This is a genomic window from Streptomyces sp. NRRL WC-3618 (assembly GCF_001280005.1).
In the GTDB taxonomy this organism is placed as follows: Bacteria; Actinomycetota; Actinomycetes; order Streptomycetales; family Streptomycetaceae; genus Streptomyces.
The window spans coordinates 113944-170373 of the sequence record NZ_LGDW01000118.1 but is presented as its reverse complement, the minus strand read 5'-3'; the positions used below and the strand labels follow the sequence as shown (position 1 = coordinate 170373).

General features: G+C 70.9%; 55 protein-coding genes (2 of these 55 cut by a window edge). 36 read left to right on the top strand and 19 right to left on the bottom strand.

What is annotated here, in order from left to right:
• From ADL01_RS14625 to ADL01_RS14570, 12 genes are all read left to right on the top strand, one after another.
• Positions 1 to 1159, top strand: partial view of a CTP synthase gene (locus ADL01_RS14625; RefSeq protein WP_053742412.1) — the 3' portion only. The gene continues 509 nt to the left of window position 1, outside the view; only the last 1159 of its 1668 coding nucleotides appear in the window; the start codon falls outside the window, past its left edge; the stop codon is at positions 1157 to 1159.
• A 135-nt stretch (positions 1160 to 1294) separates the two neighbouring features.
• Positions 1295 to 1924, top strand: coding sequence for an NUDIX domain-containing protein (locus ADL01_RS14620; RefSeq protein ID WP_053742411.1), 630 nt, complete (start codon positions 1295 to 1297; stop codon positions 1922 to 1924).
• 172 nt (positions 1925 to 2096) lie between these two features.
• On the top strand, positions 2097 to 4205 hold the full coding sequence (locus ADL01_RS14615) for a tetratricopeptide repeat protein (protein ID WP_053742410.1): 2109 nt from the start codon (positions 2097 to 2099) through the stop codon (positions 4203 to 4205).
• A 143-nt stretch (positions 4206 to 4348) separates the two neighbouring features.
• Positions 4349 to 5464, top strand: a complete 1116-nt coding sequence (gene ald / locus ADL01_RS14610; protein WP_053742436.1) for an alanine dehydrogenase — start codon at positions 4349 to 4351, stop codon at positions 5462 to 5464.
• A 434-nt stretch (positions 5465 to 5898) separates the two neighbouring features.
• Positions 5899 to 7035, top strand: a complete 1137-nt coding sequence (locus ADL01_RS14605; protein WP_078960508.1) for a ParA family protein — start codon at positions 5899 to 5901, stop codon at positions 7033 to 7035.
• Positions 7020 to 7610: a hypothetical protein gene (locus ADL01_RS14600; RefSeq protein WP_053742409.1), complete on the top strand. Its 591-nt coding sequence runs from the start codon at positions 7020 to 7022 to the stop codon at positions 7608 to 7610. Before ADL01_RS14605 ends, ADL01_RS14600 begins: the two co-directional genes overlap by 16 nt.
• An 18-nt stretch (positions 7611 to 7628) precedes the next feature.
• Positions 7629 to 8630 carry a segregation and condensation protein A gene (locus tag ADL01_RS14595; protein WP_053742408.1) on the top strand — a complete coding sequence of 334 codons (1002 nt, stop codon included), beginning with the start codon at positions 7629 to 7631 and terminating at the stop codon, positions 8628 to 8630.
• Positions 8627 to 9289 carry an SMC-Scp complex subunit ScpB gene (gene scpB, locus ADL01_RS14590; RefSeq protein ID WP_053742407.1) on the top strand — a complete coding sequence of 221 codons (663 nt, stop codon included), beginning with the start codon at positions 8627 to 8629 and terminating at the stop codon, positions 9287 to 9289. Before ADL01_RS14595 ends, scpB begins: the two co-directional genes overlap by 4 nt.
• Positions 9289 to 10497, top strand: a complete 1209-nt coding sequence (locus ADL01_RS14585; protein WP_053742406.1) for a pseudouridine synthase — start codon at positions 9289 to 9291, stop codon at positions 10495 to 10497. Before scpB ends, ADL01_RS14585 begins: the two co-directional genes overlap by 1 nt.
• Before the next feature lie 287 nt (positions 10498 to 10784).
• Complete coding sequence (locus ADL01_RS14580; protein ID WP_053742405.1) at positions 10785 to 11645, top strand: NUDIX hydrolase; 861 nt, start codon at positions 10785 to 10787, stop codon at positions 11643 to 11645.
• Positions 11642 to 12664 carry an ADP-ribosylglycohydrolase family protein gene (locus ADL01_RS14575; RefSeq protein WP_053742404.1) on the top strand — a complete coding sequence of 341 codons (1023 nt, stop codon included), beginning with the start codon at positions 11642 to 11644 and terminating at the stop codon, positions 12662 to 12664. Before ADL01_RS14580 ends, ADL01_RS14575 begins: the two co-directional genes overlap by 4 nt.
• A gap of 3 nt (positions 12665 to 12667) precedes the next feature.
• Positions 12668 to 13438, top strand: a complete 771-nt coding sequence (locus tag ADL01_RS14570; protein ID WP_053742403.1) for a DNA polymerase beta superfamily protein — start codon at positions 12668 to 12670, stop codon at positions 13436 to 13438.
• Here the strand turns inward: ADL01_RS14570 and ADL01_RS14565 are convergent.
• Genes ADL01_RS14565 through ADL01_RS14550 form a run of 4 tightly spaced genes read right to left on the bottom strand, consistent with a single transcriptional unit; the run spans position 13364 to position 15842 of the window.
• Entirely contained in the window at positions 13364 to 14128 is a 765-nt protein-coding gene (locus tag ADL01_RS14565; RefSeq protein ID WP_053742402.1) for a DNA polymerase beta superfamily protein, read from the bottom strand. The two genes, ADL01_RS14570 and ADL01_RS14565, sit on opposite strands and share 75 nt — an antisense overlap.
• Positions 14129 to 14150: 22 nt before the next feature.
• Positions 14151 to 14567 carry a Rieske (2Fe-2S) protein gene (locus ADL01_RS14560; RefSeq protein ID WP_053742401.1) on the bottom strand — a complete coding sequence of 139 codons (417 nt, stop codon included), beginning with the start codon at positions 14565 to 14567 and terminating at the stop codon, positions 14151 to 14153.
• The gene (locus ADL01_RS14555) at positions 14564 to 15148 is read right to left on the bottom strand and encodes a DUF6529 family protein (RefSeq protein ID WP_053742400.1); all 585 of its coding nucleotides are present in this window, start codon (positions 15146 to 15148) and stop codon (positions 14564 to 14566) included. Before ADL01_RS14555 ends, ADL01_RS14560 begins: the two co-directional genes overlap by 4 nt.
• Before the next feature lie 28 nt (positions 15149 to 15176).
• Positions 15177 to 15842 carry a hypothetical protein gene (locus ADL01_RS14550; protein ID WP_053742399.1) on the bottom strand — a complete coding sequence of 222 codons (666 nt, stop codon included), beginning with the start codon at positions 15840 to 15842 and terminating at the stop codon, positions 15177 to 15179.
• Between the two features lie 272 nt (positions 15843 to 16114).
• On the opposite strand from ADL01_RS14550, the gene aroH reads away from it, so the two are divergent.
• The 5 genes from aroH to der all read left to right on the top strand — a co-directional run bounded on the left by aroH (position 16115) and on the right by der (position 20717).
• Entirely contained in the window at positions 16115 to 16477 is a 363-nt protein-coding gene (gene aroH / locus ADL01_RS14545; RefSeq protein ID WP_053742398.1) for a chorismate mutase, read from the top strand.
• Positions 16474 to 17559 carry a prephenate dehydrogenase gene (locus tag ADL01_RS14540; protein WP_053742397.1) on the top strand — a complete coding sequence of 362 codons (1086 nt, stop codon included), beginning with the start codon at positions 16474 to 16476 and terminating at the stop codon, positions 17557 to 17559. The genes aroH and ADL01_RS14540 overlap by 4 nt, the downstream gene beginning before the upstream one ends.
• A gap of 215 nt (positions 17560 to 17774) precedes the next feature.
• Positions 17775 to 18452: a (d)CMP kinase gene (gene cmk, locus ADL01_RS14535; protein ID WP_053742396.1), complete on the top strand. Its 678-nt coding sequence runs from the start codon at positions 17775 to 17777 to the stop codon at positions 18450 to 18452.
• The gene (locus ADL01_RS14530) at positions 18410 to 19153 is read left to right on the top strand and encodes a lysophospholipid acyltransferase family protein (RefSeq protein ID WP_199834824.1); all 744 of its coding nucleotides are present in this window, start codon (positions 18410 to 18412) and stop codon (positions 19151 to 19153) included. The genes cmk and ADL01_RS14530 overlap by 43 nt, the downstream gene beginning before the upstream one ends.
• Positions 19154 to 19244: 91 nt before the next feature.
• Positions 19245 to 20717, top strand: coding sequence for a ribosome biogenesis GTPase Der (der, locus tag ADL01_RS14525; RefSeq protein WP_053742395.1), 1473 nt, complete (start codon positions 19245 to 19247; stop codon positions 20715 to 20717).
• 83 nt (positions 20718 to 20800) lie between these two features.
• On the opposite strand, the gene ADL01_RS14520 is transcribed toward der, so the two are convergent.
• Together ADL01_RS14520 and ADL01_RS14515 are read right to left on the bottom strand one after the other, a co-directional pair.
• Positions 20801 to 21271 (bottom strand): hypothetical protein, encoded by a 471-nt coding sequence (locus ADL01_RS14520; protein ID WP_053742394.1) that lies wholly within the window; start codon positions 21269 to 21271, stop codon positions 20801 to 20803.
• A gap of 203 nt (positions 21272 to 21474) precedes the next feature.
• A complete protein-coding gene (locus ADL01_RS14515) occupies positions 21475 to 22248 on the bottom strand; it encodes a hypothetical protein (protein WP_053742393.1) in 774 nt (257 codons plus the stop codon).
• Positions 22249 to 22788: 540 nt separating this feature from the next.
• On the opposite strand from ADL01_RS14515, the gene ADL01_RS14510 reads away from it, so the two are divergent.
• The 3 genes from ADL01_RS14510 to ADL01_RS14500 all read left to right on the top strand — a co-directional run bounded on the left by ADL01_RS14510 (position 22789) and on the right by ADL01_RS14500 (position 25264).
• Positions 22789 to 23493 carry a transglycosylase family protein gene (locus ADL01_RS14510; protein WP_053742392.1) on the top strand — a complete coding sequence of 235 codons (705 nt, stop codon included), beginning with the start codon at positions 22789 to 22791 and terminating at the stop codon, positions 23491 to 23493.
• Between the two features lie 166 nt (positions 23494 to 23659).
• On the top strand, positions 23660 to 24658 hold the full coding sequence (locus ADL01_RS14505; protein ID WP_053742391.1) for a helix-turn-helix transcriptional regulator: 999 nt from the start codon (positions 23660 to 23662) through the stop codon (positions 24656 to 24658).
• Positions 24659 to 25051: 393 nt separating this feature from the next.
• Complete coding sequence (locus ADL01_RS14500) at positions 25052 to 25264, top strand: I78 family peptidase inhibitor (RefSeq protein WP_053742433.1); 213 nt, start codon at positions 25052 to 25054, stop codon at positions 25262 to 25264.
• A gap of 4 nt (positions 25265 to 25268) precedes the next feature.
• Here ADL01_RS14500 and ADL01_RS14495 read toward each other — a convergent pair whose 3' ends face one another.
• Both ADL01_RS14495 and ADL01_RS14490 read right to left on the bottom strand, forming a co-directional pair.
• On the bottom strand, positions 25269 to 26312 hold the full coding sequence (locus tag ADL01_RS14495) for a phosphatase PAP2 family protein (RefSeq protein WP_053742390.1): 1044 nt from the start codon (positions 26310 to 26312) through the stop codon (positions 25269 to 25271).
• A 221-nt stretch (positions 26313 to 26533) separates the two neighbouring features.
• The gene (locus ADL01_RS14490) at positions 26534 to 27664 is read right to left on the bottom strand and encodes a mannosyltransferase family protein (protein ID WP_053742389.1); all 1131 of its coding nucleotides are present in this window, start codon (positions 27662 to 27664) and stop codon (positions 26534 to 26536) included.
• A gap of 264 nt (positions 27665 to 27928) precedes the next feature.
• On the opposite strand from ADL01_RS14490, the gene ADL01_RS14485 reads away from it, so the two are divergent.
• Both ADL01_RS14485 and ADL01_RS14480 read left to right on the top strand, forming a co-directional pair.
• The gene (locus tag ADL01_RS14485; RefSeq protein WP_053742388.1) at positions 27929 to 29536 is read left to right on the top strand and encodes an MFS transporter; all 1608 of its coding nucleotides are present in this window, start codon (positions 27929 to 27931) and stop codon (positions 29534 to 29536) included.
• Positions 29537 to 29779: 243 nt separating this feature from the next.
• Positions 29780 to 30976: an acyl-CoA dehydrogenase family protein gene (locus ADL01_RS14480; RefSeq protein WP_053742387.1), complete on the top strand. Its 1197-nt coding sequence runs from the start codon at positions 29780 to 29782 to the stop codon at positions 30974 to 30976.
• A gap of 38 nt (positions 30977 to 31014) precedes the next feature.
• On the opposite strand, the gene ADL01_RS14475 is transcribed toward ADL01_RS14480, so the two are convergent.
• Positions 31015 to 31455, bottom strand: coding sequence for a cell division protein SepF (locus ADL01_RS14475; protein ID WP_053742386.1), 441 nt, complete (start codon positions 31453 to 31455; stop codon positions 31015 to 31017).
• Positions 31456 to 32325: 870 nt separating this feature from the next.
• Between ADL01_RS14475 and ADL01_RS14470 the strand changes: the two genes are divergently transcribed.
• The 4 genes from ADL01_RS14470 to ADL01_RS14455 all read left to right on the top strand — a co-directional run bounded on the left by ADL01_RS14470 (position 32326) and on the right by ADL01_RS14455 (position 38477).
• Positions 32326 to 32511, top strand: a complete 186-nt coding sequence (locus tag ADL01_RS14470; protein WP_053742385.1) for a hypothetical protein — start codon at positions 32326 to 32328, stop codon at positions 32509 to 32511.
• A gap of 210 nt (positions 32512 to 32721) precedes the next feature.
• Complete coding sequence (locus ADL01_RS14465; protein WP_053742384.1) at positions 32722 to 33630, top strand: S1 family peptidase; 909 nt, start codon at positions 32722 to 32724, stop codon at positions 33628 to 33630.
• A gap of 381 nt (positions 33631 to 34011) precedes the next feature.
• On the top strand, positions 34012 to 37488 hold the full coding sequence (locus ADL01_RS14460; protein WP_053742383.1) for a DNA polymerase III subunit alpha: 3477 nt from the start codon (positions 34012 to 34014) through the stop codon (positions 37486 to 37488).
• Positions 37485 to 38477, top strand: a complete 993-nt coding sequence (locus ADL01_RS14455; RefSeq protein WP_053742382.1) for a DNA polymerase Y family protein — start codon at positions 37485 to 37487, stop codon at positions 38475 to 38477. Before ADL01_RS14460 ends, ADL01_RS14455 begins: the two co-directional genes overlap by 4 nt.
• 149 nt (positions 38478 to 38626) lie before the next feature.
• Here ADL01_RS14455 and ADL01_RS14450 read toward each other — a convergent pair whose 3' ends face one another.
• The 4 genes from ADL01_RS14450 to ADL01_RS14435 all read right to left on the bottom strand — a co-directional run bounded on the left by ADL01_RS14450 (position 38627) and on the right by ADL01_RS14435 (position 41991).
• Positions 38627 to 39328: a response regulator gene (locus tag ADL01_RS14450; protein WP_053742381.1), complete on the bottom strand. Its 702-nt coding sequence runs from the start codon at positions 39326 to 39328 to the stop codon at positions 38627 to 38629.
• Positions 39329 to 39427: 99 nt separating this feature from the next.
• The gene (locus ADL01_RS14445; protein ID WP_053742380.1) at positions 39428 to 39613 is read right to left on the bottom strand and encodes a hypothetical protein; all 186 of its coding nucleotides are present in this window, start codon (positions 39611 to 39613) and stop codon (positions 39428 to 39430) included.
• A 13-nt stretch (positions 39614 to 39626) separates the two neighbouring features.
• Positions 39627 to 40097, bottom strand: coding sequence for a cyclic nucleotide-binding domain-containing protein (locus tag ADL01_RS14440; RefSeq protein WP_053742379.1), 471 nt, complete (start codon positions 40095 to 40097; stop codon positions 39627 to 39629).
• Between the two features lie 181 nt (positions 40098 to 40278).
• A complete protein-coding gene (locus tag ADL01_RS14435) occupies positions 40279 to 41991 on the bottom strand; it encodes a SulP family inorganic anion transporter (RefSeq protein ID WP_053742378.1) in 1713 nt (570 codons plus the stop codon).
• A gap of 215 nt (positions 41992 to 42206) precedes the next feature.
• Between ADL01_RS14435 and ADL01_RS14430 the strand changes: the two genes are divergently transcribed.
• The 4 genes from ADL01_RS14430 to ADL01_RS14415 all read left to right on the top strand — a co-directional run bounded on the left by ADL01_RS14430 (position 42207) and on the right by ADL01_RS14415 (position 45858).
• Positions 42207 to 42836: a DoxX family membrane protein gene (locus ADL01_RS14430; protein ID WP_053742377.1), complete on the top strand. Its 630-nt coding sequence runs from the start codon at positions 42207 to 42209 to the stop codon at positions 42834 to 42836.
• Positions 42837 to 42988: 152 nt separating this feature from the next.
• On the top strand, positions 42989 to 43894 hold the full coding sequence (locus ADL01_RS14425; RefSeq protein WP_053742432.1) for a universal stress protein: 906 nt from the start codon (positions 42989 to 42991) through the stop codon (positions 43892 to 43894).
• A 27-nt stretch (positions 43895 to 43921) separates the two neighbouring features.
• Positions 43922 to 44944, top strand: a complete 1023-nt coding sequence (gene adhP / locus ADL01_RS14420; RefSeq protein WP_053742376.1) for an alcohol dehydrogenase AdhP — start codon at positions 43922 to 43924, stop codon at positions 44942 to 44944.
• A 5-nt stretch (positions 44945 to 44949) separates the two neighbouring features.
• Positions 44950 to 45858 carry a universal stress protein gene (locus tag ADL01_RS14415; RefSeq protein WP_053742375.1) on the top strand — a complete coding sequence of 303 codons (909 nt, stop codon included), beginning with the start codon at positions 44950 to 44952 and terminating at the stop codon, positions 45856 to 45858.
• A 15-nt stretch (positions 45859 to 45873) separates the two neighbouring features.
• Here the strand turns inward: ADL01_RS14415 and ppk2 are convergent, their stop codons facing one another.
• Entirely contained in the window at positions 45874 to 46677 is an 804-nt protein-coding gene (ppk2, locus tag ADL01_RS14410; protein ID WP_053742374.1) for a polyphosphate kinase 2, read from the bottom strand.
• A gap of 53 nt (positions 46678 to 46730) precedes the next feature.
• On the opposite strand from ppk2, the gene ADL01_RS14405 reads away from it, so the two are divergent.
• Positions 46731 to 49112, top strand: coding sequence for a phosphoketolase (locus tag ADL01_RS14405; protein ID WP_053742373.1), 2382 nt, complete (start codon positions 46731 to 46733; stop codon positions 49110 to 49112).
• Positions 49113 to 49170: 58 nt separating this feature from the next.
• Here ADL01_RS14405 and ADL01_RS14400 read toward each other — a convergent pair whose 3' ends face one another.
• On the bottom strand, positions 49171 to 49542 hold the full coding sequence (locus tag ADL01_RS14400) for an STAS domain-containing protein (protein ID WP_053742372.1): 372 nt from the start codon (positions 49540 to 49542) through the stop codon (positions 49171 to 49173).
• Positions 49543 to 49810: 268 nt separating this feature from the next.
• Between ADL01_RS14400 and ADL01_RS14395 the strand changes: the two genes are divergently transcribed.
• The 3 genes from ADL01_RS14395 (at position 49811) to ADL01_RS14385 (ending at position 53180) form a co-directional block, all read left to right on the top strand.
• Complete coding sequence (locus ADL01_RS14395; protein ID WP_053742371.1) at positions 49811 to 50251, top strand: pyridoxamine 5'-phosphate oxidase family protein; 441 nt, start codon at positions 49811 to 49813, stop codon at positions 50249 to 50251.
• Between the two features lie 134 nt (positions 50252 to 50385).
• Entirely contained in the window at positions 50386 to 52104 is a 1719-nt protein-coding gene (locus ADL01_RS14390) for a GAF domain-containing sensor histidine kinase (protein ID WP_053742370.1), read from the top strand.
• A gap of 182 nt (positions 52105 to 52286) precedes the next feature.
• Positions 52287 to 53180: an esterase/lipase family protein gene (locus tag ADL01_RS14385; protein WP_053742369.1), complete on the top strand. Its 894-nt coding sequence runs from the start codon at positions 52287 to 52289 to the stop codon at positions 53178 to 53180.
• A 44-nt stretch (positions 53181 to 53224) separates the two neighbouring features.
• Here ADL01_RS14385 and ADL01_RS47240 read toward each other — a convergent pair whose 3' ends face one another.
• Entirely contained in the window at positions 53225 to 53359 is a 135-nt protein-coding gene (locus ADL01_RS47240; RefSeq protein ID WP_107090894.1) for a hypothetical protein, read from the bottom strand.
• A gap of 137 nt (positions 53360 to 53496) precedes the next feature.
• Between ADL01_RS47240 and ADL01_RS14375 the strand changes: the two genes are divergently transcribed.
• Positions 53497 to 54084, top strand: coding sequence for a class I SAM-dependent methyltransferase (locus ADL01_RS14375; RefSeq protein WP_053742431.1), 588 nt, complete (start codon positions 53497 to 53499; stop codon positions 54082 to 54084).
• A 22-nt stretch (positions 54085 to 54106) separates the two neighbouring features.
• On the opposite strand, the gene ADL01_RS14370 is transcribed toward ADL01_RS14375, so the two are convergent.
• The gene (locus ADL01_RS14370; protein ID WP_053742367.1) at positions 54107 to 54619 is read right to left on the bottom strand and encodes a DUF402 domain-containing protein; all 513 of its coding nucleotides are present in this window, start codon (positions 54617 to 54619) and stop codon (positions 54107 to 54109) included.
• Positions 54600 to 55529 (bottom strand): GNAT family N-acetyltransferase, encoded by a 930-nt coding sequence (locus ADL01_RS14365; protein ID WP_053742366.1) that lies wholly within the window; start codon positions 55527 to 55529, stop codon positions 54600 to 54602. The genes ADL01_RS14370 and ADL01_RS14365 overlap by 20 nt, the downstream gene beginning before the upstream one ends.
• Positions 55530 to 55600: 71 nt before the next feature.
• Here ADL01_RS14365 and ADL01_RS14360 point away from each other — a divergent pair, with 71 nt between their 5' ends.
• Positions 55601 to 55972 carry a GntR family transcriptional regulator gene (locus ADL01_RS14360; RefSeq protein ID WP_053742365.1) on the top strand — a complete coding sequence of 124 codons (372 nt, stop codon included), beginning with the start codon at positions 55601 to 55603 and terminating at the stop codon, positions 55970 to 55972.
• Between the two features lie 38 nt (positions 55973 to 56010).
• Here ADL01_RS14360 and ADL01_RS14355 read toward each other — a convergent pair whose 3' ends face one another.
• Positions 56011 to 56430, bottom strand: the 3' portion of a protein-coding gene (locus ADL01_RS14355) for a DUF72 domain-containing protein (RefSeq protein WP_053742364.1). 348 nt of this gene lie beyond the right edge of the window; the window shows 420 of its 768 coding nt (coding positions 349-768); its start codon lies beyond the right edge, outside the window; its stop codon occupies positions 56011 to 56013.

The window sequence follows — 56430 nt, the reverse complement described above, 5'->3', positions numbered from 1 at the left end:
CCAGGTCCGCCACGAGGTCGGCCGCGACAACGTCTTCGTCGTCCACATCTCGCTGCTGCCCTACATCGGCCCCTCCGGCGAGCTGAAGACCAAGCCGACCCAGCACAGCGTGGCGGCCCTGCGGAACATCGGTATCCAGCCGGACGCCATCGTGCTGCGCTGCGACCGCGAGGTCCCCGTCGCGATCAAGCGCAAGATCTCGCTGATGTGCGACGTCGACGAGGCCGCCGTGGTCGCCTGCCCGGACGCCCGCTCGATCTACGACATCCCCAAGACCGTGCACCGCGAGGGCCTGGACGCCTATGTCGTCCGCAAGCTGGACCTGCCCTTCCGGGACGTGGACTGGACGACCTGGGACGACCTCCTGGACCGCGTCCACAACCCCGCCCACGAGATCAACCTGGCCCTGGTCGGCAAGTACATCGACCTGCCCGACGCCTACCTCTCGGTCACCGAGGCGCTGCGCGCCGGCGGCTTCGCGAACCACGCGCGCGTGAAGATCAAGTGGGTCACCTCCGACGACTGCAGGACCCCCGCGGGTGCGAAGAAGCAGCTGGCGGACGTGGACGCGATCTGCATCCCGGGCGGCTTCGGCGACCGCGGCGTGTCCGGCAAGGTCGGCGCGATCCAGTACGCCCGCGAGAACAAGATCCCGCTGCTGGGGCTGTGCCTGGGCCTGCAGTGCATCGTCATCGAGGCGGCCCGCCACCTGGCGGGCATCGAGGACGCCAACTCGACGGAGTTCGACGCCGCGACCGCCCACCCGGTCATCTCGACGATGGCCGAACAGCTCGACATCGTCGCGGGCGACGGAGACATGGGCGGAACGATGCGCCTGGGCATGTATCCGGCCAAGCTCGCCGAGGGCTCCATCGTGCGCGAGGTGTACGACGGCAAGGAGTACGTCGAGGAGCGCCACCGGCACCGCTACGAGGTCAACAACAGCTACCGCGCCGAGCTGGAGAAGAAGGCCGGTCTGCAGTTCTCCGGCACCTCCCCGGACGGCAAGCTGGTGGAGTACGTCGAGTACCCGCGGGAGGTCCACCCCTACCTGGTGGCCACCCAGGCCCACCCGGAGCTGCGGTCCCGTCCCACCCGCCCCCACCCGCTCTTCGCCGGCCTCGTCAAGGCCGCCGTCCAGCGCAAGACGGGCAAGTAACGCAAGGGCTGTACGGTGACCGGGGTACGCGCCTTTTGGGCTGCGTGCCCCGGTTTCTGGTGCCGGTTCTCGAGCTGCTCCGATGCCGGTTTCTTGTGTGTGGGCGGGATGTGGGATGCGGGAGGAAAAGTCGACATGACCATCATCAAGGACGCTCCGGAGGAGTGGGAGATCCGGGCGACGGGGACCCCCTTCGTGGGCAACAAGACCTCTGTGCGCACCGACGAGGTGGTCATGCCGGACGGCTCGGTCGTGGGCCGCGACTACCAGGTCCACCCCGGCTCCGTGGGCATCGTCGCCATCGACGACGACGGGCGGGTCCTGCTGATCCGCCAGTACCGCCATCCCGTCCGTCAGCGGCTCTGGGAGATCCCGGCCGGCCTGCTCGACGTACCCGGCGAGAACCCGCTGGCCGCCGCCCAGCGCGAGCTGTACGAGGAGGCGCACGTCAAGGCCGAGGACTGGCGGGTGCTGGCCGACGTCTACCCCACGGCGGGCGGCTGCGACGAGGCCGTACGGATCTTCCTGGCCCGGAATCTGTCCGAGGCCGACGGGCAGCGCTTCGAGGTCGAGGACGAGGAGGCCGACATGGAGTACGCGCGCGTGCCCGTCGAGGAACTCGTCCGGGGCATCCTCGCCGGCGACGTGCACAGCAACTGCCTTGTCGTGGGCGTCCTTTCGCTGGTGGCGGCCGAGAAGGGCGACGGGCTCGACGCGCTGCGCCCGGCTGAGGCGCCGTGGCCGGCCAGGCCCTTCGACGCCTGAGACGCCCTCTGGGGCCACCTGGCGCCGCCCGGTGCGACCATCGCCTGATCCGATCGGGCGACCTGCCCGCCGTGCTCCGCACGGATCGTTGCAGAGCGTGAACTAGGCTCTGTAAGCGCCCGAACCGGAGTCCCGGCGGGCTTGCGCGTGCAGGTGGACGGGAGTGTGGCCCGTGACGGATCAGGCGGTGGACACAGACGGCGTGAAGCTGTCCGGAAACGATCGCTCGCCCGCTCCTACGGACAGTCAGTTCCTCGGCCGGACAAGAGAGTTGAAGGAGCTGCGCGCCGACATCGCGCGCGCCGGACTCGACACTCTCGCGGGCCGCAAGGCGCCCCGCGCGCGTGTGCTGCTCATCGCGGGCAAGCCCGGTTCGGGTCGCACCGCGCTCGCCGAGGAGCTGGCCCGGCAGGTCGCGGACAGTTACCCGGACGGTGTACTGCGCGCCCGGCTCGCCGAACCCGACGGCACGCGCGTGCCGACCGAACGCACCGCGCGCGAGCTGCTGACCGCCCTGGAGCTGCCCACCCCGCCCGGCGCCGACGAGGACGAGCTGTCCGAGGCGCTGCGCGACGCGCTGGCCGACCGCCGGATGCTGCTCCTGCTCGACGACGCGGCCGACGCCGAGCAGGTCGACGTGCTGCTGCCGGACAACCCCGACTGTCTGGCCGTCGCCGTCTCCGGGGGCCCGCTGACCGGGATCTCCGACGTCCGCCCGTGCACCCTGGGCGGCCTCGACACCAAGTCGGCCGTGGAACTGCTCGAACGCTTCACCGGGTCGGTGCGCGTCACCGTGGACCCGCGCTCCGCCGAAGCCCTCGCCGAGGTGTGCCAGGGGCAGCCCGCCGCGCTGACGCTGGCCGGCGGCTGGCTCGCGGCCCGGCCCAAGTCGGCCGTCTCCGACCTCGCCAAGCAACTGCACGCCGAGAGCGACGAGGGCACCGCCCTGAGCCGCGTCTTCCGCCTCGTGTACGCCTCGCTGCCGGACCCGGCCGCCCGGATACTGCGGCTGCTCTCGCTCGCCCCCGGCGGCCTGGTCGACCCTCAGACGGCCTCCGCGCTGGCCGGCTGCTCGGTCGGCGGCGCCCGCGCCACCCTGGACGACTTCGTCGCCCTGCGCCTGCTGACGGCCGTCGACTCGCCGCTGCCGCAGTACGAGGTCCCCGGCTGCCTGCTGCCCCTGCTGCGCCCCCTGGCCGAGTCCCAGGACCGCCCGGCCGAGCTCCAGCTGGCCCGCGCCCGGATGCTCGAGCGGACGGTGCGGCTGCTGGTGTCCTGCCGCGCCATCACCGAGACCGACAGCCCGCTGGCCCGCGAGAAGCTCCTCGGCACGCCCGGCTCGCTGCGCTTCCCGAACCCGAGGGCGGCGGCGGACTGGCTGGAGATCCGCCGGCCCGCCCTGCTCGCGGCGGCCCGGCTGGCCGTGGCCGACGGTGAACTGGACACGCTGGCCCGCCGGCTGATGTCCGCCCTGGTCAAGGCCATGGTCGCGCACATCGGCACCCGGGCCGCCGCACCCGACCTCTACGGCGTGCACCGCCTCGTCCTCGACGTCGCCGAACGCCGGAATCTGCCCCGCGAGCGGGCCGCCGCCCTGCTGAACCTCGCCGACCTGGACGCGCAGACCGGCCGTACGAACGACGCGCTGGCCCGCTACCGGGCCGCTCTGGACGCCGGACGCGAGGCGAACGACCCGTATGCGACCGGACGCGCGACGGAATCCGTAGGGGGCGCGCACCAGGAGCTCGGGGACTACGACCGCGCCGCCGACTGGTACGGGCGTGCCCTCGCCCAGCGCCTGGCGCGCGACGAGCGCGAGGACGCCGCCCGGCTGTACGGCCGTATCGCCACCGCGCACACCTACGCGGGCCGCTACGGCGAGGCGGTGCGCAACTGGCGTGCCGCGGTGGCCGGTTACCGCAAGAACGGCGATGTGGCCGCGCACGCACGGGCGTTGAGCGAGCTGGCGAGGGTCCAGGAGTACGCCGGGCGGCCCGAGGAGTCGCTGCGCACCTGTCAGGACGCGGTGGAGTGGGCCCGCCGCGCCGACGACGTACGACTTCAGGCGGCGCTTCAGCTGCGGCTGGCCGACACGATGGAGCGCCTCGGCGATCCGACGGCGGCGAGGCTGCACCGGAGCGCGGCCGAGCGGCTGCTGCGCGACGAGCAGGACCCTCGGGAGGTCGGGCGGGCGGACCGGTCGGAGCTCCCCGAGGACGACTCCGACCTGGAACGCGACGCTAACGCCTACGAAATCCGTAGCGCATCAGCAGAAGATTGATGCATTGAAAGGCTAGACAGCGAGAACACCTTCATTAGACTGGCTCTACCGCACCTTCTCCTGCGGTCTCCTGGTGTGCCCCCGCACGTCCGGGTATGTAGTGCTATGCCCCCACATCCTCTGAGCCAAGGACCGTGATCGACGTGAAGGTCGGCATCCCCCGCGAGGTCAAGAACAACGAGTTCCGTGTGGCCATCACCCCCGCCGGGGTGCATGAACTGGTGCGCCACGGCCACCAGGTCGTCATCGAGCAGAACGCCGGCGTCGGCTCCTCGATCACCGACGACGAGTTCGTGGCCGCCGGTGCGCGCATCCTCGCGACGGCCGACGAGGTGTGGGCCACCGCCGACCTGCTGCTGAAGGTCAAGGAGCCCATCGCCGAGGAGTACCACCGCCTCCGCAAGGACCAGACGCTCTTCACCTACCTGCACCTGGCCGCCTCCAGGGCGTGCACCGACGCGCTCGTCGCGTCCGGCACCACGGCGATCGCCTACGAGACCGTCGAACTGCCCGGTCGCGCCCTGCCGCTGCTCGCCCCGATGTCGGAGGTCGCCGGCCGGCTGGCCCCACAGGTCGGCGCCTACCACCTGATGCGTTCGGTCGGCGGACGTGGCGTGCTCCCCGGCGGAGTCCCCGGCACGCAGCCCGCGCGAGCCGTCGTCATCGGCGGCGGCGTCTCCGGCTGGAACGCCACGCAGATCGCCGTCGGCATGGGCTTCCACGTCACGCTGCTCGACCGCGACATCAACAAGCTGCGCGAGGCCGACAAGGTCTTCGGCACCAAGGTCCGGGCGATCATGTCCAACTCCTTCGAGCTGGAGAAGGCCGTCCTGGACGCCGACCTCGTCATCGGCGCCGTGCTGATCCCCGGCGCCAAGGCCCCGAAGCTGGTCACCAACGAGCTTGTGTCGCGGATGAAGCCGGGGAGCGTCCTCGTCGACATCGCGATCGACCAGGGCGGCTGCTTCGAGGACTCGCGTCCGACCACCCACGCCGAACCGACCTTCCCGGTCCACGGATCGGTCTTCTACTGCGTCGCCAACATGCCCGGGGCGGTGCCCAACACCTCGACCTACGCGCTCACCAACGCCACGCTGCCGTACATCGTGGAACTCGCCGACCGTGGCTGGGTGGCGGCGCTGCGTAGCGACCCGGCGCTCGCCCGGGGGCTCAACACCCATGACGGCAAGGTCGTTTACCGAGAGGTCGCGGAGGCGCACGGACTGGAGCACGTGGCGTTGGAGACATTGCTCGGCTGACGTTCCCGGCCGCCTCGCGGGTGCTCCCGGTCGACTAAACGACCAAGTCATCAGCGGGTAAAAGGCGATACGTCAACAGGGGTCGTCAACGGCCCGCACCCGGCCGGACCTTGCCCGACAAGGTTCGGCCGGATGTGTGTATGGTCACTTTGCGATACTCGTTCAACTCGCCTCGAACGTAACGCTTCAACCGATTCGCGCACCGGTGAACCCTGCCGTGCGACGGCCGTACGCCCTTGACAGCGGGATGTTTCATTGCCGACACATCGGGCCGGGTCCGGCGGATTGTGTTGCTGCGAACGGCCGACACGCCATAGAGTCGCCAACCGTCGGCATGGTGCCACGCTGACCTATCGAGAAGTTTCCTGGTCACCAAGGAGGTAAGACGACTTGTGAATGAGTCGACATTTACTCCCGGGGGTGGTCAACCAGGAATGCCGGCGCGGGGATCGGGCCCCACGGGGCTCGCGGCTGTCGGCTCCGTCGCGGTCCGCACCTTCGCAGCCCACCAGGGTCACCAGATGCCGGTGGTGACTCGGCCAGGACACATGAGCATGGATGGTCATCACGTGAACGCCATGGCCGGCGACGGTAGTGGCGGGGTCCACAACCACTTCGCCGACTACGACGAACTGCCCGACGGGCACTTCTACGACCCCGACGCCGAGTACGAGCCCGATCCGGAGTACGCGGCCACGCTCGCGCCCGACGCGGCCCGTCAGCGCCGCGAGCGCATCGGTCCCACCGGACGCCCGCTGCCCTACTTCCCGATCCCGGGTCCGCTGACCAGTCACGGCCCCGCGACGATCATCGCGATGTGCAACCAGAAGGGCGGCGTCGGCAAGACCACGTCGACCATCAACCTGGGCGCTGCGCTCGCGGAGTACGGACGCCGGGTCCTGCTGGTCGACTTCGACCCGCAGGGCGCCCTCTCCGTGGGCCTCGGTGTGAACCCGATGGAACTCGACCTGACGGTCTACAACCTGCTCATGGAGCGGGGGATGTCCGTGGACGAGATCCTGCTCAAGACCGCGGTCCCGAACATGGACCTGCTGCCGAGCAATATCGACCTGTCGGCGGCCGAGGTGCAGCTGGTGTCGGAGGTCGCGCGCGAGTCGACGCTCCAGCGCGCCCTGAAGCCGCTCATGGCCGACTACGACTACATCGTGATCGACTGCCAGCCCTCGCTCGGCCTGCTCACCGTGAACGCCCTGACGGCGGCCCACAAGGTGATAGTGCCGCTGGAGTGCGAGTTCTTCGCACTGCGTGGTGTCGCGCTGCTCACGGAGACCATCGAGAAGGTCCAGGAGCGGCTGAACCCGGACCTGGAGCTCGACGGGATCCTCGCCACGATGTACGACTCGCGCACGGTGCACAGCCGTGAGGTGCTCGCACGTGTCGTCGAGGCCTTCGACGACCACGTCTACCACACGGTCATCGGACGCACGGTCCGCTTCCCGGAGACCACGGTCGCCGGCGAGCCGATCACCACGTACGCCTCGAACTCCGTCGGTGCCGCCGCCTATCGCCAGCTCGCCAGGGAGGTGCTCGCCCGGTGTCACGCCGAGTGAGTCTGCCGGGGGCCGACGAACTGTTCCGCACCACGGGGGGCATGGCGCTCCAGTCGTCCACTCCCCGGCGCCAGGCCAACGGCGAGGTCCGGGTGCCCGGTCCCGCGCAGGAGAGCGACGGGGCCGCCGCTTCGGACGACGCGCCGCACTCGGTGCCCGTCCAGGGCGGCGACGGCGACGGTGACGAGCATGTCGCCGCCGGCGTGGACCCGGCCGGGGAGTCGCGCAGCCGGGGTGCCGGCGCGGAGCGTTCGATGCGGCGCCAGGACGAGCAGGAAGGTTCTGCCTCCGGCCAGCAGGGTCCGTCGCCGCAGTCGGTGTCGGCGTCCCGCAAGCGTGGCCGGGCCCCTTCCCGGCGGCCCAGCGGGCGTGAGCGGCACGACGAGAAGATCACGGTGTACGTCTCCGCCGAGGAGCTCATGGACCTGGAGCACGCGCGTCTCGTGCTGCGAGGCGAGCACGGGCTCGCGGTCGACCGCGGACGCATCGTGCGCGAGGCGGTCGCGGTGGTGCTCGCGGATCTCGAGTCCCGTGGGGACGCGAGCATTCTCGTACGACGGTTGCGCGGGCGCTAGCGGTAGCCTGCGTGGGCGATGACCTCGAACGACGCCCCCGCATCCGGCCCCGGCTCCGCCGGTCGTCGGCGTGTGCTGGGGCGGGGGCCGGGGGGCGCGCCGCCGGTCCCGGTCGAAGAGGACGTGGCCGAGGGCGCGGGGGTCGAGGAAGCGGCGGCGGACGTGCCGGAGTCCCCGGTTCCGCCGTCGGCACCCGAACCCGATGACGGGGTCTTCAAGGTCCGGCTCGCCAACTTCGAGGGGCCCTTCGATCTCCTCCTCCAGCTGATCTCCAGGCACAAGCTCGACGTCACCGAGGTCGCCCTCTCCAAGGTGACCGACGAGTTCATGGCGCACATCAGGGCGATGGGGCCCGACTGGGATCTCGACCAGACGACCGAGTTCCTGGTCGTCGCGGCCACCCTGCTGGACCTGAAGGCCGCGCGGCTGCTGCCCGCCGCCGAGGTCGAGGACGAGGCCGACCTGGCGCTGCTGGAGGCGCGCGACCTGCTGTTCGCGCGGCTGCTCCAGTACCGCGCGTACAAACAGATCGCCGACATCCTCAACCAGCGCCTCGACGACGAGGCCCGCCGGTATCCCCGTACGGTCGGCCTCGAACCGCACCACGCCGAACTGCTGCCCGAGGTCGTCATCAGCATCGGGGCGGAGGGGTTCGCGAAGCTCGCCGTGAAGGCGATGCAGCCCAGGCCCAGGCCGCAGGTCTACGTCGACCACATCCACGCGCCCCTGGTGAGCGTGCAGGAGCAGGCCCGGATCGTGGTCGCGCGGCTGCGGGAACTGGGCGAGGCCACCTTCCAGGACCTCGTCGAGGACACCGAGGACACGCTGACCGTCGTGGCGCGGTTCCTGGCGCTGCTGGAGCTGTACCGGGAGAAGGCCGTCGCCCTGGACCAGGAGACCGCGCTCGGGGAGCTGGTGGTGCGCTGGACGGGCGGGGAAGGCGACCGGGAGCCGACGGTCACCGACGAGTTCGACCGGCCGCCGGAGCCGGTGAAGCCAGGGAAGGACGAGAAGGCGTGAGCGAGGAGACCCCCGAAGTGCCGGCCGGGCCGCCGACCGTCGCCGATCTCGATCTCAGGCCCGCCCTGGAGGCCGTCCTCATGGTCGTGGACGAACCCGCGACCGAGGAACACCTCGCGAAGATCCTCCAGCGGCCCCGGCGGCAGATCGCGGACGCCCTGCGCGCGCTGGCCGACGAGTACACCGTCCAGGGGCGTGGGTTCGAGCTGCGGCTCATCGCCGGCGGCTGGCGTTTCTACTCGCGGCCCGAGTACGCGGCGGCCGTCGAGGGCTTCGTACTGGACGGGCAGCAGGCCCGGCTCACGCAGGCCGCGCTGGAGACGCTGGCGGTCGTCGCGTACCGGCAGCCGGTCAGCCGCAGCCGGGTCTCGGCCGTCCGCGGAGTCAACTGTGACGGGGTCATGCGGACCCTGTTGCAGCGCGGTCTGGTCCAGGAGGCGGGCACGGAACCCGAAACAGGTGCGATCCTGTACACGACGACGAACTACTTCCTGGAGCGGATGGGCCTGCGAGGCCTGGACGAACTCCCGGAGCTCGCACCCTTCCTCCCGGAGGCGGACGCGATCGAGGCCGAGACGCAGGAAGGTGTTCCGTCGTTCGATCCGGATGCTCCCGATGCTCCGGGTGCAGACGACGCAGACGACCAGACGGAATTTTGATGCGAAGCAGTAGCGGCAGCGGTAGCGGTGGCAAGAGTGGTGGCGGGCGCGGTAACTCTCGCGGCGCCGGCAGCGGCGGTGGCGACAGGCGCGGCCAGGGCCAGGGCCAGGGGCGCGGTCAGGGTCAGGGGCGAGGCCAGGGTCCGGGGCAGGGACGCGGTCAGGGTCCGAGCCAGGGACGCGGTCAGGGCCAGGCTCAGGGCCAGGGTCAGGCCCAGGGTCGCCCCAGTAAGCCGCGCCCCGAGGAGCGCCGCTACGACGTGGGACCGGGTGCCACCCCGGACGGTCCGAAGTCCGGGCGCGGTGCCTCCGCGCGCGGCGGTGCCAAGGGCGGGCCGAGGCAGGGTCAGAGCAGCGGCACCGGCCGTGGGCGCTGGGCGCCGGCGACCTCTCGTGAGTACGACGCGCGGGCCGAGGAGCGCAACCGGGAGCGGTACGCCGACAAGAAGGACGTCAAGCTGCCGAAGACGTTCCCGGGCGCCGAGCAGGAGGGCGAGCGGCTGCAGAAGATCCTCGCGCGTGCGGGCTACGGTTCCCGGCGGTCCTGCGAGGAGCTGATCGAGCAGTCACGCGTCGAGGTCAACGGCGAGATCGTGGTGGAGCAGGGGCTGCGAGTCGACCCCGAGAACGACGAGATCAAGGTCGACGGGCTGACGGTGGCCACGCAGTCGTACCAGTTCTTCTCGCTGAACAAGCCCGCGGGCGTCGTCTCGACGATGGAGGACAACGAGGGTCGGCAGTGCCTCGGCGACTATGTGACGAACCGCGAGACGCGGCTCTTCCACGTGGGTCGGCTCGACACCGAGACCGAGGGCGTCATCCTGCTCACCAACCACGGTGAGCTGGCGCACCGGCTGACCCACCCCAAGTACGGCGTGAAGAAGGTCTACCTCGCGCACATCGTGGGCCCGATCCCGCGTGACCTGGGCAAGCAGCTCAAGGACGGCATCCAGCTCGAGGACGGGTACGCGCGTGCGGACCACTTCCGGGTCGTCGAGCAGACCGGCAAGAACTACCTCGTCGAGGTCACCCTCCACGAGGGCCGCAAGCACATCGTGCGCCGCATGCTCGCGGAGGCCGGCTTCCCGGTCGACAAGCTGGTGCGCGTCTCCTTCGGTCCGATCACCCTGGGCGACCAGAAGTCGGGCTGGCTGCGTCGGCTGTCCAACACGGAGGTCGGCATGCTGATGAAGGAAGTCGATCTGTAGAGGCGTAGCAGCGCTAAGTGACGACGGCCGGTCCCGGAGCTTTCCGGGGCCGGCCGTCTTTGTTTGCCCGACCCCGCCAAGGGGCGCTGCGGCGCGCTGGAGGGGATCCGGTGCCCTTCAGGTCCCTCGGGGCCTCCTGACCCCTCCTGGGCGCTTGAGGGGGCGCTGAGGGGCTTTTGGCGTATGGGAGTCGTCAAGAAGGCTTGTGCGGGTGGGCCGCGCTCTTTATAGTCGGTGTGACTATTGGTCATGGTGACCATAAAAACGGCTGTGAGGAGGTGGTGGGCATGACCGCACCGCTGAACGGAGCGGGCCGGGGCCGGGCCCCGGAGGGGTACGACAAGTACGCCTTCGAACCCTTCGCCGTCACCGTCGATCTGGCGGTGCTCACCATCCGGGCGGGCGCGCTGCACGCGCTGCTCATCGAGCGCGGTCACGAGCCGTACGCCGGCCGCTGGGCGCTGCCCGGAGGCTTCGTGCTGCCCGACGAGTCCGCGGAGACGGCGGCCCGGCGTGAACTCGCCGAGGAGACCGGCCTGTCGGACGTGTCCGGGCTGCATCTGGAGCAGCTGCGCACCTACAGCGAACCCGACCGCGACCCGAGAATGCGGGTCGTGTCCGTGGCCTTCGCCGCGCTGCTGCCGCACGCCCCCGAACCGCACTCCGGCGGGGACGCGGCGCAGGCCCAGTGGCTGCGGTACAACGCGCTCGGGCCGCTCGCCTTCGACCACGACCGCATCCTCGCCGACGCCCACGACCGGGTCGGCGCCAAGCTGGAGAACTCCCGCATCGCGACCGCCTTCTGCCCGCCCGAGTTCACCCTCGGCGAGCTGCGGCACGTCTACGAGACCGTGTGGGGCACCCCGCTCGACCCGCCCAACTTCCGCCGCAAGGTGCTCGCCACCCCGGGCTTCGTCGAAGCCGTACCGGGCGCCGCACGCCTCACCGGCGGCCGGGGCAAACCCGCCGCGCTGTACCGCGCGGGCACCGCGGCCACCCTGAACCCCCCGCTGCTGCGCCCGGCCACGTCGGTGTCGCCCGCCGCGCCCCCTTCGCCTACGCCGGCCTCCGCATCAGCCTCCGCATCCCCTTCGTCCCCGTCATCCCCTACCTCGTCGCCGTCGTCACCGGAAGGACGCCCCGCATGACCACCACGACTGTCAGGAAGCGCGCCGCCAGCGGAGCGTTGATCGGGCTCGCGCTCGGCGACGCCCTGGGCTTCCCGACCGAGTTCAAGGACATCCCGTCGATCCTCGCCACCCATGGCCCCTGGCGGCAGATGGACCTGCCCACGCCCGCGATCGTCACCGACGACACGCAGATGACGCTGGCGCTCGCCCACGGGCTGCGTACGGCGATGGACCGGGGGCTGCTCACCCCGCTTCGGATGGAACGGCCGGTGCGCGAGGAGTTCGTGAACTGGTTCCAGTCGCCGGACAACAACCGGGCGCCGGGCCACACCTGCCTCGTCGCCTGCAACCTGCTCAAGAACGAGCGGCTGCCCTGGCAGGAGGCCAGCCAGCTCGGCTCCAAGGGCTGTGGCGCCAACATGCGCGTGGCGCCCGTGGGCCTGGCACCGGGGCTGAGCGACGAACAACGCGCGGGCGCCGCCCAGTTGCAGGCCGCGTTCACCCACGGGCATCCGACGGCCCTGGCCGCGTCCGACCTCACCGCGCACGCCGTACGGCTGCTCGCCCAGGGCGCCGACCCGGCCGAGCTGGTGACCCTGCTGCGTACGTACGCCCACGACAGCCGCAGCCGCTACTACCACCGCTGGCTGGGCGACCTGTGGACGCACAGCCATGATCCGAGCCCCGAGCACTTCATCGCCCGCGGCTGGGACGAGTGCCTGGCGATCCTGGACCGGCTCCGGCTCGCCCTCCGCACCGCCTCGCCCGAGGACGACCCCTGTCTCGCCACCGGCGCCGGCTGGATCGCCGAGGAGGCTCTCGCCACCGGCCTGCTGTGCTTCCTGCTCTTCCCCGGCGAGCCCCTCACGGCCCTGCGCCGCGCCGCCTGCACCTCCGGCGACTCCGACTCGATCGCCTGCCTCACCGGCGCCTTCGCCGGCGCCCACCACGGCACCGACGCCTGGCCGACCCCCTGGGTGGACCGCATCGAGTACGGGGGTGACCTGCAGACGCTCGGGGCGCTCTGGGACGCTTGACGGATGAACGACGCGCTGGGTCTCGCCGGCCTCCCCGATCTCGACCTGGCGCCGGTGGTCGCCGGAGAGCCCGACCCGGTGCTCTTCGCCACGGTCTCCGGCGCCCACCTCTACGGCTTCCCGTCCCGCGACTCCGACGTGGACCTCCGAGGCGTCCATCTGCTGCCCACCGCCGACCTGGTCGGCCTGCGCGAAGCGGCGGAGACCCGGTCGCGGATGTGGGTGCGGGACGGAGTCGAGCTTGACCTCGTCACCCACGATCTGCGCAAGTTCGTACGGCTGATGCTGCGCCGCAACGGCTATGTGCTGGAGCAGCTGCTGTCCCCCCTGGTCGTGCACACGACCGACAGCCACCACGAACTCGCCGTGCTCGCCGCCGGAGTTCTCACCAGCCACCACGCCCACCACTACCGGGGCTTCGCGCAGACGCAGTGGCGGCTCTTCGAGAAGAGCGGTGAACTCAAGCCGCTGCTCTACACGTTCCGGGCACTGCTCACGGGCATCCAGCTGATGCGCGGCGGCGGTGTGCAGGCGCATCTGCCCACGCTCGTCGAGGGGATCGGCGAGGCCCCCGTGTATCTGCCGGAGCTGATCGCGGCCAAGGCGGAGCGGGAGCACGGGCCGGCCGGTGTCGACCACGCGCGCGTGGCGGGCGATGTGGAGCGGCTGCACCGCGTACTGGACGACGCGCAGGGAGTCTCAGTGCTGCCGGACGCCCCGGTCGCGCACGACGCCCTGCACGACTTCGTCGTACGGGTCCGGCTGGCGGGCTGAGGCGCGACGGGCGCGGACGAGGAAGTCCTCGACGCGACGGCGGTCCGGTTCCTCGGGGAGCGGACTGCGGTGGGCGGCCTTCTCGGCCTCCTCCGCGAGGCCGGTCATGCGGGACTCGACCTCCGCCCACGGCACCTCGCCCCGCTTCACCGCCAGCAGCGGGCCGCGCTCGTCGCCGACGTCGATCGTCAGCGTGCCCGTGCGCAGCAGGTCGCGGCAGCTCATCAGGAGACGCAGCAGGTGCATCGCGTGCTTCCAGCGCGGCGCGCCGTGGACGCGGACGTCGGCCTCCAGCTTCTTGTGCTGGCCGAGCGCGTAGCGCGCGAACGTCTCGTGCGCCTGGCGGGAGAGGAACGCCTCGCGCAGGGCGAGGAGTTCACGCCCGGTGTCGTCGGCGTACTCCACGAGCGGGGAGTGGAGGCACTCCAGGATGTTGGGGTTGGCCCTCAGAGCCAGTGTGCAGAAGCGTTCCAGCTCCCAGCTGAACTGTTCCTCCGCGGGGCCCTCCACATGCGTCGGCGGCTTCTCGAAGCGCCAGAACAGGGGAGTGGGCGCGAGGAACACCCCGCGCCGGTCCGTGTCGCTGCCGTCCGTGGCCAGGCCGAAGGCGCGCGAACCCATCACACAGGCGTAGACCGTGTGATCACGTACGAGGGTTTCGGGGTTCTCGGGGCCGGAACGCGGGCGCATTCCGGGAGCGTACGCGGGAACGTCAGGCCAGGCGGATCGAATTTCCCGTCACCGTGATCTTCTTCTCGGCCAGCGGCCGTGTCGCCGGCGGGTTGGCCACCGAACCGTCCGCGATGTTGTATTTGCTGCCGTGGCAGGTGCAGTTGATGGTGCCGCCCTGGACGTTGGCCACCGGGCACTGCTGGTGCGTGCAGATCGAGGTGAAGGCCTTGAACTCGCCCTCCTTGGGCTGCGTCACCACGACCTGCTCGTCCTTGAAGACCTTGCCGCCGCCGACCGGGATGTCGGCCGTCGTGGCCAGTTCCTGACCGGGGGAGCCGGGGGAGCCTGCGGAGACCGACGTGGACCCGGACCCGGCGCCGTACTCGCCGCATCCCGCCGTGAGCGCCGCCGCGCCCGTCGCGAGGAGGACTGTGCGTCGCGTCGGGTCTTGCGTCATGTCGTCACTCCGAAGGTGCGGAAGAACCAGAGGGCGGAAGTGAGCCAGACGAGGGTCAGGACGGTGAAGAGGAGTCCGCCGACGACCGGCAACAGCCAGCCGGGCAGTCGATCCCAGCGAAGCAGCAGCATCTTTGCACTGAAAACGCCGAAGACGAAGCAACCCAGGAGAGAATGCCACATCACGCGTGAATCGTAGGTTTGAAACCCGAACGCGTACAGACAGTGCACCGCCACCGGAACCGCCACCAGGAACGCGATCCGCCCCGACCAGCGGTGCAGCGTCGCCGACCAACTCGGGCCCGGCAGTTTTCCGTACACCATGAGTGCCGACACGACCTGGACGAGTGCGAAACCGAACGCCGTCGTCGCGAGCCAGGACTTCACCGCGCCCGTGCTGCTGAACCCGGCGAGGTTGAAGGCGGTGCCCGCCGGGTCGTGGACCTTGCCGTACACCCCGAGGGCCAGAGCCACGGCGGCGGCGACGAGGGCCGGAACGAGGTAGTGGGCCGCGTTCGGGCCGCCGGCGGCCGGCGGACGCGGCGGGAAGCTCTGGGTGGCGGCGTTCGGGTCCACGGTCATGTTCGGCTCCCTGCGTGGAGGCGGTGCGTCATGGTGTGACCGGGCGGGCCGTGAGCCGCCGGCCGTCGATCGTCACCGCGCCGGTCTCCGGGTCGATCCGGGGCGCGGGGGAGGGCTTGCCGTCGCGGGTGAGGATGCCGACCTGTTCCCCGGTGGACAGCACGATCCAGCCGCCGTCGATCTTGGCGTTCCGTACGGTCGAGGTGGCTCGATAGAGCCCGGACGGTTTGACCGCCTTCTTCGCGGTGAAGGCGTAGTGCCCGCCCTCGATGTCGACCGTGCCGCGGATGCTCCTGCCCCTGAGGGTGCCGTTCAGTACGGAGCCGCCCCCGCCGGTGAGCTTCATCGAACCGTCGGTCCCGACATCGCCCTTGAGCCACGACTCCTTGTCATGGCCGTCGCAGAAGTACGCGATCGCCCTGCCGTCGCGCAGCGAGACCGACACCGCGGAGGAGTCGTCGTCCGTACGGCCCGCGTAGTCGGCGTTCGGCGCGGGAGCCCTGCTGGGCGACGGGGAAGGCGACGGGGACGCCTTCGTGGCGGTGGGCGCCGGCGCCGGTGACACCTTGGCGGCGGGTGGGTCGGCCTGGTACGTGGCTGTCGGCTTCGTCCCGGTCGTCGCGTTGAGCGACAGCATGAACAGGGCCAACAACAGTCCCGCGAGCAGTGTGAAAAGCGGTCCGGTGCGCTTCATTTGAGCCTCCCCCGAGGCGAGCTTCCTGCCATGAGAGCGGACCCGCGCCCCCGCGTCCAGGGCGCACGGGTGTGTTCGCGCTCCAAGTCGCGGATCGGGGCGAATCGGGTGACATTGACAGAGCCCGGCGCGCGTCGCGCGACGCGTCTCAGCGGGCGGGCGACGCGCGTCCGTTCCGCCCGGGCTGACTAGGCTGGATGCACCAGGAGCCGATCCGTGGATGCGAAACATGCGATCAGCTCCGAACACGTATATGAGCGAGGAGCATCACCGTGGCGGTACGAGCGGTCCGGGGCGCCGTCCAACTTGATCGGGACGAGGCCGGGCACATGGACGAGCGGGTCAGCGAGCTGCTCACCGCGGTCCTGGAACGCAACGGCCTCACCGCGGACGACCTGATCAGCGTCTGGTTCACGGCCACCCCCGACCTGCGCAGCGACTTCCCGGCCGCCGCGGCCCGCAAGCTCGGCATCGTCGACGTACCGCTGATCTGTGCCCAGGAGCTGGACATCGAGGGCGCGATGCCACGCGTGGTCCGGATCCTCGCGCACATCGAGTCGGACCTGCCCCGCGCCGACATCGCACACGTCTACCTCGGTGCCGCGGGCGCCCTGCGCAAGGACATCGCCCAGTGAGAACCGCACTCGTCGTCGGCACAGGCCTCATCGGTACGTCCGCCGCACTCGCCCTCGCCTCACGCGGCGTCGTCGTCCACCTCGCCGACCACGACCCCGAGCAGGCCCGTACGGCGGCCGCCCTGGGCGCGGGTACGGACGAGGCGCCCGAACGGCCCGTCGACCTCGCGATCATCGCCGCGCCCCCCGCGCATGTCGCCGGCGCCCTCGCCGACGCGATGCGCCGAGGCGTCGCGCGCGGCTACCTCGACGTGGCCAGCGTCAAGGGCGGTCCGCGCCGCGAGCTGGAGGCGCTGGGGCTCGATCTGGCGTCGTACATCGGCTCGCACCCCATGTCGGGCCGCGAGAAGTCCGGCCCGCTGGCCGCGACCGGCGACCTCTTCGAAGGCCGTCCCTGGGTGCTGACGCCGACCCGCGACACGGACACCGAGGTGCTGAACCTCGCCCTCGAGCTGGTCTCGCACTGCCGCGCCGTTCCCGTCGTCATGGACGCGGACGCCCACGACCGTGCCGTGGCCCTCGTCTCCCACATGCCCCACCTGGTCTCCAGCATGGTCGCGGCGCGGCTGGAGAACGCGGAGGAGGCGGCCGTACGGCTGTGCGGGCAGGGGATCCGGGACGTGACCCGGATCGCCGCGTCCGACCCCGGGATGTGGATCGACATCCTCTCCGCCAACCCCGGGCCGGTCGCCGACCTCCTCACGGACGTCGCCGCCGACCTGGAGGAGACGGTTCAGGCGCTGCGGTCCCTCCAGTCGTCCGACGAGTCGAAGCGGCGCGAGGGTGTCAGCGGGGTCGAGGACGTGTTGCGGCGCGGCAACGCCGGGCAGGTTCGGGTGCCCGGCAAACACGGGGCCGCTCCGCTGGTGTACGAGGTGGTTGCCGTTCTGATCGACGACCAGCCGGGACAGCTGGCGCGGATCTTCGCGGATGCGGGGCGGGCGGGGGTCAATATCGAGGATGTGCGCATCGAGCATGCGACGGGGCAGCAGGCGGGGCTTGTGCAGTTGATGGTGGAGCCCAAGGCGGCTCCTGTGCTTTCGGGGGCGCTGCGGGAGCGAGGGTGGGCGCTTCGGCAGTAGGGGTGCGGCGCCGTTGCTGGGGGCTCTGCCCCCAGACCCCCTGTCGGCCCTGAAGGGGCCTCGTCCTCAAACCCCCCCCAGAGGGGGGACCCCCAGACGGGCTGAGATTGCCGGGGCTGGTGTGCGGCCGGACGAGTGACTCGCACCCAGTAACCTTGTCCGGGGCGCCTTGCGTCCCCGCCCCACCACCCCGGACCAGGAAAGGTGCCTCCACAGTGGATCGCGCCGCAGTGATTGTCGCCATTGACGGGCCCTCCGGCACAGGCAAGTCGAGCACGTCCAAGGCCGTTGCCGCGCAGCTCGGGCTGAGCTACCTGGACACCGGGGCCCAGTACCGGGCGATCACCTGGTGGATGGTGAACAACGGCATCGACCTCACGGACCCCACCGCGATCGCCGCCGTGGCCGGCAAGCCCGAGATCGTCTCCGGTACGGATCCGGAGAACCCGACGATCACCGTGGACGGCACCGACGTCGGCGGCCCCATCCGCACCCAGGAGGTCACCTCCAAGGTCAGCGCGGTGAGCGCCGTACCGGAGGTGCGTGCCCTGATCACCGAGCTGCAGCGGTCCATCGCGGCGGCCGCCGAGAAGGGGATCGTCGTCGAGGGGCGGGACATCGGGACGACGGTGCTGCCCGACGCCGACCTGAAGATCTTCCTCACCGCTTCCCCGGAGGCGCGTGCCGCCCGGCGCAGCGGTGAGCTCAAGGGCGCCGACGTCGACGCCACCCGTGAGGCGCTGCTGAAGCGGGACGCGGCCGACTCCAGCCGTAAGACCTCGCCGCTCGCCAAGGCGGACGACGCGGTCGAGGTGGACACCTCCGAGCTGACCCTCCACCAGGTCATAGAGTGCGTCGTCACCCTCGTCGAGGAGAAGCGGGACGCGAAGTGAGCGTTCCGTCGAAGACGTCGAAGACGTCCGAGGCTCCTACGGCGCGCGGCGCCGAGGTGGGGCGGCGTATCGGCGTCGGCCTGATGTACGGGCTGTGGAAGCCGCGCGTCCTGGGCGCCTGGAAGGTCCCCGCGACCGGCCCGGTGATCCTCGCCGTCAATCACTCGCACAACATCGACGGCCCGATGGTCATCGGTGTGGCGCCCCGGGCGTCGCACTTCCTGGTCAAGAAGGAGGCGTTCATCGGTCCCCTCGGACCCGCCATGCACGCCCTCGGCCAGGTGAAGGTGGACCGCTCGACCGCCGACCGCACCGCCATCTCCCAGGCTCTGGGAGTGCTGGCGAACGGCGGAGTGCTCGGTATCTTTCCCGAGGGCAGCCGGGGCGAGGGCGACTTCGCCGCGCTGCGCGCGGGGCTCGCCTACTTCGCGGTGCGCAGCGGGGCCCAAGTCGTGCCGGTGGCCGTCCTGGGAAGCACGGACCGTCCCGGACGGTTGATAAAGGGGCTGCCCGCGCTGCGCAGCCGCGTCGACGTGGTCTTCGGTGACCCGTTCGAGGCGGGCGACGGCACCGGGCGGCGTACGCGTGCGGCGCTGGACGAGGCGACCGTACACATTCAGAAGCAGCTCACCGCGCACCTGGAGCACGCCAGACGGCTCACCGGCCGTCAGGAAAACGCCGGGCGCCCCGCTGAGCGCTGAGCGACACTTGAGTACTTGAGCAGTTTGAGTAGTGGATCACCCGATACCGGGGGGTTCCACCGATCACCACGATGAACGAGGTACGGACTTCATGAACGACCACATTTCCTCCGGCGGCTCGGGAGAGCATGAGCACGGAGAGCTTGGCGACGCCGAGTACGCGGAGTTCATGGAGCTCGCCGCGGTGGAGGGCTTCGACATCGAGGATGTCGAGGGCGCGATCGACGAGGCGGGCCACGGGCCGCTGCCCGTCCTCGCCGTCGTCGGGCGGCCGAACGTCGGCAAGTCGACGCTCGTCAACCGCATCATCGGGCGCCGCGAGGCCGTCGTCGAGGACAAGCCCGGCGTCACCCGCGACCGTGTCACCTACGAGGCCGAATGGGCCGGGCGGCGCTTCAAGGTCGTCGACACCGGTGGCTGGGAGCAGGACGTCCTCGGTATCGACGCCTCCGTGGCCGCGCAGGCCGAGTACGCGATCGAGGCGTCCGACGCGGTCGTCTTCGTCGTCGACGCCAAGGTCGGCGCGACCGACACCGACGAGGCGGTCGTCCGGCTGCTGCGCAAGGCCGGCAAGCCCGTCGTGCTGTGCGCCAACAAGGTCGACGGGCCGAGCGGTGAGGCCGACGCCACCTCCCTGTGGGCCCTCGGGCTCGGCGAGCCGCACCCCGTCTCCTCGCTGCACGGCCGCGGCACCGGCGACATGCTCGACGCCGTCCTGGAGGCGCTGCCCGAGGCGCCCGCGCAGACCTTCGGTGCCGGGGTCGGCGGCCCGCGCCGCATCGCCCTCATCGGCCGCCCGAACGTCGGCAAGTCCTCGCTGCTGAACAAGGTGGCCGGCCAGGAGCGCGTCGTCGTCAACGAGATCGCGGGCACCACCCGTGACCCGGTCGACGAGCTGATCGAACTCGGCGGCATCACCTGGAAGTTCATCGACACGGCGGGCATCCGCAAGCGCGTCCACCTCCAGCAGGGCGCCGACTACTACGCCTCGCTGCGTACGGCCGCCGCCGTGGAGAAGGCCGAGGTCGCCGTCATCCTGATCGACGGCTCCGAGAACATCTCCATCCAGGACCAGCGGATCGTCACCATGGCCGTCGAGGCGGGCCGTGCGATCGTCCTCGCGTACAACAAGTGGGACACGCTCGACGAGGAGCGCCGCTACTACCTGGAGCGGGAGATCGAGACCGAGCTCGCCCAGGTGGCGTGGGCGCCCCGCGTCAACGTCTCGGCGCGCACCGGCCGCCACATGGAGAAGCTGGTCCCGGCGATCGAGGCCGCCATCGCGGGCTGGGAGACCCGGGTTCCGACGGGCCGGCTGAACGCCTTCCTCGGCGAGCTGGTCGCCGCCCACCCGCACCCGATCCGGGGCGGCAAGCAGCCGCGCATCCTGTTCGGCACGCAGGCGGGCACCAAGCCCCCGCGGTTCGTGCTCTTCGCCTCCGGCTTCATCGAGGCCGGCTACCGCCGTTTCGTGGAGCGCCGGCTGCGCGAGGAGTTCGGCTTCGACGGCACGCCCATCCACATCTCGGTGCGGGTGCGTGAGAAGCGCGGCAGGAAGAAGTAGTACGAAGCAGTAGTACGTCGTATGTGCTGCGTGACTGAGGGCGGCTCCGGGGGGAGCCGCCCTCAGTCATATACAGGTGGTGCTCACAGGGGCCGGCGCGGGCCCGGTGGCAGCGCCGCCGGGATGTGGGTCATCCCGGTGTAGTGCTGCTGTCGTCCGCCCGTCGGCCACACGGCGGTCGGAGTCGGGGTCGCCGGCTGTCCCTGCTGCGTGTCGAGTTGCCCGACCCGCTGCCACACGGACTGCTGACCACCGCTCTGACCGCCGTTGCGCGCGCTGAACGCCCCCGCGCTGTAGGCGCTGTACGAGCCCGAGTTCGAGCCGAACGAGCCGCCGTACGTGGCGAGGCCGCTCGGGTTGGCCCTGAACGCCGCGAAGTCCAGCTCTTCCTCGCCGCTGCGGTCACCCGGCAGCGAACGGAAGGACTTGCCGTACTCCGCGTACAGCGCGTCGTAGATCGGCGTGGCCGATGGGCCGCTGAGGTAGTCCTGGGTCGACCGCGCGGACGGGATCGACTGGTAGGACTGGCGGCGGGGGACATCGTAGGTGTGCACATACGTCCAAACGACCCCGCCGCCCAACGGATGCGGCCGGTGCCCGGACTTTGCAGGGCCGCGAAGCGCCCTGCAGGGGCGCGGGGCTGTGACATGTGCGGCTCCGCCGCGTGGGCGCGACCAGCCGCACTCAACCGGTAGTCGCCAACTCTCTGAAGCGCCCCCGGTCTACAGCGCCCCCGTATCCGCCGGAGGCAACGTGCTCAGGTCCCCGCCAGAGGCAACGCGCCGGCGACCAGCTTCCCGATACCCGCCGCCTTGTCCAGCGCGTCCCGCAGCAGGTCCTCGCGGGGCTGGCGGCCGATCGAGCCGACCGGTGCCGCGAACACCAGCACCTGCTGGTGCTTGTTGGCGGCGGCGCGCCAGCTCTCGGTGACCTGGAGCGGCTGGTGCGCCTGCCACCAGGCGACCGGGGAGCCGCCGTTCGGGCCCGGCTGGAGTACGGCGTGCAGCTGGCCCGCCGCGAGCAGCACCGACCAGCCGTGCAGCACGGGCGGCACCTCCGTCAGTTCGGTCAGTGGCATGAAGCCCTGCTCGATGAGGAGCGGCAGGAAGTCGTCGCCGACGCCGGTCGCGCCGGGGCGGACGATCGGGGCGGTCGGTTCGACGACCAGAGCGGGGTGCAACTCGCCCTCGATCAGGACCAGTCCGCTGGTGACCCCCAGTACGGCCTGCTCGGGCGCGGCCATCGGGGCCTCCTCGTCGGCGTTGATGGAGCGGACCGCGCCCTGGAGCTGCTCCTCGGTGACCTGGACGACCTGCGACGGCAGGCAGCCCGCGTGGGCGAAGGCGAGGACGGCGGTCTCGTCCCCGATGAAGAGGACGGTGCTGGTGCGCTCCTGGGCGGAGTCGCCCGGCGTGCGGCAGGACGTGCAGTCGTAACTGCCCGGTGCGTTGTCGCCGGCGAGCAGCCGGTCGGCTTCTTCGTCGCCGATCTCGGCGCGGACCTCGTCGCTGACATCGAGCATGCGCGGCACGGGTGGCTCCCTCGGGATGCGGTGCGTGGCGGGGCCGGGTCGCCCCCGGCCGGTGAACCCGGACAGCCCAGGCTCATGAAGATGACAACGTGCGATCTGTGGCCGGGGTCACGCTGCACGGCGAACAGAATCGAACCATCCTGCGTTCGCGGTCACACTGGGTGCGGAATTGGCCACTCCATGTGAAGTAACGGGCAGGTTACGGAAGTTGGTTTGGTGAACTGACTCACAGTTTGTCCGAGTAGCTGGTTGATAAATCGTGAAATGCACGAATGAAGTGGGTGTCCGGAAATCGCTGATACCCGCGGTAACCATGAACTGGCCTGGGACAACAGGGAGTTGGTTGAAATCGCCTCGTCAGGGTCCATAGATTCCTCCGCCGTGTGCACCTAGCACCGCTTGGGTAGGTCCGTCGGCCGCGCAGAACCAGACACTGCGCAGCACCACCGCCGACGGACGGGGCGGAGTGTGCCGACCGCGTTCCTACGCGGCCGACGCGCCCCGGCCACGGGGAGCCCGAGTCTGTGGAGAGGGATCTACATGTCCGAATGTGCCGATAGTTACACCCGCAAGTCACGCAAGACGGCGGTCCTCGCCGGGGCGGCACTGCTCGCCCCGCTCGGCCTGCTGGCCGCGACCGGCAACGCCGCGGCGGCGGACGGCGGGGTGTGGGACCGCATCGCCCAGTGCGAGAGCGGCGGAAACTGGCACATCAACACCGGCAACGGCTACTACGGCGGACTCCAGTTCTCCGCCGGCACCTGGCGCGCCTACGGCGGCACGGCCTACGCGGCCACCGCCGACGGGGCCAGCAGGTCCCAGCAGATCGCCGTCGCCACCAAGGTCCAGGGCGCCCAGGGCTGGGGCGCGTGGCCGGTCTGTTCGGCGCGCGCCGGGGCCGGCGGGAGCGCTCCCGCCGTATCGGGCGCCGACTCGGACTCCGGTTCGGCCGCCACCAAGTCGACGAAGAAGTCGGCCAAGTCGTCCACCGAGCGGTCGGTCAGGAATACGACCGGTTCCGGTGAGTCCGCGTCGTCGAACGCTCCGTCGAAGGCACCGGAACGTTCGCCGGCCCACACGGGCCGCAGCGCGTCCCGGGGCGACTACACCGTCCGCGTCGGCGACACCCTGAGCGGCATCGCCGCCCGGTACGCGACCACCTGGCAGGACATCTACGCCGCCAACAGGGCCGTCATCGGCGGTAGTCCCGACCTGATCATGCCCGGACAGAAGCTCGACTTCTGAGCCGCTCCCCCGCTTCAGGCGCTGTGCCCCACCCCGTCCCCGGACCGGGTGGGGCGCCCGCGTCCGCCGGACAGGAACGCCAACCGCTTCGACGTACCGCAGTCGGCATACCGGACCTGACCCTTGCGGACAGTGGTTGTCCTCGATCGCTGGCAGACTCGGGCCCATGTTGGAGACCTCGGCACGGCTGCTGCGTCTGCTCTCGCTGCTCCAGGCCCACCGCGAATGGTCCGGCGCCGACCTGGCAGGCCGCCTGGGGGTGACCCCGCGTACCGTCCGCCGGGACGTGGACCGGCTGCGCGAGCTGGGCTATCCCGTGGACGCCAGTCCGGGCACCGGCGGCGGCTACCGGCTCGGCGCCGGCGCCGAACTGCCGCCGCTGCTGCTGGACGACGACGAGGCCGTCGCCGTGGCCGTCGGGCTGCGGACCGCGGCCGGACAGGGCATCGAGGGCATCGGCGAGACCTCGGTACGGGCGCTGGCCAAGCTCGAACAGGTGCTGCCCGACCGGCTTCGCCGAAGGGTCGGCGCCCTGAACGCGTTCACCGTGCCGATGCTGCGCGGGTCGCTGCCCTCCGCGGTCGACCCGGCCGTCCTCAGCGAACTCGCCCAACTCTGCCGGGACACGGAGCGACTGCGCTTCGAGTACCGGACACACGAAGGTGCCGTGTCCCGCCGTACCGTCGAGCCGCACCGGCTGGTGTGCACCGAGCGGCGCTGGTACCTGGTCGCCTGGGACGTCGACCGCGCCGACTGGCGTACGTTCCGGGTGGACCGCATCACGCCGAAGCCGCCGCACGGACCGCGCTTCACCCCTCGTACGCCTCCCGCCGACGATCTGGCCGCCTACGTTTCCAAAGGCGTCTCCACGCGCGCGTACGCCTCGCACGCCGTCGTTCGGCTGCTGGCGCCCATCGAGGAGGCCGCCGAGCGGATCTCGCCCTCCGCCGGGACGCTGGAACCGGACGGCGAGGAGGCTTGTCTGCTGCGCACCGGGGCCCCGAGCCTCGACGTGATGGTCATCCATGTCATGGTGATGGGCTTCGAGTTCGAGGTGCTGGAGCCCCCGGAGCTCGTCGACGCGATCAGGGTTTCCCGGGACCGGCTGTCCCGTGCGATGACGCGGTCGCTGCGCGCCGGAAGAGGTTCGGGGGAGGCTTCATGAAGGCCCGGTATGCAGGGCGGGTATGCATGGCCCTGTATGCACGCGCGGTGCGGGGGTCGTGTGGAGAAATCGTGGGCGTTTTATGTGCTCTGCCGACGAGATGACGCGAAGACGCGTGGCATCAGCATGTATGGCGTATGTAAGAGGCGGGTAAGGCGCGGCGGTGCGGCTGATCTGTGGAATTCGCCGTCCGCGTGTTACCGGTCCGGCCTTCCTGGGTGGGGTTTATCAGGGGGCCGCGAAGAGATGGCGAATTACGTTCGAATGGCTGCGGGAAGGACGGGTGACCGCCCTTCCGTCTGTGACGGAAGCGTGACCGGATGCGTACCGAGTGGCGCGTGGTGCGAGGGTCCGGGCTTTCCCGGTCGCCGGTGGGCGCCTACCGTGGCGGGCATGGCACCGAATCCCAGGTCCGAAGAACCCCAGGACAATCCGGACAACTATGTCGGTCTCGACTCCGCGCGGGCCGAGCGGCTCGCCGAAGAACGCGGCTGGTCGGCGGTGCGGTCGCTGCCGCCCGGGGCGATCATCACCATGGAGTACCGGGCGGGGCGGCTCAACTTCGAGGTCACCGGCGGCACGGTGACACGCTGCTGGAAGGGCTGAACCTTCAGCCGTTGCCGGGCAGGGGGCGGGTCGTCGGCGTGCCCGTGGCGCGCGGGGCGCGGTCCGCGTGCGGTGGGCGGCGGCTGCCGGCCGGGGTGACCGGGGTCCGCTCCGAGCGGCTCGCGTGCGGCCCCGGGGCCAGGTGGGCGGGGTGTTGGGGGTGCGCGGGCGTCCGGGACGAGCGGGCCGCCGGGGTGGTGTTGTCGCGGGCCGCCGCCTCCTCCTCGGCCGTCGCGGGCGGCTTGAGCAGCGCCGCCGTGCCGACCGAGGCCGGTACGGGCGCGGTGTCGAGGCCACGGGCACGCCTGCGGTCGCGCGCGTCCAGCAGCCAGGTCTCGGCGCGGGTGATCAGCGGCTCGCACCACGGCAGCGCCAGCAGGACCAGCAGACCCGCGACCCAGCCCAGGACGACGTCGCTCAGCCAGTGCGTGCCCAGGTACACCGTGGTGAGGCCGACGCCGAGCGACATCAGCGCCGAACTCGCGGACAGCCAGCGCCTGGTCCCCGGGGTCGAGGCCAGATAGGCCAGGATGCCCCAGGTCACCACGGCGTTCGCGGTGTGACCGCTGGGGAATATATCCCCGCCCATGCCCATCTCGTTCGAGCCGATGGTCGTCGCGTAGTGCGGTCCGAGGCGGCCCATTCCGATCTTGGCGGCACCGACCGTGATGTTGAGCAGCAGCAGTGCCGCGCCGAACACGAGCAGCGGGCGCAGCGTGTGCTGGCGCCAGGCGCGCCAGCCCAGCCAGGCCGCGATCATCACGGCGGTGGGGCCGCGCTGGCCGAGCACCACGTAGTAGTCGAGGAACGCGTGGATCTCCGGCCACTGCTGGTACGGGCGGAAGAACATGACCTGCCAGTCGAGCCGGACCAACCACGAGGTGATCACTACGGCCCACACGGTGGCGAGATAGAAGGCCAGGGTCGCGGCAAGGAGCACGATCCTGTGCCGGCTCATCTTCGGCACGTCGAGGGCCGGCCGGTCCGGTTCCCGGTCCAGTCTCGCGAACACCCGGTCCAGACGGGCAAGGTTTCGTTCGGTACGCACCCAATCGACGTTACAGCGAGTGAGCTCAGTCCTCCGCCCAATCCGCGTCTTTGTAATGACGATGTGATGTGGGATTGATCTCAGGATGATGTTTAATTCGCTGGAATCCCTATTCGACGTGCGGGTTTTCCTTCATTTCCATTGATCATGAGGCGGCGCTGTTTTACTGCCCTTTCGGAATGGTTCACCGGGCTGTTGTCCGGAATTCGCCCTGAGGTCGGTCAGGGCGGACCGGAGCCGTTCAGCCAGAACGCCCCGTAGACCGCCGAGGCAACCGCGACCACACCCGTCACCAGCACCGACCTGGAGGTACGCAGCCGGGCCAACGCCAGGGCGAGCGGCAGCAGTAGGGGGAAGGCGGGCAGCAACAGGCGTGGTTTCGAGCCGAAGTAGCTCGACGCGCACAGGGCGAGGGCGGTGACGACCCCCGCGTACACCAGCAGCGGCAACGGCTGGCGCTGCCGTACACAGGTGACGTACAGCCAGATCACCAGGCCCACGCCGACGATGAGCCCGACCCCGGCCAGGGCCGAGGGGAAGGACGTGAACTTGTCGGCGACGAAGCGGGCGAAGGCGGCGCCGCCGTCGAAACCGTTGCGCCAGCCGGCCTGGACATCCAGGTAGCCGAGGGGGCCCCTGCCGGTGCGGTGGCCGACCCACAGGACGTAACCGGCGGCGCCGAGCGGCGCGATCAGCATGCCGAGGACGCGGCGCCGGCCGGGTGTGGACGAGGCGATGGCCGCCGCCCACACGGCCGCCACCACCGCGAGTCCCACCGGGCGGGTCAGACCGGCCAGCAGAGCCAGCGTGCCCGCCGTCAGCCAGCGGCCGGTGAGGACCGCGTACAGGGACCAGGCGGCCAGGGCCGTGAACAGTGACTCGCTGTACGCCATCGACTGGACGATCCCGACCGGCAGCACCGCCCACAGCAGCACGGCGCAGACGCCCGCGCGGCGACCGTAGACGTGATCCGTGACCGCGAACACGCCCCAGGCGGCGGCGAGTGAGGCGACCGCGCTGATCGCGAAGCCCGCGTCCGCGTACGACATCGGCGTGACGGACGCCAGGAGCCGCTCCAGCCAGGGCAGCAGCGGGAAGAAGGCGAGGTTCGAGTGCACGTCACCGTTGGGCAGGCGCACCTCATAGCCGTAGCCGAGCTCGGCGACCCGGGCGTACCACAGCGAATCCCAGCGGGCGGTCAGCAGTTTGTACGCGTCCTTGTCCCGCGCCGCGCTCCACAGGGCCAGCGCGAGCAGGCCCAGCACGCGGACGGCCGCGTACCCGAGGAGGGCGGGCGCGGCTCGGCGGAGCGTGGGAAGCGCCGGGAGCGGGCGGGTATCAAGAGCTGTCACCGGTCGATTATCGACGGCGTACGGAACGTCGTCGGCGCGGAGGGTGTGGCCCGCAGAATGCGTGGTAAACGCGTGGTGGAGGACACATGGGTTCCGTGAGCGGGTGAGAGGTCCGCCACTTTTCGCCGCTGCGAACTCGCGTACGCTGTTGGATCACTCGCTTTTCGCCGTGCGGCCGGGGACAACCGCTCCTCCTCGGCCGGAGCCCCGGGGAGTCCCCACCCCGCGGACCGCCGAACGCGAGGGAACCTTGGAGGTACGTACATGTCCGGGACGACCAGGGCTGCCGCCGCGCTGCGCCGCCGGGCGGCCGGGGCGAGCGCCAACCGCTGGGTCGTCCTGTTCGTCCTCTGCACGAGCCTGCTGCTCGTCGCGGTCGACGCGACCGTGCTGCATGTGGCGGTGCCCGCCGTCAGCGAGGATCTCCGGCCCGGTGCGATGGAGCTCCTCTGGATCGTCGACATCTATCCGCTGGTCTGCGCCTCGCTGCTGATCCTGTTCGGCACGCTGGGCGACCGGGTCGGCCGCAGACGGATCCTGCTCCTCGGGTACGGGCTCTTCGGCGTCGCCTCCGGTATGGCCGCGTTCGCCGGCAGCGCGCAGACGCTCATCCTCGCGCGGGCGCTGCTGGGCGTCGGCGGCGCGATGATCATGCCCGCGACGCTGTCGATCCTTCGCCAGGTCTTTCCCGACCGGCGCGAACGGGCGCTGGCGATCGGGGTCTGGAGCGCGGTGGCCGCGGTGGGCGCCGCGGTCGGTCCGCTGCTCGGCGGCTTTCTGCTGGAGCACTTCTGGTGGGGGTCGGTCTTCCTCGTCAACATCCCCCTGATGCTGGTCAGCCTGCCGGTCGGGCGGCTGCTACTGCCCGAGTCGCGCGGCGAGCGAAGTGACGGTCCGTGGGACGTGATCGGCGCGCTGACGGCGGCGGCCGGGCTGTTCGGGGTCGTGCTGGGCGTGAAACGGCTGGGTGGCGGGGACGGGGCCGGGAGCCTTTTCACGGTTCTTCCCCTGGTGGTGGGCGTGGCGCTGCTCGTTCTCTTCGTACGCAGGCAGCGGCGGCGTACGCATCCGCTGGTGGACCTGGGGATGTTCGCGCGGCCGGCGTTCAGTACGTCCGTGGGGTGCATCGTGCTGGCGATGCTCGCGCTGGTCGGGCTCGAGCTGATCGCGGCGCAGTATCTGCAACTGGTGCTGAAGCTTTCACCGCTGGAGACCGGGCTACGGCTGCTGCCGCTGACGGTGGCGGCGATGGCGGCGGGGCTGGTGGGGGCGCGGCTGCTGCGGAGGTTCGGGCCTCGGGCGATGGTGTGCGCCGGGTTCTGTCTCACCGCGGCGGCGGTCGGGATGCTGACGGCGATGGGCGGCGAGGACAACGCGGGGTTGTTGCTGGCCGGGTTCGTGCTGCTGGGGTTCGGACTGGAGACGACGCTGTTCGCGGCGTACGAGTCGATGCTGAGCGAGGCTCCGGCGGCGCAGGCGGGCGGGGCGGCGGCGATCGGTGAGACGTCGTACCAGTTGGGCGCGGGGATCGGGATCGCGCTCCTGGGAAGCGTGATGAACGCGGCGTACGCGCCTGGGGTGGGGTCGGTGCCGGGGGTTCCGGCGTCGGCGTCGGCCGCGGCAGGGCATTCACTGGGCGAGGCGTACGAGGTTGCCGGGCGGCTCGGGGGGTCGCCCGGAGTTGCCCTGCGGGCGGCGGCTCGGGACGCGTTTGTGCACGGGCTGCATGTGACGTTGCTGGTGAGCGCGGGGTTGTTGGTGCTGGGGGCGGTGATGGCGTTGCGGTTGCCGAGGGTGATGAGGTGCGGGGGCGGGGAGGTGGCAGCGGTGCCGGGTCCCCGGGGGATGACGGAGCCGCGCGTCTCGGTGTGAACGCCATACATCTCCCACCCAGCCACCACCCGTGACGGTTACTCGAGAGGCGGACCTCTCCTGTGGGGGTGCGGGAGCAACGGCGACTGCGGGTGCGTGACGGGTGGCCGGGGCGGACCACGACGGGACGGTCGCCGACGACACGGCGGGAGACTCTTTGGTCCTGGTTGTACGGCCGGGTACACGGGCGTACCCTCACCCGCACGTAACTAGCGGTGCTAGTTTGAGTTGTCGGAGGCTCCTGTGGCTGTGTTCGCGAAGTTGCCCCCTTTCGACCCCGCCGACCCGCTCGGCCTCGACGACCTGCTCGACGCGGAGGACCTGGCGATCAGGGACACCGTGCGGAGCTGGGCGGCGGACCGCGTGCTGCCGTATGTCGCCGGGTGGTTCGAGGAGGGTGAGCTGCCGGACATCAGGGGGCTCGCCCGTGAGCTGGGCGGCATCGGCGCCCTCGGGATGTCGCTCACGGGGTATGGCTGCGCCGGTGCTTCCGCCGTGCAGTACGGACTCGCCTGCCTGGAACTGGAGGCCGCCGACTCCGGCATCCGCTCCCTCGTCTCCGTACAGGGATCGCTCGCCATGTACGCCATCCACGCCTTCGGCAGCGAGGAGCAGAAGCAGCACTGGTTGCCGCAGATGGCCGCCGGCGACGTCATCGGCTGCTTCGGGCTGACCGAGCCCGACCACGGCTCCGACCCCGCCGGCATGCGGACGTACGCCAAGCGTGACGGCGCGGGCGGCGACTGGGTGCTCAACGGGCGGAAGATGTGGATCACCAACGGGTCGGTCGCCGGTGTGGCCGTCGTCTGGGCGCAGACCGACGACGGCATCCGGGGTTTCGTCGTGCCCACCGACACCCCCGGGTTCTCCGCGCCCGAGATCAAGCACAAGTGGTCGCTGCGCGCCTCCGTCACCAGTGAGCTGGTGCTCGACGACGTGAGGCTGCCCACCGATACCGTACTGCCGGACGTCACCGGCCTTCGCGGTCCCCTGAGCTGTTTGTCGCACGCCCGTTACGGGATCGTCTGGGGTGCGATGGGGGCGGCCCGGTCCTGCTTCGAGGCCGCGGTCGACTACGCGAAGACGCGCGAGCAGTTCGGGCGGCCCATCGGCGGGTTCCAGCTCACGCAGGCCAAGCTCGCCGACATGGCGGTGGAGCTGCACAAGGGGATTCTGCTCGCCCATCATCTGGGGCGGCGCATGGACGCCGGCCGCCTGCGTCCCGAGCAGGTCAGCTTCGGCAAGCTCAACAACGTACGAGAGGCCATCGACATCTGCCGTACGGCCCGGACGATTCTCGGCGCCAACGGGATCTCGCTCGAGTACCCGGTGATGCGGCACGCGACGAACCTCGAGTCGGTGCTCACGTACGAGGGCACCGTCGAGATGCACCAGCTGGTGCTGGGCAAGGCGCTCACCGGACTTGACGCCTTCCGCTGACCTGAACAACGGACGGCGGGGCCGGTGAGCTGCCTTGCTCAGCTCTGGTTGAAGAAGCCGTCCGCCCGATGCGGCTGGGCCTCCCCGCTGATGATCTCCGTGTCGGCGGGGGTCAGCAGGAACACGCGGTTGGACACCCGCTCGATGGAGCCGCGCAGGCCGAAGATGAGGCCTGCGGCGAAGTCGACGACGCGCTTGGCGTCGGCGGCCTCCATGGCGGTGAGGTTCATGATGACCGGGACGCCGTCCCGGAAGAGCTCGCCGATGGCGCGGGCGTCCCGGAAGCTGTCCGGGGTGACCGTGCCGATGCGGCGGCCCTTCTCCTCGGCCACCTCACCCGCGATCTTGACCCGGGGGTCCGTTACCCAGGCATCGCCGGGCTGCTCGGTTCCCTCGGAGTAGTCGTCGTCGTAGTAACGCTCGTCATCGTTGTCGTCGACGAGGCCAAGCCAGGCACTCGCCTTGCGTACCGATCCCATGGACGCCTCCTCTCACAGCGGTCTCTCATGCATTCCGCATCCCTATGGTCATCCATGATGCGGATGGCGCGCCAAGTGAATAGACGCCGCGCGGGGGTTTCGTGACGGTACTGGTGCACAACCATTTCGTCGAGAGCCCCCGTCCCGCAAGGGTGTTGTTGTGTTCGGCTGCTGACTGAGAGTGAAATATGATTCTTCGTGGCGTATGGGTGACCGTTGGGACGTATGGGTGAATGGGCCTCCTGTCCGCTTTCTGACGGAGGCTCAGGAGGGCTCGGGAAAGGGCCCAGTCGCCTCCGAGGGTCAGCTGACACCAGGTCACTCCTTTGTCTTCGGCGGCGAGATCTGCGATTCCGCGACCACTGGGCCCGCCGTCCACGTACGTGTGCCCAGCGGCGGGCCGCCGACACCGACGTGTGCCGTACGGGGCGAACTGCTGGCTGCCGTACAGGACTTGGGGCGCGATCCGAACGGGCTGCGCGTCCCTGCCGAGCCGAGTAGTGCCGCGAGCTGGAGCGGCTCGGCGACGGAACGCCGGCGCCGCACCCTGAGGGAGCGGGGGAGCACCCGGGGGCTGACCCCTCTCGCGGACCGGTGCACCCGGTCGGTCAGGGACGCGGGGGAGTGTCCTGGCCACCCGGCCGCGGACGGGCGGCGATCTCTCCGCCCCGGGGGTCCACTGCCCGACTTCGCCCCGGTGAAGGTGGCCTCGGGCGGGCCGGGTGCGGTCGACCCGTATGGACGGGCTGACTGAGCGCCGCCCTCGTAAAGATGACATACAGGTGGTGTACGGCCACGCACAGGACGCGTGGTCCGGGCGTGTGCCGATGGCGGCGCACGGTTTTCCAGGGAGTGAGCTGGAGTGAGTTCATGACGGCGGACGCCGCCGAGGCGTGGCAGCAGTGGCACGAACGGCGCATCGAGACGGTGTCGGCGCCCCATGGGCCCCTCTCACTCGTCGGTACGCACCGGATCGAGTTCCTGCGGGTCGCCGCGCCGGACGCCGAGGGGCGCACGATGCCCGCAGGAGCACGCGAGCTCCGCCAGGACACCTAGTTACTTGATCAACCCCCCTGGATCGTAGGGGGGTTGAACACTGTGAGGCCGAAAGGCGCCCTTGCGTCGACCGGTCGAACGGCCGAATACTCCCACCCAGCGCTTGTCAGGGTCACAGCATGTCCGCATCCGGAAAGAGCGGTCCCTGACTGCGCCTCACGGGCCCCGACCCCACGCGGGCCCCCGACTTCCCCTGTGGAGGAACGACAAGTGAGGATCAAGCGCACCACCCCCACCAGTGGCATCACGAGACGGACCCGGCTGATCGCGGTCAGCACCGGACTCGTGGCCACGGCCGCCGTCGCGATCCCCAGCGCGACCGCCGCCGACGCCACCACCTTCAGTACCGCCCAGCTCGCCGCCACGAGCAGCTCGGTGCTCAAGGCCGACATCCCGGGCACCGCCTGGGCCATCGACGCCAAGGCGAACCGTGTTGTCGTCACCGCAGACAGCACGGTCTCCAGGGCGGAAATCGCGAAGATCAAGCGGCAGGCGGGCAGCACCGCCGAGGCCATCACCATCAAGCGGACGCCGGGCAGGTTCACCAAGCTGATCTCCGGCGGTGACGCGATTTATGCGAGTAGCTGGCGCTGTTCCCTGGGCTTCAATGTCCGCAGCGGTTCGACCTATTACTTCCTGACCGCCGGTCACTGCACCGACGGCGCGGGCAACTGGTGGTCCAACTCCGGTCGTACGGCACTGCTCGGCGCGACCGCGGGCTCCAGCTTCCCGACGAACGACTACGGGATCGTCAAGTACGCGAGCAGCTACCCCACGAGCTCGATCTCCGGCAGCGTCGGCAACGTCGACATCACCAGCGCCGCCACCCCGTCCGTGGGTACGACGGTCAACCGTCGCGGTTCCACCACCGGTATCCACAGCGGCCGGGTCACCGCGCTCAACGCGACCGTCAACTACGGCGGCGGCGATGTCGTCTACGGCATGATCCAGACCACGGTCTGCGCCGAGCCCGGCGACTCCGGCGGCCCGCTCTACTCCAACGGTGGCGTCGCCTATGGTCTGACCTCTGGCGGCAGCGGCAACTGCTCCTCCGGTGGTACGACCTTCTTCCAGCCCGTCACAGAGGCCCTGAGCGCCTACGGCGTCAACGTCTTCTAGGGCACGCGTCCGTCCCACGGCACCATCGGGTTTCCGCACGGCCTGACCCTGCCGTCGGCAGCAGCAGGCGAGCCCCCGCACGCGATTCGCGCGCGGGGGCTCTCCCTTGTCCGGCTGGCGGAGCCACCCGTTCGGCGAGGTCGTCGGCGGGGTTGTTCGGTCGTTGTTCGGCCGCTTTTCGGTGGGGCTGTATGCGGGGGCCAGGACGGCATCTGGGGCCTTTGGGTACCCGTGGCGCGCCCTTGATCAAGTCGCTGACCGGGGCCGATGGGGTTAGAGTGAACGAACCAATCGAACGGAAGTGCGAATCAACTGTCGGTCGATCATCGAACTGATGATCGATTGCGTGGCCGAAAAGGAGTGACGTGATGGAGGTGCGGCATGACGGGCTTCGCCCATCTGCACGTCGCGTCCGGTTACTCCGCCCGCTACGGCGCCGCCCACCCCGAGCAACTCGCCCGGCGGGCCGCCGAGCGTGGCATGGGGACGCTGGCCCTCACTGACCGGGACACGGTCACCGGCGCCGTACGGTTCGCCCGCGCCTGCGCGAAGGAAGGGGTGCGGCCGGTCTTCGGCGTCGACCTGGCGGTGGCCGCCCTCGCGCCGGCGCCCCCGGACCGGCGACGCCGTACCCCGGCGCGTGGCGGTGCCCATGTGGTCGAGCCGCCGCTGCGGTTCACGCTGCTCGCGCGGGACCGGGAGGGCTGGGCGCGGCTGTGCCGGATCACCTCGGCCGCGTATGTCGGTACGGCGTCCGGCGCGGCGCCGGTGATGGTGCCGTGGGAAGCCCTGCGTGCGTACGGCGGTCCCGGTCTGACCGTGCTGCTCGGCCCGCTCTCGGAGCCGGTGCGGGCGCTGACGGTGGGCCGGGAGGACGTCGCGACGAAGCTGCTGGCGCCCTGGAAGGAGATCTTCGGGGAGGGGGTCCGCCTGGAAGCCGTAGCCGTAGATGCAGTAGATGCAGGGGAGAAACGTTTCGGCGCAGGTCCGGGATCCCTGCGCCTGGCCGCCCGCACCCTCGCCCTGGCCGACCGCACCCACACCGTGGCCGTACTCTCCAACGCCGTCCGCTACGCCGACCCCGACCAGCACCGCCTCGCCGACGTCCTGGACGCCGCCCGGCTGCTGCGGCCCATCGACCGGCGCCGCCTGGACGGTGGACAGCGGTGGCTCAAGGACGGGAGAGAGATGGAGGCCGTCGCGCGGATGGTCGCCGAATGCGCCGGAGCGGACGTCCGAAGGGCCCGCCGCCTGCTGGCGGACACCATGGACACGGCGGCCCTGTGCGTCGTCGACCCGGTGGCGGACCTGGGCCTCGGCGCCCGGCACTTCCCGGAACCCTCGCTCTTCGGCGCCGAGCGTCGAGCGGGCGGCGCCGCACAGTTGCTGCGCCGGCGGTGCGAGGAGGGCCTGGTCCGCCGTGGCCTCGACCGCAGCCCGGAGGCGCGGGGCCGGCTGGACGAGGAGCTCGAGGTGATCTCCACGCTGGACTACGCCTCGTACTTCCTCGCCGTCGGCCAGGTGGTGGCCGACATCCGGGCCAAGGGCATCCGGGTCGCGGCCCGCGGTTCGGGCGCCGGCTCGCTGGTCTGCCACGCCCTGGACATCGCCACCGCGAACCCGCTCGACCACCACCTGCTGTTCGAACGCTTCCTCAGCGTGCGCAGGGCCTCGCTGCCCGACATCGACATCGACGTGGAGTCCGCCCGACGCCTGGAGTGCTACGACACGATCTTCGAGCGGTTCGGCAAGGAGCGGGTCGCGGTCACCGCGATGCCCGAGACCTACCGGGCGCGCAGGGCGCTCAGGGACACCGGCCTCGCGCTGGGTATCGCCCCGGCCGAGGTCGACCGGATCGCCAAGAGCTTCCCGCACCTGCGTGCCTCGGACATCACCGGTGCCCTCGCCGAACTGCCCGAACTGCGGCGCCTGGCGGCCGAGGCGCACCGGTACGGACCGCTGTGGGAGCTGGCGGAAGGCCTCGACTCCCTCGTCCACGGCATGGCCATGCACCCCTGCGGAGTGGTCATCAGCGACGCGACCCTCCTGGACCGGCTGCCGGTGCAGCCCACGCCGCAGGGCGACTACCCCATGGCGATGGCGGCGAAGGAGGAGATCGAGGCGCTGGGCAACATCAAACTCGACGTCCTGGGCGTGCGGATGCAGTCCGCGATGGCCCATGCCGTCGCCGAGATCGAGCGCACCACCGGCCACCACATCGACCTCGACGACCCCCGGCAGGTGCCGCTCGACGACGTCTTCGCCTTCAAGCTCATCCAGGCCAGCCAGACCCTCGGCCTGTTCCAGCTGGAGTCACCCGGCCAACAGGATCTTCTGTCGAGGCTGCAGCCGCGTGACGTGCAGGACGTCATCGCCGACATCAGCCTCTTCCGCCCGGGGCCGGTCGCCGGCGGCATGCCCGAGCGGTACATCGCCGCCCGGCACGGCGGCACACCGTCGTACGCCCACCCGGACCTGGAACCGGTGCTCGCCGACACCTACGGCGTGACCATCTGGCACGAACAGATCATCGAGACACTGCATGTGATGACCGGCTGCGACCTGGCCCTCGCGGAGATCGCCCGGCGGGCGCTCGGTGACAAGGGCCGGCTACCCGCGATCAGGGACTGGTTCCACGGCCTGGCACGCGCGCGTGGCTACAGCGCGGCCGTCCGGGACGAGGTCTGGAGGACCGTCGAGGCCTTCGGCGCGTACGGTTTCTGCCGTGCCCACGCGGTCGCCTTCGCCGTGCCGGCCCTGCAGAGCGCCTGGCTCAAGGCGCACCATCCGGCGTTCCTGCTGGCCGGGCTGCTCGAACACGACCCCGGGATGTGGCCCAAGCGGGTCCTGGTCTCCGACGCCCGCCGGCGTGGTGTGCCGATCCTGTCCGTCGACATCAACCACTCCCGGGTGAAGCACACCGTGGAGAAGACCGACGGAGACCAGTGGGGTGTACGGCTCGCCCTCTCCGCTGTACACGGCATCAGCGAGGACGAGTGCGCCCGGATCGAGGAGGGGCAGCCGTACGGATCGCTGTCGGACTTCTGGCAGCGGGCCCACCTCAGCCGTCCGGTCGCCGAACGCCTCGCGGAGATCGGCGCCCTGGGCTGTCTGCACGACGGGCGTCTCACCCGGCGTGACCTGCTGCTCCAGATCGCCGAGCTGCACCGGCAGTCCCGCAACCGGACCGCTGGTTCGGGTCAACTGCCCATCTCCACAGGGGCTGTTGGGGGAGTGGAGCCGAGCGGTCTGCCGGAGATGACCGGACGCGAGGCCCTCAGCGCCGAGCTGAACACCCTCGGCATCGACGTCTCCAGGCATCTGATGGAGCATCATCACCGGTTGCTGCGGGAGATCGGTGCGACCGATGCCGCCCACCTGGCCGGGATGCGGGCCGGGCAGCAGGTTCTCGTGGCCGGGGTGCGGGCCTCGACCCAGACTCCGCCGATCGCCAGCGGCAAGCGGGTCATCTTCGTGACCCTGGAGGACGGGTCCGGCCTGGTCGACCTGGCCTTCTTCGAGGATTCGCATCCGGCCTGCGCGTACACCGTCTTCCACAGCGGGCTGCTGCTGGTGCGCGGCACGGTCCAGGTGCGCGGCACCCGGCGTACCGTGGTCGGCTCCATGGCCTGGGACCTGGACGAGATCGCCGCCGCCCGCCGCGACAACGGCCCCGAGGCCGCCCTCGCCCTCCTCGGCGCCGACCGCCCGTCCCCGACCCCCGCCCAGCCGCGGCGGACCCTGGCCAACGGGACGACAGGGGCTCGGCTGCACCCGTACGCCGATCTGCAACCCGCCGGTACCCGCTCGGCCGACCTAAAGAAGTTCGGCCACACCAGTCCGGGGAGCGCGGGATGACCACGAAGCCGACCGCGCGTCAGCGGCACATCGCCCACCTCCATCTGCACGCCGCGCTGAGCGAGGCTCAGTACGCAGACGTAATCGAACTGATGTCCGGTGTCACGCCTCACGTCCAGGCTGTCCCGCCCGACGCCGTCCAGCTCGACCTGACGTCGGCGCTCAGATACTTCGATCTGTCGCCCTACGACGCCGTTCAGCTGGTGAAGATGAGGCTCAAGGGGTTCTACGGCATCGACAGCAGCGCCGGACTCGCGGGCAACCGCATGCTGGCGGCGATGGCGGCCGACGCGTCCGCGCCGGGAGACACCACCTGGATCCGCGACGGGCAGGCCGCCGACTGGCTGCATCCCCGCCCGGTCACCGCGCTGCCCGGGATCGGGCGCGCGACAGCGGAAACGCTCAACCGATACGGCCTGCACACCATCGGGCAGGTCGTCGACCTGCCCGGAGGGACTCTGCAGCGGCTTCTCGGCGCGGGCCCCGCCCGGCTGCTGACCGAGCGCGCGCGTGGCCAGGATCCCCGTCCGGTCACCCTCGCGGAACCGGCGGCGCACATGGTCGCCGACCTCGTACTGGAGCGGGACTGCCTAGACCCCGCACAGCATCACCGCGCGGTCCTGGGACTGGCCGATCAGATCGGTCAACGCCTGCGCGGTGAAGGCCAGGTCGCCAACAGACTCACCCTCACCGTGCGGTACGCCGACCGCAGCTCCACCGCGCGTACTCGCGGGTTGACGGAGCCCACCGCCCACTCACCCGCCCTTGCCGGAGCTGCCTTGGGTCTGCTGGCCTCGCTGGGACTGCAGCGGGCACGAGTGAGGGCCTTCACTGTGCGTGCCGAAGGCCTGCTGCCGGCCCGGAGTGCCTACCGCCAGCTCTCTCTGGATCCTGGTGATGTCCGCGCCCGCGCGGCCGAAGCCGCCGCCGACCGCGCCCGCCGACGCTTCGGGCCGGAGGCCGTACGCCCGGCCGCCCTGGCGGACTGACCCGGCTGGTAAGCGTCATGCGGCCCGGAGTGGGCGCGGGTGCGTCGGATCAGCGGTGGGTGTGGCTCGCCTGCGGTGGGCCTGTGGGTGTGGGCGGGACCGGTGTGGTCGTCCGGCCCGTCGCGTGGGCCCGGCAGGCCTGCCCTTTCTCACCTGGTCCGGTGTTCGGTCGGCTCGGGCTGCCCCAGGTGGGAGGCGAGGACGGCGGCCTGGACCCGGCGCTGTACGCCCAGCTTGGCCAGCAGGCGGGAGATGTGGTTCTTGACGGTCTTCTCGGACAGGTAGAGCTTCGTGCCGATCTCGCGGTTGGTCAGGCCGTCGCCGATCAGCGCCAGGATGTCCCTCTCGCGCGGTGACAGACTCTCCAGCTCGGACGGCACGGACGGGGCCTCGGCCGGATCGGCCCGCAGCGAGCGCATCAGGCGGGCGGTGGTCGCGGGGTCCAGCATCGACTGGCCCGAGGCCACTGTGCGTACCGCCGAGACGAGGTCGGAGCCCTTGATCTGCTTGAGGACGTAGCCGGAGGCACCGGCCATGATCGCGTCGAGCAGGGCCTCCTCGTCGTCGAAGGAGGTCAGCATCAGGCAGGCCAGCTCCGGCATCTGGCTGCGCAGTTCCCGGCAGACGGAGATGCCGTCGCCGTCCGGCAGGCGCACGTCGAGGACGGCGACGTCGGGGCGCAGCGCGGGGCCTCGGGCGAGCGCTTGGTCGACGGTGCCGGCGTCGCCGATCACCGAGATGTCGGGTTCGGAATCGAGGAGATCGGCCAGGCCGCGGCGGACGACCTCGTGGTCGTCCAGCAGGAACACCCGGATCGGGTTCTGCTCGCTGAACGTGCGTGGCTCTGGCATGGTGACCCCTCGTTCCCCGGCGGAGGACAGACGGCGGCTGCCCCGTCACGCCGATCATCACGCGCCGAGGCCGGATGCACTAGGGCCGACCGGCCCCACTCACTCGGAGGAGACGGCCCCGGCCGGTGACTGGTGGAGACGGCTCTCCGTGCCGGGTGGGCCGAGTTCCACGTCCGCGACTCCCTCGACGGCGCGGACCAGCCGCGCCGCCACCGCAGGCACGGCTGACGACACCTTCGGTGACGGCACCGGCCTCTCCAGGCCCTCGCCCTCGATGAGGGGCACGGGTGCGTTCGGGTCAGACGGCGCTTCCGGCGCCGTACGGGGCGTACAGGTCGAGGAGGCGGATCCTGGCCGCGCTGAGACGGTGGGCGAGTACCCCGCCGACCCACTGGGAGACGTCGTTGCCCAGGGCCACATCGTCCTCGCACAGGGACCGGACGGCCGTGGCGTCGAACTCGTAGGCCCGCACCGGAGTGGTCGCCTCGGCGCCCAGATGCCAGACGTGCGGGGGGAAGAGCCAGGACCAGCCGACCAGTTCGTTGGACCCGAGGCTCTCGATGACAGCCGCTCGACGGCCCGGCACATGGATGTCGAGCTCGATCCTGCCGCTGCGGATGATCCAGAAGCGGTCGGCGCGTCCACCCTCGTTGAACAGACGTGCCCCCTGGGGCACGGACACCTCCCGGGCGACGCGCATGAGCCGCTGGCGGTGTTCGGCGGACAGTGCGCGCAGCATGCCGGGGCTGGGGGTGAGGGAAGCGTTCATGGTGTGCCTCCGCGACAGCGGTGTACGGACTTCCAGGGCCAGCTTGTGCCAGGCCCTGCGGGCAGGCCATGGGCCACCTGGCCCCTCGATCGCGCCATACGGCACCGAAGAGTGAGGAGGGAGGCTGTCGGAGGGGGAGCGGCGGGCTGTCCAGCCCTCGGCGTGTCCGCCTGCTGACGGGCTACTGACGGGCGAGCCACGTGCGGTACGCGGCCACGGCGGTCGGCAGCGTCGGGAACATCAGGTCCTCACCGACCGAGTCCAGCAGGCCGTACGCCTTCAGGTCGTTCCGGAGATCCTGCTTCACCCGGGCGAGGGCGAACACGACGTCCCGGCCGGTCAGTTCGCGGCGCAGTTCGTCGACCGCGTCGAGGGCGGTGATGTCGACCTCGACATTGGCCTCGGTGTTGAGGACGAACCAGCGGACGGGGCCGGACTGTTCGTCGACGGCGGCCAGGGCGCGGCGGCGGAAGTCCTCCGCGTTGGCGAAGAACAGGGGCGAGTCGTAGCGGTAGACGAGCAGACCGGGAATCGTCCGGGCCTGCGGGTAGTCGTCGACGTCGTGCATGCCGGCCATGCCGGGGACGAGTCCCTCGACGGCGTCGTGCGGACGCGCCACCCGCGTCAGCAGCTCGGCCACCGACAGGCCGACGGCCACGATCACCCCGTACAGGATGTCCAGGGCGAGCACCCCGGCGAGACAGCCGAGCGCCAGGAGCAGCTCCCGGCGGCGGAACGAGGCCAGCCGGCGGAAGCCGGCGAGGTCGATCATGCGGACGGCGGCGTAGACGACGAGCACGCCGAGCACGGCGGACGGTGTGTGCGTCAGCAGCGGGCTCAGGAAGAGCAGCACCGCGAGCACCACCGCCCCCGCCACCAGTGAGTACGCCTGGCTGCGGGCGCCGGCGGAGGAGGCGAGGGCGGTGCGGCTGGCGCTGCTGCTCACCGGGAAGCCGTGCAGCATCCCGGCGCCCAGGTTGGCCGTGCCCAGGGCGAAGAACTCCTGGTTGGCGTCGAGCCCTGGACCCGGGTCGTCGGGGTCGGTGAACGCACGCGCGGTGAGGATGAAGTCGGTGTAGGCGACCAGGAGCACGCCGAGCGCGGGCAGCACCAGGTGCGGCAGCTCGCCCAGGTCGGGGACGGCGAGGCTCGGCAGGCCGGACGGGACCGCGCCGATCACCTTGAGTCCGTACCGGCCGTCGAGGTCGAAGACCGACACGGAGACGGTGGCGAGGACGAACGCCACCAGGGGGCCCGGCACGGCGGGGACGTAACGGACCAGCGCGAACAGGAACACGAGGACGACGGCCGAGAAGACGACAGTGGCCAGGTGGACGTCCGTCAAGTTGCCGAAGAAGGACCACAGTTGGGGGAAGAACGCCGACCCGGTCGTCCGCACCCCGGTGAGTTTGGGCAGCTGGTCCACCATCATGATGAGGGCCACGCCAGCCAGGTAGCCGATCAGTACGGGGCGGGACAGCAGGTCCGCGAGGAAGCCGAGGCGCATCGTCCGGGCGGCCAGGCAGAGCAGCCCGACCGTGAGTGCGAGGGTGGCCGCGAGCGACGCGTAGCGTCCGGCGTCCCCGGCGGCGAGCGGGGCGACCACGGCGGCCGTCATGAGGGCGGTCGTGGACTCGGGGCCGACCGACAGCAGCCGTGAGGAACCGAACAGGGCGTACATCGCGAGGGCCGGCAGGATCGCCCACAGTCCGGCGACCGGCGGAAGCCCGGCCACACCCGCGTAGGCCATGACCTGCGGAACCAGGTACGCGGCCACGGTCACCCCGGCGAGCAGGTCTCCCCGCAGCCACGCCCGCCGGTAGCCGAGGAGCGCGACGAGACCGGGCGCCAGCCGGTGCCACTTCGGGACGTGTCTGTCCGAGCCCTGGGACATGCGCCGCCTTCCGTCGTCTGCCCTCATGATCCACCGGCGCGGGAATCACGGCGGGAGGCCACCTGTCCGGCGTGCCGCTCATGGCCCAACGGCCCCTGGGAACAGGGCCGTTCGGCCCCGTGGCCGTGGACCTTCGGCATCCGTCGCCGACCGGGTGCGCGCGGCCACAGTGAGTGGTGTCAGGCACCGCCCCCCCACCGAAGGGAACCACGACCATGGCCGTGCACGAGCACCCGCACCGGAGTTCCGGCTTCCGTCTGCCCTCGTTCCGCAGCGACCGGACCGCCTCCGCCTCCGCGTCGGATGTGTCGGCAGGCACCGGCACGCACACCGCACGGGGTTACGCCTTCGCCTCGCTGCGCCTGCTCACCGGGTTCGTCTTCCTGTGGGCGTTCCTCGACAAGACCTTCGGCTTCGGCTACGCCACCCCGTCCGGCAAGGGCTGGGTCGACGGCGGTTCGCCGACGAAGGGCTTCCTCGGCTCGGTGGCTGTCGGGCCGATGAAGTCCACGTTCCACTCCTGGGCGGGCGACCCGTGGGCGGACTGGCTGTTCATGCTCGGTCTGCTCGGCATCGGCCTGGCCCTGGTCGCCGGTGTCGCTCTGCGGGCCGCCGCCGTCGCGGGCACCGTGATGATGGCGCTGATGTGGCTCGCCGAGTGGCCGCCCGCCAGGCACCTCTCGGACGGCTCGGTGAGCATGTCGACGAACCCGTTCGTCGACTCCCACCTGATCTACGCCGCCGCCCTGATCGTCCTGGCCGCTGTCGCCGCCGGCGACACCCTGGGCGCGGGACGGCTCTGGGCCCGGCTGCCCGTCGTCCGTGGCCACAGCTGGCTGCGCTGAGTATCGACGGCGCGGTGGGCCTGTCATCCGGCCCACCGCCCCGAGCCGTGCGGGGGGTCGACCGGCCCCGGATCGGGACCAGTGGCCCCTGCACGCGGAACCGCCCGAAGACGACGATTGAACCGGAACCCTCACCCCAGGAAGTGGAGATCATGCTCCGTACCATCACCGTAGGTCTCGACGGCTCGCAGGAGAGCAGGGCCGCCGCCGAATGGGCGGCCCGCGAGGCGAAGCTGCGCGGCCTGCCCCTGAAGATCGTGCAGGTGTGGGAGCCGGTGCCGGATCCCATGGCCCAGGCGCCGCTCCTCGGCGCGGAGACCCAGCAGTACTGGACCGAGAGGATCCCCCGGGAAGCCGCCGAGGGCATCCGGCTGCGCCACCCGGGCGTCGAGGTATCCACGGAGCAGGTCTCCGGTCACCCCGGCGACACCCTGGCCAAGGCGGCGAAGAGCGCCGAACTGCTCGTCCTCGGTTCACGCGGCCTCGGCGGGCTCGGCGGGTTCATGGTCGGCTCGGTCGGCCTGTCCGCCATCGCGCACGCGGATCGCCCCGTCGTACTGGTCCGCGCGCTGGAAGCGGCCGCCGACGAGCACGAGATGGACCCGGCGGGTATTCCGTCCGCCGCGACCCCGTTCAGGCCCGTGGTCCTCGGACTCGACGTCGAGCACCCGGACGAGACGCTGATCGAGTTCGCCTTCGACGCCGCCGAGCGCCGCGCCACCTCCCTGCGGGTCGTCCACGCCTGGAACCCGCCGCCGTATTACGCGTACGGAACTCCCGTCAACCCGGCGCTGCACGAGGCGCTCTCCCTGAGCGCGTCCGAGGCCGTGGCCGAGGTGCTGCGCCCCTGGCGCAAGAAGTTCCCGGACGTGGAGGTCGTCGAGACGACCCGCTACGGCAGCCCGGCCGTCCACCTGGTGGACGCGTCTCGCGAGGCCTCCCTGGTCGTCGTGGGCCGGCGTATCCGCCGCAACCCGTTCGGCGCCCACATCGGCCATGTCACGCACGCCGTCCTGCACCACTCCACCGCCCCCGTCGCCGTCGTCCCCCACGGCTGACCCGTCCCTCCCGAGGAGAAGAGACCCATGAAGGCAGCGGTCGTACGAGCGTTCGGTGAACCCCTGGTCATCGAGGAGCGGCCCGACCCCGAGCCCGGCCCCGGTCAGGTTCGCGTGCGGGTGGAGGCCTCCGGGCTGTGCCACACCGACATCCACGCCGCCCACGGCGACTGGCCGGTCAGGCCCAACCCGCCGTTCGTCCCCGGGCACGAGGGCGTGGGCCTGGTGGAGGCGCTGGGGGAGGGCGTCACCCATCTGGCCGTCGGGCAGCGGGTCGCCGTGCCCTGGCTGGGCAAGGCGTGCGGGCGGTGCGAGCACTGCCTGTCCGGCTGGGAGACGCTGTGCGAGCAGCAGATCAACACCGGGTACGGCTGCGACGGAGGGTACGCCGAGAAGATGCTCGCGTGGGCCGACTTCGCCCAGCCGGTGCCCGACGGGATCAGCGCCCTGGAGGCCGCCCCGCTGACCTGCGCCGGCGTCACCACGTACAAGGCGCTCAAGGTCGCCGGCGTCAGGCCCGCGCAGCTCGTGGCGATCTCCGGTGTCGGCGGGCTCGGGCATCTGGCCGTGCAGTACGCGAAGATCGCCGGCGCCACGGTCGCCGCGATCGACGTGACCGACGAGAAGCTCCGGCTGGCCGCCGAACTCGGCGCGGACATCGTCATCGACGCCCGCAAGGAGAACGTCGGCGAGGTGCTCAAGCGGCACGGCGGAGCCCACGCCGCCATCGCGCTCGCGGTGAACGACGAGGCCTTCGAGGCTGTGAGCTCCGGGTTGCGGCGTGGCGGCAAGCTGGTCATGGTGGCCCTGCCGGCCCACGGCACGATCCGGGTGCCCATCTTCGACACGGTCCTGAACGGCATCTCGGTGATCGGCTCGATCGTCGGGACCCGGCAGGACCTCGCCGAGGTGTTCCAACTGCACGCGGCCGGCCGCACCGAGGTCGTCTACGAGGCCCGCCCGCTCGCCTCCGTCAACGACTGCATCGACGAGGTGCTGCGCGGCGAGGTCAAGGCCCGGATCGTCTTCGACCTCGGCTGGGGACGGTGAGCGCGATGGACCTCCCGATCGTCGTCGGTGTCGACGGCTCCGAACCCAGCCTGCGGGCGGTCGACTGGGCGGCCGACGAGGCCGCCCTGCGCGGGGCGCCCCTGCGACTGGTGTACGCCTCCCTCTGGGAGCGGTACGAGGGCGCCGCCCTCGCCCAGGGCCTCGGCAAGCCGTCCGAGCAGGTCATGGCCGAGGACATCGTGCGGACCGCCGCGCGCCGCGCCCACCTGCGCCGGACAGCCCTTCGGATCACCACCGCCGTGCTGCCGGAGGAACCCGAGTACGCGCTGGTCCGCGAGGGACACGAGGCCGCCGCGCTGGTGCTCGGCAGCCGAGGCCGCAGCGGCTTGGCGGAGACGGTGCTCGGGTCGGTCAGCCTGGCCGTCGCCGCCCGCGCGTCCTGCCCGGTGATCGTGCTGCGCGGCAGCCATGACAGCCAGGTAAGCCACGACAGCCAGGTAAGCCATGACAACCAGGTCCGCGCCGGGAAACACGGCCGCGTCGTCGTGGGCATCGGCGAGAAGGCGACCGACTCCGCCGCCCTGCGCTTCGCCGTACAGGAGGCAAAGCTGCGCGACGCGACCCTGGACGCCGTACGGGCCTGGCGGTGCCCCGCGTACGAGAGCACCGACCACCCCCTGCTCGCCGGTGAACCCGCCCGGCTGCACGAGCGGCACGCCGCCGAGATTCTGGAGCAGGCTCTGAAAGACGCGCCCGACGACGTCGACCTGCGACGGCGCACGATCGAGGGCCCCGCCCGCCGGGTCCTGCCGGACGCCTCCCGCGAGGCCGACCTGCTGGTGGTCGGGGCCCGGCGCAACCCCGGACACCTCGGACTCCAGCTCGGCCGCGTCGCCCACGCGGTGCTGCACCACTCCACCTGTCCCGTCGCGGTCGTACCCGAGCTGGTGTGAGAGGTGACCGGTTGCTCAGAGGTTCGCCGCGTGGTCGGGGACGTAGGTCTGCAGATCCCGTGGCGAGCGCTGGTAACCGGTCGACGGCGGCCGTTCCGGCAGCTCCAGCACCGGGGGCGGTACCTCGTGGTACGGCACGGAGGACAGCAGGTGCGCGATCATGTTCAGCCGCGCCCGGCGTTTGTCGTCGCTCTCCACCACGTACCAGGGCGACTCGGAGATGTCGGTGTGCACCAGCATCTCGTCCTTGGCCCGGGAGTACGCCTCCCAGTGGGTGATCGACTCCAGGTCCATCGGCGAGAGCTTCCAGCGCCGCAGCGGGTCCTCCAGGCGCTTGCGGAACCGCTCCTGCTGCTCGGTGTCGCTCACCGAGAACCAGTACTTGCGCAGCAGGACCCCGGCCTCGACCAGCATGCGTTCGAAGATCGGGCACTGCCGCAGGAACAGCTGGTGCTCCTCCTTCGTACAGAAGCCCATCACGCGCTCGACCCCGGCCCGGTTGTACCAGGACCGGTCGAACAGCACGATCTCCCCGGCCGCCGGCAGATGCTCGACGTACCGCTGGAAGTACCACTGGGTGCGCTCGCGCTCGGTCGGCTTGGGGAGCGCCGCGATCCGGGCCACGCGCGGGTTGAGGTGCTCGGCGACCCGCTTGATCGTCCCGCCCTTGCCCGCCGCGTCCCGCCCCTCGAAGACCACCACCAGCCGGGTGCCCGTCGCCCGCACCCACTCCTGCAGCTTCACCAACTCGGTCTGGAGGCGCAGCAGTTCCTTCTCGTACTCCTTGCGCGGCAGAGCCGCCGCCTTCTTGCCGGCCATGCCGCCTCCACCGCCCGATGAACCCCTACGCCGACGACTTCCGGAGTCTTCCCATGTCCCAGGTCGAACACCAGGACGCCACCGTACTTTCCGACGAAGAGCTGCGCACCCTGGACGCCCACTGGCGGGCCGCCAACTACCTGACCGCCGGACAGATCTACCTGATGTCCAATCCGCTGCTGACCGAGCCGCTGACGGCGGAGCACATCAAACCGCGACTGCTCGGCCACTGGGGTACCTCGCCCGGCCTCAACCTCGTGTACACCCACCTCAACCGGGTGATCAGGGCGCGGGGCATCGACGCGCTGTGCGTGTGGGGGCCGGGGCACGGCGGCCCCGCGGTGGTCGCGAACTCCTGGCTGGAGGGCAGCTACAGCGAGACCTACCCGGACGTGTCGCGTGACGCGGCGGGGATGGCGCGGCTGTTCCGGCAGTTCTCGTTCCCCGGCGGGGTGCCCAGCCATGTCGCCCCGGAGACGCCCGGCTCGATCCACGAGGGCGGTGAGCTCGGCTACTCGCTGTCCCACGCGTACGGCGCCGCCTTCGACAACCCGGATCTGCTGGTCGCCTGCGTGATCGGTGACGGCGAGGCGGAGACGGGGCCGTTGGCCGCCTCCTGGCACTCCAACAAGTTCCTCGATCCCGTACACGACGGCGCGGTCCTGCCGATCCTGCACCTCAACGGCTACAAGATCGCCAACCCGACCGTGCTCTCCCGCATTCCGGAGGCCGAACTCGACGAGCTGCTGCGGGGATACGGCCACGACCCGATCCATGTCACGGGCGACGACCCTGCGTTGGTGCACCGAGCCATGGCGGCGGCGATGGACGACGCGCTCGACCGCATCGCCGTGCTGCAGCGGGCCGCCCGCGAGGACGGTGTCACCGAGCGCGTGCACTGGCCGATGATCGTGCTGCGCACACCGAAGGGCTGGACCGGCCCCGCCGAGGTGGACGGCGTGCCTGTCGAGGGCACCTGGCGCGCCCACCAGGTACCGCTGGCCGGGGTGCGCGAAAACCCGGACCACCTACGGCAGTTGGAGACCTGGCTGCGCTCGTACAAGCCCCAGGAACTCTTCGGCCCCGACGGCCGTCCCGTCGCCGACGTCCTCGCCTGCGTACCCGACGGCGCCCAGCGGCTCGGCACCACCCCGTACGCCAACGGCGGCCTGCTCGTACGCGACCTGCCCATCCCCTCGCTCGACGAGTTCGCCGTGCCCGTCGACAAGCCGGGCACCACACTGCACGAGCCCACCCGTGTCCTCGGTGACCTCCTGGCCCGGGTGATGAAGGACACCGACGGGCGCCGGGACTTCCGTCTCGTCGGCCCGGACGAGACCGCGTCGAACCGGCTCCAGGCCGTCTTCGACGTCAGCGGAAAGGCCTGGCAGGCCCAGCATCTGCCGGTCGACGAGCACCTCGAACACCACGGCCGGGTGATGGAGATCCTCTCCGAACACACCTGCCAGGGCTGGCTGGAGGGCTATCTCCTCACCGGCCGACACGGACTGTTCTCCTGCTACGAGGCCTTCGTCCACATCGTCGACTCGATGGTCAACCAGCACATCAAATGGCTGCGCACATCACGGGAGTTGGCGTGGCGGGCACCCATCGCCTCCCTCAACTACCTGCTGACCTCGCACGTGTGGCGCCAGGACCACAACGGCTTCTCCCATCAGGACCCCGGCTTCGTCGACCACGTCCTCAACAAGAGCCCCGAGGTCGTACGGGTGTATCTGCCCCCGGACGCCAACACCCTGCTGTCGGTGGCGGACCACGCCCTGCGCAGCCGTGACTACGTGAACGTCATCGTGGCGGGCAAGCAGCCCTGCTTCGACTGGCTGTCCCTGGACCAGGCCCGCGCCCACTGCGCGCGCGGCGCCGGGATCTGGGAGTGGGCCGGCACCGAGAACGGCGGCGAGCCCGACGTGGTGCTGGCCTGCGCCGGAGACGTGCCCACCCTGGAGGTGCTGGCCGCCGCCCAGTTGCTGCGCCGGCACCTCCCGGACCTCGCCGTCCGCGTGGTCAACGTGGTCGACCTGGCCCGACTGCTGCCAAGGGAGGAACACCCGCACGGGATGAGCGACTTCGAGTACGACGGTCTGTTCACCACCGACAAGCCGGTGCTCTTCGCCTACCACGGCTACCCCTGGCTGATCCATCGGCTCGCCTACCGCCGTACCGGCCACCAGAACCTGCACGTACGCGGCTACAAGGAGTCGGGCACCACGACCACGCCCTTCGACATGGTCGTCCGCAACGACCTCGACCGCTACCGGCTGGTCATGGACGTCATCGACCGCGTCCCCGGCCTCGCCGTGCGCGCCGCCGACGTACGCCAACGGATGTCCGACGCCCGCACCCGCCACCACGCCTGGATCCGCGAACACGGCACCGACCTGCCCGAGGTCGCCGACTGGACCTGGAACGCCTGACCCCGCCGCTCACTCGGGGGAGGGGAGGGGGCCGGCCCCCCTGGAGAGGTCTGCACAGCTACACGGCCGGTATGTCGGCCACGTCTTCGGGCCACCGGGGATGGATGTCGAAGGCACCGATCAGGCCCGTTCGGCACAGGAGCCGCAGGAACCGCGCGCTGTCCGTGATTAGCCGCAGCCGGCCGTGCCGAGCCCGCACGCGATTCCGCGCCCGGCACAGGACGCTCAGCCCGGCGCAGTCGATGAAGACGACGTCGCGCAGGTCGACCACCAGGTCGGGGGACGGGCCGGCGGTCAGGGTGTCCAGGTGCGCGGAGAGCGCGGGCACCGTCAGGATGTCTATCTCGCCCAGCAGGGCCACGACGGTTGTGCCACCGGTCGTGTGACGAGTGCGGTACGGCGGCGAGAACGTCGTGTGATTAGCGGCCATGAGGAGAGAAAAGCGTGCCGCCCGGCCGCGGGAAAGAGCCGTTCGGTCCCTGTTCGATCGGGTCTGTCAGCCCCTCTCCGCATCACGCACCGACGGCAAGGCCGTCCGGCGGGCGGTGGGGCCGGTCGGCCCAAGCGGAGCAGGCGTCAAACAGACACGCTGGATGAACGGGGCGCTCTCGGTACTCGATCGGGACTCGAAAGGACGGGCGCCATTCGACGAGGGACAGTGCCAGAACCGCGATGTCAGGTGAGAGACGAGAAGGCAGATGGACGCCAACGACGGATTCCGCGAACTCGACCGGCAGGAGTGCCTGGACCTGCTGGCCACGGTGCCTGTGGGGCGCATCGTGTACACGCGGCAGGCACTGCCCGCCGTCCTGCCGGTCACCTTCTGCCTCGACCGCGACGGCGCGGTGCTGGTGCGCACCTCCGCCTCGTCGGGGCTGGTCAGCGCGATCACCGGAGCCGTGGTGGCCTTCGAGGCGGACGCGGTCGACGCCACCGCACACTCCGGCTGGAGCGTCGTGGTCCTGGGGTCGGCCGACGTCGTGACGGACCCCGCCGAGCACGAACGGCTGCTGCGGACCGGGCCGCGTTCATGGGCGCCGGCACCGCGGGAGGTCTTCCTGCGCATCACCCCGGAGCTGGTCACCGGACGCGAACTCGTCGGCGGACGCACCCTGTACGGCGTACACCTTCCTTCCTGAACGTCACCCGAGGTGCGGAGACGGGGCCTGGGCGCTCGGCTTGATTCGCTACCGCACCCCACGGCTGAGCACTACCGTGACTCTTGACCGGACCGTGGGCGTCCGTGCGTCGAGGGGACCTGGAGGGACACAGGGTGGAAACCCCCGGTGAGGCTCGCGTGCGGCTGCCGCAGTTGCGTCTGGACGAGCTGCTGGAGGAGTTGCAGTCGCGGCTGGACGCGGCCCGCGGTACCCGGGACCGGGTGCACAGCCTGCTGGAGGCGGTGCTGTCGGTCGGCAGGGAGCTCGACCTCGAGCAGGCCCTGCGCCGCATCGTGGAGGCCGCCGCCGTGCTGGTCGACGCGGAGTACGCGGCACTCGGCGTGATCGGACCGGACGGCAGCTGTCTGTCCGCCTTCCACACTGTGGGGGTCAGCGAGGAGCAGATCGCGCGGATCGGCCCGTATCCGGAGGGCCACGGCATCCTGGGGGAGCTGATCCGCCACCCTGAGCCGCTGCGCCTGGCGAAGATCTCCGAGCATGCCGCCTCGTACGGCTTCCCGGCGCACCACCCGCCGATGAACACCTTCCTGGGCGTCCCGATCCGGGTGCGCGACCAGGTCTTCGGCAACCTGTACCTGACCGAGAAGCGGGGCGGGGGCCAGTTCGACGAGGAGGACGTCTCGGTCACGCTCACGCTCGCCGTGGCGGCCGGCGTCGCCATCGACAACGCCCGGCTGTACGAGGAGTCCCGGCTACGGGAACGCTGGCTGCGGGCGAACGCGGAGGTCACCCACAGTCTGATGTCCGGCGACGAGCGCACGGAGGTCCTCGCGCTGATCGCCGAGCGGGCCGGCGAGATCACCGGATCCGCCCTGGCCGCGGTCGCGCTGCCGATGGAGGACACCGGGTCACTCGCCGTGGAGATCGCCGTCGGGATGGACGCCGAGTCGCACCGGGGCCTCGTACTGGCCATGGACAAGAGCCTGATGGGGCTGGCCTTCTCCGGCGCCGCCCCCGTCACCAGCACCGACGTCGGCCAGGACGAGCGCATCTCTCTCGAGCCGCCGAGGTTCGGTGGGCTCGGCCCCGCCGTGGCCGTGCCCATCGGTACGGGCGACGCGGGTCCACGAGGTGTGGTCCTGCTGGCGCGGAAGGTCGGCCAGCCGGTGTTCTCGGCGACGGAGACCGAGACCTTGCAGTTCTTCGCCGGACAGGCCGCCGTCGCGATGGAGCTGGCGGAACGCCGCAAGGACGCGGAAGCGGTCGCCGTCCTCACGGACCGGGACCGGATCGCACGTGACCTGCACGATCTGGCCATCCAGCGCTTGTTCGCCACCGGTATGACCCTGCAGAGCGCAGGCCGTTTCATCGAGCACGAGGAGGCCGCCGAGCGCGTGGCGCGCGCGGTCGACGACCTCGACGAGACCATCAAGATCATCAGGTCCACGATCTTCGGTCTGCGTACCCGCGAGGGCGCGGGGGAGGCCGGGCTGCGGGCTCGCGTCGTACGGGTCGTCGGAGAGGCGGCGCCCATCGTCGGCTTCGCTCCCAGCGTCCGGATGGAGGGCCTGCTGGACACCGACGTACCCAAGGACATCGCCGACCACGTGATGGCGGTCCTCTCCGAGGCCCTGACCAACATCGCCCGGCATGCCCACGCCGGCCGCGCCGACGTCCTCGTGGCCACGGACGGGCGCGAGGTACGGCTCTCGGTCACCGACAACGGGGTGGGCATCCCCGCCGACGGCCGTCGCAGCGGGCTGGCCAACATGGCGGAGCGTGCCGAGCAGCTGGGCGGCCGACTGGAACTGGGTGAGCCCGAGGGAGGCGGCACCGCGCTGGTGTGGCGGGTGCCGGCGCGCAAGCCGTAGCCACCCCGCCACCCGCGCACGCCTTTATCACAGTCTTCGGCTGTCTCGAAAGTTTTTACTGACGCGTAACTTCCCAGGTTGCTCTACTCGCTCGTAACTTGACGAGTGAACAGCATCCTCGTGATCCGGATCACAGGGCGTAGAGCCGTCGCAACTCCCTTGAGCCGCAAGGAGATCACTCGATGCTGCCCTGGAAACGCGTATTCAGACCTCTCGCCGCACTCCTGCTGGCCGCCGCGGCCACCGTCGTGCCCGCCGCCACCACCGCGCAAGCCGAGACGCAGGCCGAAACCGCCTCCACCTCCGCCTCTGCTTCCGGCAGGGGATGGAACGACTACTCCTGCAAGCCGTCCGCCGCCCATCCCCGCCCCGTCGTCCTCGTCCACGGCACCTTCGCCAACGGGGTCGACAACTGGCTCACCCTCGCGCCGTACCTGACGAACCGTGGCTACTGCGTCTTCTCGCTCGACTACGGCCAACTGCCCGGCGTGCCTCTCTTCTACGGCCTCGGGCCCATCGGCAGGTCGGCCGAGCAGCTCGCCGCCTTCGTCGACAAGGTGCTCGCCGCGACCGGCGCCACCGAGACCGACCTCGTCGGTCACTCGCAGGGCGGCATGATGCCCCGCTACTACCTCAAGTTCCTCGGCGGCGCCGCCAAGGTGCACACCTTCGTCGGGATCGCGCCCAGCAATCACGGCACCACGCTGAACGGGCTCGCCAACCTGCTGAAGTACTTCCCCGGGGCTGAGGACCTGCTCTCCATGGCCACTCCCGCCCTCGCCGACCAGGTGTCAGGCTCCGCGTTCCTCGCCAAGCTGAACGCCGGCGGCGACACCGTCCCGGGAGTCCGCTACACGGTCCTCGCGACCCGGTACGACGAGGTGGTCACGCCGTACCGCAGCCAGTTCCTGAGCGGCTCCGACGTGCACAACGTCCTGATCCAGGACCTCTGCCCGCCGGACCTCTCCGAACACGCCGCCGTCGGGCTGCTCGACCGGATCGTGTTCCACGAGGTGACGAACGCCCTGGATCCGGCGCACGCCACCGCCACCACCTGTCAGTCGGCGGTCGGCTGACCCGGGCGGCTCAGGTAAGCGGCTGGGGAGGCAGCCGACGGATCTCAGCCGTCGGGCCACCAGGTGCGTGCGATGTCCTTACGGACCTCGGACCGCTCGGTGGTGCGTTCGTCGGCTTTTTCCCGCACTCGGCGGGCATCCGACTTCTTCAGGGGCTTCTGCACGGTTACGCGGCGCATGGCTGCCTCCTCCGGTCCACCGGGTTCCGCGTTTTCACGGAGATAGACCATTTCCGGGAGGGTGACTCATCGGCGCCGGTCTGTCAGTGGCGGCCGTCACGATTCGATTGTCAGTGGTGGGTGTCACCCTTGGCGGCATGACTAGCACTGACTGGGACGAGGCGGCGGCCACCTTCGACGACGAGCCCGACCACGGCCTGCGTGACACGGTCGTGCGCGAGGCGTGGGCGGCCCGACTGCGGACCTGGCTGCCCGACCGCCCGGCCGACGTCCTCGACCTGGGCTGCGGCACCGGCAGCGTGTCGCTCCTCGCGGCGGAACAGGGACACCGGGTCACCGGTGTGGACCTGTCCCCGGCCATGGTCGAGCAGGCGAGGGCCAAGCTGGCCGGCCGTGACGCGGTGTTCCTCGTCGGCGACGCCGGGTCGCCGCCGGTCGGGGAGGAGCGCTTCGACGTCGTGGTCGTACGGCATGTCCTGTGGACGCTGCCCGACCCCGCCCGCGTGCTGCGCCACTGGCGGGGGCTGCTCAGGGCCGGCGGACGGATGGTGCTGGTCGAGGGGGTGTGGGGGACGGTCAGCCCGGTCGGCATACCCGCCGACACGCTCACCGCGCTGCTCGCGCCCCTCGCCGCGGACATCCGCGTGGAGCGGCTGTCCGGCGACGCGCGGCTGTGGGGGCGCGAGGTCGAGGACGAGCGGTACGCGGTAGTCGCCAGCCTGTGACGACGACGTCACGTGCGCGCGTTCAGCCGAGCAGCTTCTCGAAGCCGCCCTCGCGCGCCAGCGACTCCAGCTCGTCGAGGGCCGCCACGGCGGCGGAGGCGGCAGGCGGGTCCGACTGCGCGAGGCCGCTCTCCTCGAACTCGTCCTCGTCCAGCCGTCGTACGTCCGTGCCGTCGGCGGAGCGCCACAGGTCCAGGTCGAGATCCTCGACGACCAGATCGGTGCCGGCGAGCCTGGCAGGACGGGCGATGTCGCAGTACCAGCCCTTCAGCGTGCCCGCCGCGTCACGGACCTCCTTCACCGAGTACCAGCGGTCCCGCCAGTAGTACTCCGTGAACACGTCACCGGGCTCGAAGCGGACGAAGCCGAAGTCGCGGACTCCGGCACCGGCCCAGGCGGCGCGTACGGCGAGACGCGTGCCGTTGTCGTGGAGCAGCTCGGCCGGGTAACTGATCTTCGTGCGGCCGCCCTTGACCAGGACGACGTTCACCATGGGTGCCGAGGGGGCGGTGCCATCAGGCGAGTTCGCGGACATACCGCACCTCCGTCGCGCAGATCTCGTAACCGAACCACTTGTTGATCGCGATCATAGGGTCGTTCCCGGCGTCGTTGCCCGTCAGAGCCTCCGCGTACCCCGCGGCGCGGGCGCGGTGCAGGGAGTCGTTCTTGGCGAGCTTCGCGAGGCCAAGGCCACGGAAGTCGCGGGCGGTGCCGGTCATCACGGTGCCGTAGCGGGTGGCGCCGTCGGTACGGGCCGCGCTGAAGGCGACGGGGCGGCCGTCTACGAGCGCGACTGAGGTCAGCTCCGGGCTGAACAGGGGGTGCTGCCAGGTCTCGCGGAGCCAGCTCTCGTAGTCCGTGAACTCGTAATCGACATCGCTCGGTTCGTCCGACGACGCCTCCGCGTCCAGGTCGAACAGCGGGCGAGGGTCGGCGGCGAAGTCCGAGGCCGGGCGGATCTCGACGCCGGGCGGGGGGTCCTGGAGCGGGGGCAGCTTGCCGTTCGCCAGGTCCAGGCGGAGGAAGTGCGCGTTGCGGCTGGAGCGGTAGCCGCGGCGTTCGGCGAAGGCGCGGTTGTCGGGAGCGTCCAGCACCCAGGCGAAGGACCTTGTCGCCCCGACGGCTGCGAGATGCCGCTCGGCGGTACGGACGAGGAGCGCGCCGGCGCCACGCCGGGTGCGCTCCGGGTGCACGTACACGTTGACGTATCCCTGGCCGGGCTCCGCGCTGTCGTGGACGACCGCTGTCTGGGCGGTGCCGATGACCTCGCCGTCCTCCTCCGCGACCAGTGCCTGGTAGTGGGCGTCGGGGTGGAAGTTGGCGACGTCGTACGCGATCGCCTCCGGCGTGGACAGGAGAAAGGGGAGGGCGATACGGCGGACCCGGGCGAAAGCCTCGATGTCCGCCCGGTCTTCGGTGCGCAGGGCACGCACGGTCACTGTCATGACCTCGGACGTTACGGGGGGAGAGGCGGCGGGTGCCTCTTATTTTCCGGCCGGTACGGGACAATCACAGGGTGACCCTGAAGATCCGCATCGATGACAGCGCGCCGCCCTACGAGCAGGTGCGCGCCCAGATCTCCGAGCAGGCCCGTGCCGGGACGCTGCCGGTGGGGTACCGGCTGCCCACCGTGCGGGGGCTTGCCGATTCGCTCGGTCTTGCCGCGAACACCGTCGCGAAGGCGTACCGGGCGCTGGAGTCGGACGGGGTGATCGAGACGCGGGGGCGCAACGGAACGGTGGTCGCCGCGGCGGGCTCGGCGGCGGAGCGGGGTGCGGCGGTTGCCGCGCAGGAGTATGCGGAGCGGGTTCGGCGGCTGGGGCTGGGGTCCGAGGCCGCGCTCGACGCCGTACGGGATGCCCTGCGGGCGGCCTACGGGGAGGGGTGACAGGGGAGGGGTGACACGGGGGAACACCCCAACCAGTGTCAGGTGCTCAGGTGTTCCGGTGTCCGGGTGACGTTCAGGCCCTCCGCCCGTGCCGCCCTCGCGAACGCCGCCGCGTCCTCCACCGCCGCCCCCGTCGGGTCGTTGTTGAAGTACGCGTACACGTCCTGACCCTCTGGCCGGCCTGCGGCGATCCGCTCGGCCCATGTCCGCAGGGACTGCCGGCCGTAGTGCGGCCACGCGCGGGCGCGGCCCACGTGGAAGCGGACGTAACCCCAGTCGGTGGTGCGCCACAGCGGGGTCGCCGGGCGGGACCGCACATCGGCCCAGCACAGTGCGGCGCCACGGGCTTCCAGCACCCCGCGCACCTGGTCTGTCCACCACGAGTCGTGGCGTGGCTCGACGGCGATCCGGACGCCGTCCGGGAAGCAGGACAGACAGTCGTCCAGCAGGCCGGGGTC

Bases quoted from the DNA above. Each gene is read 5' to 3' on its own strand.
- ADL01_RS14470 (WP_053742385.1), top strand. From the start codon at position 32,326: ATGACGGCGGACGCCGCCGAGGCGTGGCAGCAGTGGCACGAACGGCGC.
- ADL01_RS14575 (WP_053742404.1), top strand. From the start codon at position 11,642: ATGACCACCACGACTGTCAGGAAGCGCGCCGCCAGCGGAGCGTTGATC.
- ppk2 (WP_053742374.1), bottom strand. From the start codon at position 46,677: ATGGCCGGCAAGAAGGCGGCGGCTCTGCCGCGCAAGGAGTACGAGAAG.
- ADL01_RS14440 (WP_053742379.1), bottom strand. From the start codon at position 40,097: ATGAACGCTTCCCTCACCCCCAGCCCCGGCATGCTGCGCGCACTGTCC.
- ADL01_RS14400 (WP_053742372.1), bottom strand. From the start codon at position 49,542: ATGGCCGCTAATCACACGACGTTCTCGCCGCCGTACCGCACTCGTCAC.
- ADL01_RS14425 (WP_053742432.1), top strand. From the start codon at position 42,989: ATGCTCCGTACCATCACCGTAGGTCTCGACGGCTCGCAGGAGAGCAGG.
- ADL01_RS14555 (WP_053742400.1), bottom strand. From the start codon at position 15,148: ATGACCGTGGACCCGAACGCCGCCACCCAGAGCTTCCCGCCGCGTCCG.
- ADL01_RS14430 (WP_053742377.1), top strand. From the start codon at position 42,207: ATGGCCGTGCACGAGCACCCGCACCGGAGTTCCGGCTTCCGTCTGCCC.
- ADL01_RS14385 (WP_053742369.1), top strand. From the start codon at position 52,287: ATGCTGCCCTGGAAACGCGTATTCAGACCTCTCGCCGCACTCCTGCTG.
- ADL01_RS14375 (WP_053742431.1), top strand. From the start codon at position 53,497: ATGACTAGCACTGACTGGGACGAGGCGGCGGCCACCTTCGACGACGAG.
- ADL01_RS14405 (WP_053742373.1), top strand. From the start codon at position 46,731: ATGTCCCAGGTCGAACACCAGGACGCCACCGTACTTTCCGACGAAGAG.
- ADL01_RS14620 (WP_053742411.1), top strand. From the start codon at position 1,295: ATGACCATCATCAAGGACGCTCCGGAGGAGTGGGAGATCCGGGCGACG.
- ADL01_RS14550 (WP_053742399.1), bottom strand. From the start codon at position 15,842: ATGAAGCGCACCGGACCGCTTTTCACACTGCTCGCGGGACTGTTGTTG.
- ADL01_RS14365 (WP_053742366.1), bottom strand. From the start codon at position 55,529: ATGACAGTGACCGTGCGTGCCCTGCGCACCGAAGACCGGGCGGACATC.
- ADL01_RS14570 (WP_053742403.1), top strand. From the start codon at position 12,668: ATGAACGACGCGCTGGGTCTCGCCGGCCTCCCCGATCTCGACCTGGCG.
- ADL01_RS14595 (WP_053742408.1), top strand. From the start codon at position 7,629: ATGACCTCGAACGACGCCCCCGCATCCGGCCCCGGCTCCGCCGGTCGT.
- ADL01_RS14510 (WP_053742392.1), top strand. From the start codon at position 22,789: ATGTCCGAATGTGCCGATAGTTACACCCGCAAGTCACGCAAGACGGCG.
- ADL01_RS14415 (WP_053742375.1), top strand. From the start codon at position 44,950: ATGGACCTCCCGATCGTCGTCGGTGTCGACGGCTCCGAACCCAGCCTG.
- ADL01_RS14505 (WP_053742391.1), top strand. From the start codon at position 23,660: ATGTTGGAGACCTCGGCACGGCTGCTGCGTCTGCTCTCGCTGCTCCAG.
- ADL01_RS14560 (WP_053742401.1), bottom strand. From the start codon at position 14,567: ATGACGCAAGACCCGACGCGACGCACAGTCCTCCTCGCGACGGGCGCG.
- ADL01_RS14605 (WP_078960508.1), top strand. From the start codon at position 5,899: ATGCCGGCGCGGGGATCGGGCCCCACGGGGCTCGCGGCTGTCGGCTCC.
- ADL01_RS14500 (WP_053742433.1), top strand. From the start codon at position 25,052: ATGGCACCGAATCCCAGGTCCGAAGAACCCCAGGACAATCCGGACAAC.
- ADL01_RS47240 (WP_107090894.1), bottom strand. From the start codon at position 53,359: ATGCGCCGCGTAACCGTGCAGAAGCCCCTGAAGAAGTCGGATGCCCGC.
- ADL01_RS14485 (WP_053742388.1), top strand. From the start codon at position 27,929: ATGTCCGGGACGACCAGGGCTGCCGCCGCGCTGCGCCGCCGGGCGGCC.
- ADL01_RS14580 (WP_053742405.1), top strand. From the start codon at position 10,785: ATGACCGCACCGCTGAACGGAGCGGGCCGGGGCCGGGCCCCGGAGGGG.
- ADL01_RS14475 (WP_053742386.1), bottom strand. From the start codon at position 31,455: ATGGGATCGGTACGCAAGGCGAGTGCCTGGCTTGGCCTCGTCGACGAC.
- der (WP_053742395.1), top strand. From the start codon at position 19,245: ATGAACGACCACATTTCCTCCGGCGGCTCGGGAGAGCATGAGCACGGA.
- ADL01_RS14370 (WP_053742367.1), bottom strand. From the start codon at position 54,619: ATGTCCGCGAACTCGCCTGATGGCACCGCCCCCTCGGCACCCATGGTG.
- ADL01_RS14435 (WP_053742378.1), bottom strand. From the start codon at position 41,991: ATGTCCCAGGGCTCGGACAGACACGTCCCGAAGTGGCACCGGCTGGCG.
- ADL01_RS14585 (WP_053742406.1), top strand. From the start codon at position 9,289: ATGCGAAGCAGTAGCGGCAGCGGTAGCGGTGGCAAGAGTGGTGGCGGG.
- ADL01_RS14395 (WP_053742371.1), top strand. From the start codon at position 49,811: ATGGACGCCAACGACGGATTCCGCGAACTCGACCGGCAGGAGTGCCTG.
- ADL01_RS14450 (WP_053742381.1), bottom strand. From the start codon at position 39,328: ATGCCAGAGCCACGCACGTTCAGCGAGCAGAACCCGATCCGGGTGTTC.
- adhP (WP_053742376.1), top strand. From the start codon at position 43,922: ATGAAGGCAGCGGTCGTACGAGCGTTCGGTGAACCCCTGGTCATCGAG.
- ADL01_RS14455 (WP_053742382.1), top strand. From the start codon at position 37,485: ATGACCACGAAGCCGACCGCGCGTCAGCGGCACATCGCCCACCTCCAT.
- ADL01_RS14565 (WP_053742402.1), bottom strand. From the start codon at position 14,128: ATGCGCCCGCGTTCCGGCCCCGAGAACCCCGAAACCCTCGTACGTGAT.
- ADL01_RS14460 (WP_053742383.1), top strand. From the start codon at position 34,012: ATGACGGGCTTCGCCCATCTGCACGTCGCGTCCGGTTACTCCGCCCGC.